A 57,327-nucleotide genomic window follows, 5' to 3' on the forward strand; every position below is an offset into this window, starting at 1 on the left:
TGGGCGGGTCGTGGTCGGCCTATTACTACAACGGGTTCATCTATTCGAGCGACATCACCAAGGGGCTCGACATCCTGGAGATCAACGACCCGCTGACCGACCCGGCCAAGAGCGTGAAGATGACCGAACTCAACGTGCAGAGCCAGCGGAGTTACTGATACACCAGCGCGTGGACCCACGACCGACCTGGACATTGAAGGACCTTCTCGACAGCGGCGAAAACCTGATCGGGCTCGATGAGGGCATGTTCTACATCCAGGACGTGGACGGGTTCGACGGTGAGGAGTCTCCGGCGGACGACTCCTGGCCCGAGGTGATCGACAACTGCATCCAGGTCACCGCCTCCTGGGGACGAGGTCCCCGAGTGGCCCGACGACTGGTGGGAGGCGGGTGCCGGCGTCGTCTATTTCGAGTCGGCCGAGATCTGCGTGAGCAGCGTCTACGGGCTGGAGTGCGTCGCCTACCTCCATCTGGGCCGGACGGAGAGCCGCTGGAGCTTCCGGATCCTCAGGCCGGACGCTCCGGACGAGGCCTACCTGGTTCAGTTCTGGCCCGGCTGAGCTGGACGAGGCTCAGGCCGAACATCAGCACCCCCAGCGGCACGTGGGCCACCGCCACCCCCGCGATCCCCAGAGCCACCTGAACCAGTGTCAGGGCGAGGAAGAGGGCGGCGTACAGGATCGGCTGTGGCGAGCCCCCGAGCGGTCGCCACTGGACGATCGTCACGATCACGTGGACGACCGCGACGGTGAACATCGTGTACGCCGACGCGCTGTGCAGAGCGAGCCCGCTCGGTGTGGTCAGCAGCAGGCCGGCGGTGATCGGCGCGATGAAGAGCACCAGTGTCCGCACGGCGATCAGGACGTTCGTCACCATGGCCGCAGCTTCTCCGGGTTGCGGACCGCCCAGATGCGGGTGATCAGATCTCCGGCCACGTCGAAGGCCAGGACCGTCACCGTCACGCCGTCCTGGCGCATCACCAGGCCGGGCTGGCCGTTCACGGTGCGCTCCACGAGGGTCAGGTCGGGCAGCTTTCCGGCGAGTTCGGCGGCGTAGCGGACGACCTGGTCGACGCCCTCGATCGGGCGCAGCACCGCGTCGGCCAGGCCGCCGCCGTCGGCGGTGACCGTCACGCCGGGGTCGAGCAGGGCGATGAGTGCCTCGATGTCGTGGGCCTCCCACGCCCGCTTGAAGGCCCTGACCACGTCGGCGCGGTCCGTCGCCGGCACCGACGGCACGGCGGCGACGCGGCGGCGGGCCGAGGAGGCCAGCTGGCGGCAGGCGGCCGGGCTGCGGCCGACGATCTCCGCCACTTCGGCGAAGGAGTGGCAGAACACGTCGTGCAGGATGAACGCGACCCGTTCTGCCGGGGTCATCGATTCGAGCACGACGAGGAAGGCCATGCTGACCGACTCGTCCAGGGTGACCCGGTCGGCCGGGTCGCCGGGCTGCTCGGGCACCGGTTCCGGGATCCACTCGCCCACGTAGCGCTCGCGCCGGACCCGGGCCGAGCCCAGCAGGTCGAGGCAGATGCGGCTGGCCACGGTGGTCAGCCACGCCCCCGGTGACACGATGGCCCGCTGCCGGTCGGGTGGCAGCGCGTACCAGCGCGCATAGGTCTCCTGTACGACATCCTCCGCGTCCGCCAGAGAGCCGAGGAGCCGGTAGGAGAGGTTGATCAGATGTCGTCGTTCGTTCAGTTCTGTCACGTCGCCCCCTTCACCCCACTCGACGAGACAGCCGCCCGGGATGTGAGGCCTCACATTCGGCGCCGTCACGTCGTCGAGGTGACCATGACCGAACTTCAGTCCCGGCTGCCCGACCCGATGCGCTACTTCCCCGGTATGGGGGCGATCGCCGCCGGCATGTCCAAGGCCGTCCACAACGGCACGATCCCCGACAGTACCGTCTACCTGGTGCATCTCCGTGCCGGGCAACTGGCCGGGAGCACCTATCACGCCCTCCGCCAGACGCGGAACCTCCGCGAGGCGGGGGAGACGGAGGAGCGCATCACCGCCGTGGCGTCGTGGCGTGACGCGCCCTGCTTCACCGACGCCGAAAGAGTCGCGCTGGAACTCGTCGAGGCGGTGCTCGCGCCCCGCCCCTTCGTGCCGGACGAGCTGTTCGCGCGGGCGGCCGAACTCTACGACGACCACGCCCTCTGGACGCTCACCGTCGCGATCGGCCAGATCTGCTTCTTCATCCCGGTCGCGCTGATCGCCCGGCCCGTCCCGGGCAGGCCCGTCGGGCAGAACTACAGCGCGGTCAGCCGACGGTGAAGCTGACGTCGCCGTCGCCGCCGATGGACGCGGCCGACCAGTCCGAGTGAACCGACCAGGGGCCGTCGTCGCCACCCTGACCGGGGTCCTCGGGAAGCGACGTCGCCCCAGTCGGCGGGCGGCCGACCAGGAGCGTCAGCGCGTGCAGCGCCGCCGGGTCGAGCGGCCCCGACGACAATCGCAGCGCCCGCCCGGCAGCCGCACGTCGGCGACCAGCCGGGTGCTGCGGTCGGCCGGCGCGACCGAGGCGTCGGGCTCGGAGGCCGCGTCGAGGGCGGTGACGGCAGCGGCCCCGAACTCGCCGGTGTCGTGGACGTGGACCGCCGGCCAGTCGGTCACGAGCAGGGACCGGGTGCCCGTCCAGGAGAAGCCGCCGGACTGCTGCTCCCGGGGCCTGGGGGTGGAGTCTGCTGTCGAACACGCCACGGCCATGGCCGCTCCTCTTGTACGCCGCACTCCCGACGCACCGCGTCATCGTGCCGGGAGGCCCCGGCGAACATGGAGAAACGCACATTCGCCGTGCCCCTACGATGCGCAGATGACCACGCACGGATTCACGCTGACCGCCCGGGGCGCCTTCGACTTCGCCGCCACGCTGCGGTTCGTCGAGGAGTGGCCGGCGGCGAGCACGCTTCCGTCGGACGGCGGGACCCTGCGCTTCGCCTACTGCGCCGAACACGACTGGAGGCCCGTGGGGGTCGCCGTCACCGCCGCCCCCGGCGGGGTGCGGGCCGAGACCACCCGGCCCGCCGGGCCCGCCCTGCGCGGCGAGGTGGCGAGAATCCTGTCGCTCGACGTCGACGGGACCGGCTTCGAGCGGGTGGCGGACGCCGACCCCGTGCTGAAGGACCTGCGGGCCGCCCATCCGGGCCTGCGGCCCGTGTGTTTCTGGACGCCGTGGGAGGCGGCCGTCTGGGCGGTGATCGTGCAGCGGTCGTCGATGGTCGTCGCGCGGAGCCTGAAGGGGCGCATCGCCGAGAGGTTCGGCGCGCGGATCGTCGTGGACGACGCCGAGCACGCCGTCTTCCCGCCGCCGATCAGCCTGGTCGACGCCGAGGGGTTCGGGCTGCCCGCCCAGAAGGAGGAGTGGATCAGGGGCCTGGCGAGGGCGGCCCTCGACGGGGTGCTGACCACCGAGTACCTGCGGAGCGTGCCGCCGGAGGAGGCGCTGGCGGAGCTGCGCGCGCTGGCGGGGGTGGGGCCGTTCTCCGCCGGGCTCATCCTGATCCGGGGCGCGGGCGCCCCCGACGCCTTCCCCGGTGACGAGCCGAGGTTGTTCGCGCTGCTCCGAGAGGCCTACGGGCTGCCGGAGGACACGCCGCCGAAGGAGTTCAAGAGGCTGGCCGACACGTGGCGTCCGTTCCGGTCGTGGGCGTCGTTCCTGTTCCGGGCGGCGACCTACCGCGAGAGCGAGTGACGGCGGAATTGTCGGTGGGGCGCGGCAGGATCTGCACCGCCTGATCGATGCGTCCGGAGCAGGAGAGCCCGCATGCCCGTCAACCCGAAGATCGCCGCCCACCCGTTCCTCGCGGGCATGTACCGCGACGACTACTTCCCCGATCACCTCGTCGACAGGGGCAGGGCGATCCTGCTGCGGTTGTGCGACCGCATCGAGGCCGAGCGGCCCGCCGACCTGGCCGCCCTCTACACGCTGACCCACGCGGCGACCGACGAGTTCAACACGCTCGACGAGGAGTTCCACGAAGCGGGGAGCGAGATCGAGACCGCCGCGCGGGAGTGGATCGCCGACGACTTCTGGATCGTCGCCTCCGCCTACGGCTTCGACGACGCCGACGTCGAGGAACTCATCGCCACCCGCGACTGGTGACGCGGGGCGCACAGTTACCGATTTGTCGTTTTTAGAGAGGAATGCCTGACTGGAACGGTCCTTGCCGGTTGGTGTCCCCGTTGTCACGCTCGACTCGTCAGCCGGATACAGCCACGGGAGCGCCACATGGCGGTGTTTCACGGTCGGGACATGCGCGACTATCTGGCCCGGGTCTCCCGGCACGCCCTGGTCAGGACGATCCGGGACCGGGGCGTCGAACTGGTCAAGGTGTGCCCGGGGGAGCGGGTGCTCGACGCCGGCTGCGGCCCCGGCGACATGGCCGCCCGGTTCGCCGGCCTCGGCGCGCACGTCACCGCGATCGACGCCGACCCGGCGATGGTCGCGGTGGCCGCCGAGATCCCCGGCATCACGGCACAGACGGGAGACCTCGCGGCTCTCCACCGGCCCGGCGCCTTCGACGTCGTGTGGGCCGAACGGGTGCTCCAGCACGTCCCCGACCCCGACCGGGTCGTCGGCAACCTGGTGCGGGCGCTGGCCCCCGGCGGCCGGATCTGCCTGGTCGACGTCGACTGGACCGGCCTGGTGGTCGACGGGGTCGACGACGACCTCGCCGACCAGGTGCTCGGTGTCTTCCGCACGGTGGTGCCCCACCCGTCGATGGGACGTACCCTCCGCCGCCGCCTCGTGCGCCAGGGCCTCACGACCGTCGAGGTCACGGCGTTCCTCGGCGTGTCGACCGACCTGGCGGACGCGGCGGCGGTCATCCCCGTGCTCGACGAACGGCTCGTCCCGGCCCCCGGCGCGTGGTTCTCGGCGCTGCGCGAGGCCGCCGGCAGGGACGAGTTCCTCATGGCGCTGCCCGTCTACCTCGCCGTGGGGTCGGCATGATGACCTTCGAGGTCCACCCGCCGGACGGCGAGTTCGGCGGGCGGCCCTGGCAGCGGGAGCTGGTCGGGTTCCGCAGCGAGGTGCTCAGGTCCTTCGGGCTGCCGTCCGGGCTCGACCACGACGTCCACGACGGGCCCGCCCACCACCTGCTGGCCCGCACCCCCGACGGCGGGCTCGCCGGGTGCGCCCGGCTCGCCCCGCTGGAGGACCTGAACCCGAGCCGGGTGCTCACCCTCGAACCGCGCTCGGCCGACATCCTGACCGAGGCGGGCCTCACCGCCGCCGATGTGCTCGAAGGCGGACGCTGGCTGGTCGGCGCGGAGCACCGGCACGCCGGCGTGGGCAGCCGGCTGGTGCTGGCCGGAGCGGTCGTGGCGGTCCGGCTGGGCCGCAAACTCGCCTGGGTGCTGGCCGGTACGGCCCACGGCCAGGACACGCTCCTCATGAGAATGGGCTTCCACGCCCCTTCCGGCCGGGTCCACGAGATGCCCGACCTGGGGTATCCGGTCCGGCTGCTGACGGTCCGTCCCGATCGTCTGCTGCACGGCCGGGAGGAACCCGAGGTCGTCTTCCTATAGGGAGGCGGCGAAGCGGTGGATCCAGCGGCGTTGCCACGGGGTCTCCACCGCCCTCCGGTGGTGGTTGGCCCGCACCCACGCCACCGCCTCGTCCGGGCCCAGGCCCGTCAGCGTGGCCAGGCAGGCCAGCACCGTCCCGGTTCGGCCCACCCCGCCGCCGCACGCCACCTCGACGTCGGCTCCGGCGGCGGCGCGGTCGTACAGGCCGCGGATCGCCGTGGCCGCGCGGGCGGAGTCGGAGGGCAGCCAGAAGTCGGGCCAGCGCACCCATTCGGAGGGCCAGGGCACCTGCGGGGGGCGGCCCACGACGTACAGGCCGAAGTCGGGGAGCGGGCCCGAGGGCAGCGGACGGCGGAGTCCGCGGCCGCGGACCGGGGTGCCGTCCGGCAGGAGAAGAGCACCGTTCAGGGTCATGGGGAAATATTGTGGACGGATGCGCGCAATCATCGCGGTCTTATTGGCGGCATCCGCCTCTCCCTGGCAGGTCGCCCAGGTCGTCCACTCCCCGGGAGACGACGTGTTCGCCGACGTCGCGGTCACGGCCGACGGCACCGTCTGGGCCGCCGGGCACCGGTCCGTGAACGGGCGGCGCCAGGGGTTCGTGCAGTCGCTCAAGGGCAAGGCGCGCAAGACGCTGCCCGGACGGCTGCCCGAGTTGTCGGCGGTCACCGCCTCCGGGAGCCGGGTCTGGGCCTTCGGGCCCAACCGGGCCTACGCCTGGAACGGGCGCGCCTGGACGTCGTGGTCGCTTGGCACGTTCCTGGCCGCGGACGCCGAGACCGTCTCCGCCCGCGAGGTCTGGGCCGTCGGCGGGAACACCTCGCGGCGCTGGACGGGGTCGTCGTGGAAACGCCACCCCGTCCCCGGCAGCGCCCAGGCCGTGGACGCCGGAGGGGGTCAGGTCTGGGCCGCGGGGAGCGGCGTCTTCCAGTGGTCGGGCAAGGCCTGGCGCAAGGTGACGTTGCCCAAGATCCCGCTGCCCACCGAGGACGCCACCGCCACCTTCATCGACGTCGCCGTCGTCAGCGCGCGCAACGTGTGGGCCGTCGGCGGGGTCACCTGGGAGGGGGCGAACGCCGAGGGCGACGACGTCACCTTCTCCCGGCCGCTGGCCGTGCACTGGAACGGCTCCCGGTGGCGGATGTCGCTCGGGGCGGCGCAGGGGCAGCAGTACACGGAGGCCGAGCCGGACGGCAAGGGCGGGGTCTGGATCGCGCAGGGCGGCTGGAACCCGCGTTTCTGGCAGGTCAGGGGCACGAGCTGGGAGAGCACACCGCTGCCCCGGCCCAAGGGGTTTGACGCGTCGCTGGCCGCCGTGGCGCGCCGGCCGGGCACCTCGCAGGTGTGGGGCGCCGGGTTCACCTCGCCGGAAGGGGACCCCGACGACCCCGGAGCCAACGCCACGCTCTGGCGTGTCTCCTAGGATCGGCGACCATGACCGAACTCCCCACGATCAGCCGCCCCGCGAACGGGGCGCTGGCCCGGGCCGGCTGCCGCACCCTGGAGGACGTCACCCGGTTCACGGCCAAGGAGCTGCTGGCGCTGCACGGGATGGGGCCCAAGGGCATCCGCGTCCTCACCGAGGCGCTGACCGCCGCCGGGTTGTCGTTCCGCGACCCGGATAAGATCGAGCGATGACCGAAATGACCGAAACCGCGGCGGGCTGGCTGTCACCCGAGGAGCTCTCGCTCATGCGCGAGCGCCTCCCGATCCTCTACGTCGACGCCGTGCCGGTCCGCGCCGACGACAACGGCGTGGTCACCCACGTCGGCCTGCTGCTGCGCATCGGCGCCGACGGCACCGTCAGCCGCGCGCTGGTCTCCGGACGGGTCCTCTACGGCGAGCGGGTGCGCGACGCGCTGCTGCGGCACCTGGAGAAGGACCTCGGCCCGGTCGCGCTGCCCCGGGTGCCGCTGTCGCCCCAGCCGTTCACCATCGCCGAATACTTCCCCACCCCGGGAGTGACCCCCTACCACGACCCGCGCCAGCACGCGGTGTCGCTGGCCTACATCGTCCCGGTCGCCGGCGACTGCGCGCCCCGGCAGGACGCCCTCGACCTGGAGTGGTTCACCCCCGAGGAGGCGGCCTCCCCGATCGTCCAGCAGGAGATGACCGGCGGTCAGGGCACCCTGCTGAAGCAGGCGCTCGCCCACGTGGGCCAGATCGTCTGACCCTGGCTCAGCGCGGCTGGTAGCTGCACCGGGCCCCCGTCCTCACCGTCGCCCGCAGCTCCGCCGCCACCGCCTCGTCGAGCTCCTCTATCCGGGCCAGGGCCCGGCGGATCGCCTTGCCGACCGCCACTCTGGCCCGTTCGCCGTCGCCGGCGAACGCGCGCGACCGGCCCCCCAGCCCGGTCGCGGCGGCCAGCTCGGCCGCCAGCCACGCGTGTTCGGCGCGTAACGCCGTCGCCCCCGCCGTGTCGGTGAGCGCCTCGCGCTCCTCGATCGCCTCCTGGAGGCGGGCCAGCCGGGTCTCGTAGGCCCGGCGGGCCGTGGCGTCGAGCACCGGCTGATCCGGGGGCTGGTCGGGGACGCCGGCCAGGTCGGCGGCCGGGACCTCCCGGCCCGGGTTGGCGATCAGGACCGCCAGGTGGCCCATGCCGACGCTGTGCTCCACGAGCACCGAGCGGCCGCCGAGGTCCAGGCGCCAGTGGCGGCCGTGGCGGCGGGTCGAGGCCGGTGACGGGCCGGGGGAGCGGCGGTGGACCGGCTGCGGGAGTTCCATGCCGAGTTCGGCGGCCTCCTTGGTGGCCAGGTCCAGCTCCCGCAGCGCGCCCTCGTCGTCGAGGCCGTGGCGCAGCGCCAGGGCGTGGCCGAGCCGCCAGCGCGACAACACGGTGGCGGGCCAGTGGCCGAGGGCCAGGTTGTCGCGGACGGCGGACCGGAAGTGCCCGATCGCGCGGTCGAGGCGGCCCATGGTCAGGCTGGCCACCCCGAGCGGGTGGTGGGCCGAGCCCAGGCACGTGACCCCCAGGCTGGCGATGACCGGGCTGCCCTCGTGCGGGCTCAGCAGGTCGTAGACCTCGGCCGAGGCGGTCTCGTCGCCGAGCAGGTGGGCGGTCTCGGCGACGCCGTACATGGTGTAGAGCCAGGAGCTCGACCGGGGGAGCGCCGCCAGGTCGCGGCCCCGGATGCGGGCCAGCATGCCGGCCGCCAGGCGGTGCTCCCCGGCGGTGGCGGCGGCGATGGCCAGGCCGGCGAAGTAGCTGTTGTCGATCGCGCTCAGCACGGGGGAGTCGGCCTGGTCGTGCATCAGTTCGGTCAGTTCGGCGATGCGGCCCTGGAACCAGCGGATGGTGCCGAGCTGGCCGCCGTACCAGCCCGCGGCGTCGCGGTCGCCGGCGGCGGTGCCGCGTTCGGCGCTGGCGGTGGCGAGGTTCTCGGCGTGGGCGAACCGGCCCTGGCGGATGGCCAGCATCACCCGGATCGCGCTGGCGATGAACCCGGCCGCCAGGTGGGGGCTCCGGTCGAGCAGGGCCTCCAGTTCCCGCAGGCCGCGTTCGGCGTGCGGGTCGCCGAGTAAGAACAGGTCGACGGTACGCCACATCACCCCCATCACCGTGTCGCCCGGGCGGCCCGTGCGACCGGCGTGCCCGATCAGCTCCTTGGCCAGCGTGAGCCGGGTCTGGCCGTGGTCAGGGCCGAGCAGGCAGTGGTGGGCGAGGCTGAGCGCCTCGACCAGGGCGACCGGCTCGCCGGCGGTCCGGGCCTCGGCCAGCTCCAGCATGATCGCCTCATGGGCGCCCTGGCGGTAGTCCTCCTCACCCGCCAGCCGGACGCGCAGCCGCCGCGCCAGGTCGGAGCCGGGGTCGGCGGCGGCCAGGGCCTGCCACTGGCGGGTGCGCACCGTCGACTCGGCCTCGGCGGTGCGGTGCTCGTGCACCCAGACGCCCCCCAGACCCAGGGCCGACCGCGCCATCCCCTCGTGGTCGCCGTCGCCCTCGGCCTTCCGCCACGCCAGCTCGAACCACTGGCGGGCCGCCCGCAGATCCCCCTCCGCGTGCAGTGCGTGTTCCCCGGCCGCCAGGGCCGTGCCCTGTCCCTGGCGGTCCCCCTCGTGGGCCATCCGCGCTCCTTCTCGTACGTTTCATCGCGTACGTGAACAAGTGATAGACCCTCCGCTTGCACCACCCTTTCGTGGTGCTTGACCGATGTGTCCGTCAGGTGACGTCAAGCCGGTCGATCAGGGTGTCGTGCGTGCGGAAGGTCAGGGTGCCCGGCCCGTTGTAACCCTGGCCGGACACGGTGACCGCCACCGTGGTCGATTCGCCCGTGGTGCGCGCCCCCGTGACCACGATCTCGGTATGGGCCCCGATGAGCTCCTGTGCGTTCCACTCCGCGATGCGGTCGCGCCCCTCGAACGTGCGGCCGAAGACGTTGACGACGGCGTCCTCGGCGAACGCCCCCAGGAGCGCGTCGCCGTCTCCCCGGTTGGTGGCGTCGATCATCTGCTGGATGGCGGGTAGAAGCGGATCCATCGTGGTCCTCGCTGTGTGATCGGGTGATGTGTCCTTCTGGGCCACATCCCCCGCTCACGAGGACCATATGCCGGTTATGAAGGCCGGTGAACGTGGCCGGCCCCCATACCGGCCGCTTCCTTTGTGGGGGCGGCATACGCCACCGGCCGCCGGCGTCCGGGGACGAACACCATGATCAGCGCCGCCAGCATGGCGGCCGCCGCCCCCAGGACGAAGGTCAGCTTGAAGCCGTCGAGGGTCGGCACGAGGGTTCCGGCGAACGGCTGCGTCATGTGCGCGAGCGCCACGCCGACGACGGCGCTGGCGGTGGAGGTGCCCACCGAGCGCATCAGCGCGTTGAGGCCGTTGGCGGCGGCGGTCTCGGTGTGCGGGACGTTCGCCATGATCAGAGCGGGGATGGCGGCGAACGCCAGGGCCATGCCGGTCGAAGTGATCATGCTGACCACGATGAGCTGCCAGGGGGCGCTCAGCAGCCACAACGCGGCGATGTCGCCGGCCGCGAAGACCAGGGCGCCGGTCATCAGCGAGACCTTGGCGCCCTTCCAGGCCGACAACTTGGCCGACAGGGGCGACACGAAGATCATGACCAGGCCGCCGGGCGCCATGCACAGGCCCGCCACGAGCATCGACTGGCCGAGCCCGTGGCCGGTGGCGGCGGGCAGCTGGAGGAGCTGCGGGATGGCGAGCGCCTGGGCGTACATGGCGAAGCCGATCGCGATCGAGGCGATGTTGGTGAGCAGGACCGGACGCCGCGCGGAGGTGCGCAGGTCGACCAGCGGCCCGGGGCGGCGCAGCTCGTAGACGCCCCACACGGCCAGGATCACCAGGGCCGCGCCGAACAGGCCCAGCGTCAGCGGGCCGCCCCAGCCCCAGTCGCCGCCCTTGGTGATGGCCAGCAGCAGGCACAGCAGCCCGGCGGTCAGCCCGATCGCGCCGGGGAAGTCGATCCGGCCGCCGCTGCGGTCGCTCGACTCCGGTACGAGCGTCCACACCATGACCATGGCGATCAGGCCCAGCCCGGCGGCGCCCCAGAACAGCAGGTGCCAGCTCGCGTTCTGGGCGATGGCGGCGGCGGCCGGGAGGCCGAGGGCACCGCCGACGCCGAGGGAGGAGCTCATCAGGCCCATCGCGGAGCCGAGCCGTTCGGGGGCCAACTCGTCGCGCATGAGGCTGATGCCCAGCGGGATCACCCCGGCCGCGCAGCCCTGCAGCGCCCGGCCGACGATCATCGGCACGAGCGAGGAGCTGAGCGCCCCCACCACCGATCCGATCACCAGGAGCCCGAGGCAGATCAGCAGCAGCCGCCGCTTGCCGAACATGTCGCCCAGCCGCCCGGTGAGCGGGGTCGCGATGGCGCCCGCGAGCAGGGTGGCGGTCAGCACCCAGGTGACCGAGGCGGCGTCGGTGTGGAGGTAGCGCGGCAGCTCGGGCACGATCGGGATGACGATGGTCTGCATCACCGAGACCACGATCCCCGCCGAGGCCAGTGCTGTGATGATCGCGCCGCCGCGGCGAGCTGGGGGAGTCACGTGGTGCCTTTCCGTGCAGGTCGGATTGCATCCTATTCATGTCACTTTTGCACGGTTCGGCCCGGGTGCCTCCGTGTTGGCCGATCGGCTGTCTTTCCGCAGGGAACGCCTGGTGAACATCCTCACCAATGCCACCAAAAGCAATCAGGTCGTGAAATCCACTTAAGTCAGCTGTAGTCTTCTGTCGACAATTCGAATATGTCCATACGGGTGGGAGGGGTCGTGGCCGACGTACTCACGGAATCTCGCCGGAGCGTGGCCGCCCGTTGGCGGGAACGCCTGGTGCAGGGGAGCCGCCACGCACAACGCCACTGGGCGACCAGGACGGTCTACTACGCGGCCTGCCACGAGGTGGCCGAGGCCGGTGGCCGGGTCGGCAAAGAGGTGCTGGACGTGTCGGGGGGCTCGACCAGCACGTTGTACACGGTCGTGGGGCCGAGGGCGCGTCATTCGCTGGCGACGGCCTACGGCGAGGACCTGCCCGACTGCTTCGGGCGGGTCGACGCGCTGGCCGAGCTGGCGCGCGAGACCGTGGTCTGGTCTTTCTGGCCCTATCGCGATAGCTGGCTACAGATGCTGGAGTCAGGACCGGGCGGGCGGATGGCCGCCGCCGAGGGGCTGGTGCTGGCGGTGGCCGACTTCGCGGCCGACCATCCGGGCCTGCTGCGCGCCACCAAGCTGGAACCTCCGGTGTGCGCCGTCGAAGACCTGATGACGGTCTTCGGCCGCCGGGCCACCGCGCGCGAGGTCTTCTGCCTCCTGCAGAACGTGGTCATCGACGCGACACGCGGGCTGCACGTGCCGGCGGAGGTGGTCCTCGACGGGGTCCGGCCCGCGCTGGAGTCGCGGATCCCGGTCGTGGAACGGGCCGGCGAGCCGCTGCCCGCGCTCGCCGACGCGGTCGTGGCGGTCTTGTCGGCCCGGCTCGACCCGCCGCAGCGCACGGCCGCCGCCGACCTGCTCGAAGCCGCCGCCGACGCGCTGCGCCGGACCGTCAGGACAGAAGGGCGGGAACGTGACAACGGCCCCCGCGCGGCCTGACGGGGCGGCCCAGCCGGCCGACCGCTCGTGGATCGCCCGCCTGCGCGCCATCGTGCGCGCGGGCGGCCCGTCCGCCGCGGCCGAGCTGGGTGACCTGCTCGCCGGTGCCCGCGCCCACCTGGGCGCCTCCCACCCGATCGCGCTGCGCATCGCCGCCGCGACCGAACGGGAACTGAGCCGCACCCGCCAGGTCGACGAGACGGTGGCCGCCTGGTCGGCCGTGCACGCCGAGGCCGAGGTCTCCCTCGGCCCCCACGACCCGGTCACGATGGAGATCGCCAGCGGCCACCTGCGGTGGCTGGCCCGCCGGGCCCGCCCCGACGACCTGCGGCGGGCCCTGACCGCCCAGCGCGCCGAACTCGCCCGCCGCCGCGAGACCCTGGGCCACCACGACCACTGGACCGGCGTGGCCCGTACCGACCTGGCCGTCACCCTCCTGACCCTGCCGTTGCTCGAACCGGACACCCGCCGGACCACCGCGGAGGCCGCGGAACTGGCGGCCGAGGAGGCGGGCCGCCGGGCCGCCGTCCTGGGCGGCCACCACGTGCTGACCTGGGAGGCCCGCGCCCTGGAGGCCTCCGCCCGCCTGGCGGCGACCGGAGCCGGGCAGGGGACGGCGGCGAAGGCGGCACGGGAGAACGGGCCAGGACCGACCGCCGGGACCGGACGGGCTACGGGTGGACGGGCCGGGGGCGGGAGTGTGGCGGAGGCCGTGGCGCACGCGCTGACCGTGGCCGAGGCCTGCGTGTCGCTCGGGGGGCCGCTCGACGCGGGGCGGCAGATCCGGGCGGCGTTGCTCACCGCCGAGGCGCACCTGGCCGCCGACCGGCCGGGAGACGCGGAGCGGGCGGCGCGGCTGGCGGCCGGGTTGTTCGCGGTGCGGTCCCGGCCGTGGTGGGGCGGGGCGGATCCGGGGCGGCCGTGGGTGGTGATCGCCCGGACAGGGGCCCGGGCGGACGCCGCCGGCCACGCCGCCCGCGCCTTGTCGGAACGGTCCAGGTGGTTCCCGGCCGACAGCCTGTGGCGGGCCGAAGTGACCAGACTTCTCCACACTCTCGATGGGCGGTGATGACAGGAGAGCGCATTCCCGCAGCTCAGTGGATTCCGAAGGCCATCGGTGGGTGAATTAATTCGGAAACTTTCCTATTGACAAGGGTCTGTAGGAGGGTGTTCCATCCGAGTTAATTTAAGAGGAGAAGCAACGGCCGGGCTCTCCTCTCCTCGTACTCGCTCGTCGGAAAGAGACCCCCCATGCGCCTCCGCTTACTGTTGCGCGCCGGAGCCGTGCTGAGCGCCGCCGCGCTCGTGCTCACCGGTGTCGTCGCGGCCCCCGCCCAGGCGGCGGTCGGGCAGATCACCGGGATCGGCGGCAAGTGTGTCGACGTCGCCGCCGCCAACCCCGCCAACGGCACCACCGTCCAGCTCTACACCTGCAACGGCACCAACGCCCAGCAGTGGACGACCGGCCAGGGCCAGACCATCCGCGCCCTCGGCAAGTGCCTCGACGTCGCCGCCGCCGGCACGGCCAACGGCACCCGCGTGCAGCTCTACGACTGCAACGGCAGCGCCGCGCAGAACTGGACCCCCCAGGCCGACGGCACCCTGCGCGCCCTCGGCAAGTGCCTCGACGCCACCGGCAACTCCTCGGCCGACGGCACCCCGCTCCAGATCTGGGACTGCTTCGCCGGCGCCAACCAGCGCTGGACCCTCCCGACCGGCGGCGGCAACCCCGACCCCGACCCGGGCAACCCGGCCAAGTTCCCCGGCACGCCCTACCTCTACCTCGGCTGGGGCAGCCCGCCCAGCGCCACCTCGATCATGAGCCAGACCGGTGTGCGCTCCTTCACGATGGCCTTCATCCTGTCCGGCGGCGGCTGCGTGCCGCGCTGGGACGGCCAGCGCCCCCTGACCGGCGGCACCGACCAGTCGACGATCAACGCCATCAAGGCCGCGGGCGGCCAGGTCCAGATCTCCTTCGGCGGCTGGTCCGGCAACAAGCTCGGCCCGAACTGCTCCACCCCGGCCGCCTTCGCCGGCGCCGTGCAGCAGGTCATCAACGCCCACGGCCCCAACGTGGTCGACTTCGACGTCGAGAACACCGACGAGATGGGCAACTACACCGTCCAGGACCGCATCCTCAACGGCATCAAGATCATCAAGCAGAACAACCCGAACGTCCGGGTCGTCGTCACCATCGGCACGAGCCAGTCGGGCCCGGCCGGCGCCGAGGCCCGCTTCCTCCAGCAGGCCCGCGCGCTGAACGTGCCGATCGACAACTACACCCTCATGCCGTTCAACTTCGGCGCCTCCAACATCTACAACGCGACGGTCAGCGCCTCCGAGGGCCTGAAGAACCAGCTCAAGTCCCTCTGGGGCTACACCGACGCGCAGGCCTACGCCCGCATGGGCATCTCGGGCATGAACGGCTACTCCGACAACAGCGAGATCACCACGGTCGCCACCTGGACCCAGATCCGCGACTGGGCCCGCGCCCGCGGCCTCGGCCGGCTGGCCTTCTGGTCGGTCAACCGCGACCGCCCCTGCTCGGGCGCCCTGAACGACACCTGCTCGGGCGTGGCCCAGGCCAACTGGGACTTCACCCGCATCACGGCCGGCTTCTAGACCGGGAGTGAGGCCCCTCTCGTCCACGGGACGAGGGGGGCCGATCCGTGTCCAGGGCACAAGGGGAAGCCCCCCTCGCCCGCAAGACGAGGGGGGCCGCTCAGGTGTTCCTAGGAGCCGTAGACGTCGAACTCCCAGAGCGAGTAGCCCCAGGCGGTGGCCCGCTGGGTGCCGTAGACCCGCACGTAGCGGCCGGTGCCGTTGACCGTGAGGTCGTCGACGCCACCGTCGCTCGCGGTCTGGGTGCTGACGGTCGTCCAGGTGCTGTTGTTCGGGGAGGTCTCCACGCGGTACTGGCGGCCGTAGGCGGCCTCCCACTGGAGGCGCACGCGGGAGATGGTGCGAGTCTGGCCGAGGTCGACCGTGATCCACTGCGGGTCGGCGTAGGCCGAGCCCCAGCGGGTGGCGGTGTTGCCGTCGACCGCGTTGGCGGCCGTGTGGGCGCTGCCGGGCTCCACGCTGGAGACGGTCACCGGGCGGCTCCGGGAGAGCAACGCCGGGCCGCCGGAGGCGGGGGTGCCGTAGACGTTCAGGTCCCACAACGAGTAGCCGTACTGGGTGAGGGCCCGCTGGGTGCCGTAGATCCGCACGTAGCGGCCGGTGCCGTTGACCGTCAGGTCGTCGACGCCGCCGTCGCTGGCGGTCTGGGTGGAGACGGTCGTCCAGGTCGTGTTGTCGGGGGAGACCTCCACCCGGTAGGCGCGGCCGTAGGCGGCCTCCCAGTTCAGGCGCACCCGGTTGACGTTGTAGGACGCCCCCAGGTCGACGGTGATCCACTGCGGGTCGGCGTAGGCCGAGCCCCAGCGGGTTGCGGTGTTGCCGTCGACCGCGTTGGCGGCCACGTGGGCGCTGCCCGCCTCGACGCTGGAGGCGGTGACGGTCTTGCCCCGGGCGAGGTCGGTCGCCGGCGGCTGGGTCGTCTCACCCTTGACGCGGATGTTGCGGTAGTTGATGTCGAGACCGGCGCCGTCGTTCTGGACGCCGATGTGGCCGTTCTGGATGGCCCGGGTGCTGGTGTAGTCGTTGATCTTCACGCCGTTGAGCCAGATCTCCACGCGCTGGCCGGTCACCCTGATCTCGTAGGCGTTCCACGAGCCGGGCGGGTTCAGCGCGGCGTCGCGCAGGGCGGTGTCGGGGGCCCGGAAGCTGTAGACGCTGCCGGTGGTCCGGGTCGGGTCGGCGTCGGTGGCGTCGATCTGGATCTCGTGACCGGTGTCGACCGGCTGCCACGGGTCGCCGTTCGGGTCGGGGAAGCCGATGAAGACGCCGCCGTTGTCGTCGCCCGGCATCATCCAGTCGAGCTTGAGCGAGTAATCGGCGAACGGGGTCACCGGATACCAGAGCAGGCCCATGCCGCCGAACGAGGTCAGGGTGCCGTTCGCCAGGGTGAAGCCGCCCGGTCCGGCCTGCCGCCACTGGTCGAGGCTGGTCTGGGTGCCGTCGAAGAGCGGGGTGTAGCCGGTCTCGGGACGGCAGTCGGCCGCCCGGAACCCGGCCGCGATCTGGATGCCGCCGAGGAGCATCTGCCGGAAGTTGGAGTCGGCGAAGGTCTCCTGGGTGTGCCCCATGCCGGTGTACCAGCTCCGGCCGCCGCCGTAGTTCTGGCACCAGGTGATCGGGTGGTCGCCGCCCATCGAACCGCCGCTGTACGTCGACTCGTCGAGCGAGGCGAGCACCCGGGCGACCGAACGGGGGTTGGTGCGGTAGTTGTACCACTCGTCGAGGCGGCTCCAGGTCTGCGGCAGGTGCGAGGTCGACACGTTCGACCGGTCCTCGACCTTGACCACGGCGGTCTGGTTGGCCGGGTGGCTGGCGAAGTAGGCGCCGACGAGGCCGCCGTACCAGGACCAGTCGTACTCGGTGTCGGCCGCGGCGTGCACGCCGACGTAGCCCCCGCCGCCGGCGATGTACGACTGGAACGCGGTCTGCTGGGTCGCGTTCAGCACGTCACCGGTGGTGGAGAGCCAGATGACCGCCTGGTACTGGGCCAGGTTGGCCGTGGTGAACTGGTTCGCGTCCTCGGTGGCCGTCACGGTGAAACCGTTGGCGGCGCCCAGCTGCTGGATCGCGGCGATCCCCGTGGGGATCGAGTCGTGCCGGAACCCGGCGGTCTTGCTGAAGACGAGGACCTTCGTGAGCGGTGCCGCGCTCGCGGCCGTCGGCACGGCGGAGAGCGCGCTCCCTAACAGGACCGTCCCAAGCAGCGCCAGGAAAAGTCGGCGCATCCGTGACTCCTTACTGTGCTCGCAGGAGCGCGCGCCGACCGCTACCCGAATGGTGGATTCGAAAGGCACGCGGAGCCACTCGCGTGCGGGTGCCCCGAAAGGCTCGCACACCTGACAGGAGACCGTCAACGGACGATAACGATCTCAAGACATCGGAGGTATTTGGGACCGGTCCGAAGGAGTTTCTTCTCGCATCCGACATAAAAAGCGGCTGATCGCCGGTCTGTCCGGGGATTCTTGATCGGTTTCCCGGATTCCGTGTTGCAGGGGACGGCTATTGACGCCCGAAGACATCCAATGTTAACTGCGCCTGACAGTTCCGACTTGGTAACAGTGCGAGTCGGGCCTGTGCCTGTGCAGAGGGGCCGTCGGGCTGTCCCATACCGGTCGCCGATCGCCGGTCAGGGGGCCCGGCGGCTCCCCTGCCAGAGGGACACACCCCCTGAATCTGCTGTGGTGACCAGGAGATCGATGACATGAGATTTCTGAGAGCGCTCCCCGCATTAGCGCTCGTCGGCGGGCTGGCGGCCGGGGGAGTGGTGACGGCGCCCGCGCTGGCGTCCACGACCGACCACGCCTTCGACCAGTCGGCCGGGGCCCTGAACGTCAACCGGGCGGGCTATCTGTCCAAGCACGACATCGTGTACAACCGCCCGAACACCAACCCCAACTACGGCCTGACGGTCGGCAACGGCAAGACCGGGGCCATGGTGTGGAGCCAGAACGGCATGACCATGCAGGTCTCCGGCGCCGACCTGGCCCAGCAGTCGACCTACGCGGCCGGCACGCTGACCCTGAACACCAGCCCGGGCCTGGACACCGGCTACACCACCTACCAGCAGCGCCTCAACCTGTACGACGGCACGCTGACCACCAAGTACGACAACAACCGCACCGTGACGATCCTGGGCCAGCCCGGCTCGGAGGTCATGGGCATCCGCGTCGAGGACGGCCGCGGCGGGCTCGGCACCACCACGGTCGACCTCGGCCTGTGGGACCCGAACACGGTCCAGAACATCGCCGACACGCCCGACCTGAACACCTGGCGGACCGTCCAGACGTTCAACGACTCCTCGGTCGCCGGGTTCAGCCGCGGCCAGACCGACGCCAACGGGTTCGGCTACACCTTCGCCGCCACCGTCGAGGGCGCGAACTACTCGACCTCGACCGTCAACGGGCGCACCGTCCGGCTGAGCATCACCGCCGACAACGACTACACGATCTGGTTCACCGCGGCCTCGCGGAAGAACGCTCCCTCGGCGAACTCGGTGCAGCAGGCGCGCAACCAGCTGACGAACGTCAAGAACGCCGGAATCGGCACGACGCTCACCAACTTCAAGAACTTCTGGCACGACTTCTGGAGCAAGTCGTTCGTCCAGTACGGCGGCAGCGCCGACAACGACTACCTGGAGAACTTCTACTACCTGAGCAACTACATCGTCGCGGCGGGCGGGTACGGCAACTACCCGTTCCACTTCATCAACGGGGTCTTCCGTGCCACCGGAGACCAGTCGAAGTGGTCCAACGCCTATTGGTACTGGAACATGCGCCACGTGTACTACTCGTTCTACGCGTCCAACCACATCGACCTGATGGACGTGTTCAACAATCTCCATTCGCGCAATTACAACGCGCTGAAGTCGTACACGCAGACCAGATACGGCATCGACGGCATCTGGCTCCCGGAGACCTACGGCTGGGACGGCAACGCGCGCGGCACCATCAACTCCGACTACACCAAGAACACGATGTCGACCGCCGCCGAGGCCGCGTACAACATGTACCTGCGCTACCGGTACACCAACGACGCGAACTACCTGGCGAACACGGCCTACCCGTTCATGCGCGAGGCGGCGAAGTTCTACCGGAGCTTCGTGTCGCGTGACGCCTCGACCGGCCAGTACTACATCGCCAACTCCAACGCCCACGAGACGTACTGGAACGTGCGGAACGCCCTTACCGACCTGACCGCGATCCGCAGCCTGTTCCCCGTGACGATCCAGACGGCCCAGCAGCTCGGCGTCGACGCGACGCTGCGCACCGAGTTGCAGAACATCCTGAACAACCTGGTGCCCTACTCGGTGGTCAACAACGCCTACCAGCCGCACCAGCCGCCGATCTCGCAGACCCGCAACAACGAGAACGTCGCGGCGGAGATGATCTGGCCCTACAACCTGACCGGCATCGGTTTCCCCGACTACCAGACGGCGCTGAACACCTGGAACGTGCGCCCGCACCCGTACGGCAACGTGTGGGCCAACGACGCCGTGCAGGCCGCCCGCCTGGGCCTGGGCGACCAGACCTTCCAGGGCATGAAGACGATGGCGCAGCGGTACCAGAACTACCCGAACAGCTTCACCAGCAACACCAACGGCGTGTTCGAGTACCACGGCGTGCACATGGCGGCGATGAACGAGTCGCTGATGCAGTCGTACAACGACAAGATCCGGGTCTTCCCGGCCGCGCCGAGCAGCTCCTCGTTCATCGGGAAGTTCTCGCTGCTGGCCAAGGACGGCTTCATCGTGTCCTCCGAGCGTGAGGGCAACGAGACCAAGTACGTCGGCATCAAGTCGCTCTACGGCAAGCAGGCCACCGTGGTGAACCCGTGGGGCACCCAACAGGTCCGCGTGCGCCGCACCTCCGACAACGCGATCATCACCACCAGCTCGGCCGCCGAGATCAGCTTCGCCACCGCCGCGAACACGACCTACGTCGTGGAGCGCACCGCCAAGCTGCTGTCGGCCTACAGCTACACCCAGCTCACCGGCACCGCCAACCAGGCGGCCAAGTCGCTGAGCGGCACCGCCTCCACCCTCGGCATCAACGGCGGCGGCACCCCGGGCCTGGTCAACAACACCGAGCTCACCTACGACGCGAACTGGCACCTGACCACGGGCCGGGGCTACGGCGACTACAACGACGACACCCACCACAGCACGACCGTCAACGCCGCCGCGACCTACACGTTCACCGGCACCGGCATCGAGATCCTCTCGGAACGGTTCTCCGACATGGGCAACGTCGACGTCTACATCGACAACGTGTTCCAGCAGAACGTGAACCTCTACCAGAGCGGCGCCCGGCAGGCGCAGCAGGTCGTCTACAGCAAGACCGGCCTGTCCAACGGCCAGCACACGCTCCGGGTGGTCAACAAGACCACGTCGGTCGGCATGATCGACGCCCTCCGGGTGCTCACCGGAGGCGGCAACCCGCCAGCCGGCACCGTCACCCTGCGTTCGCGGGCCAACAACCTGTTCGTGTCGGCCGCCAACGCGACCACCCCGCTGATCGCCAACAAGACGACGGCCGGGGCGACCGAGCAGTTCGTCCGGGTCGACCTGGGCGGCGGCAACATCGCGCTGCGCTCGGTGGCCAACAACCTCTATGTGACCAACCAGGGCGGCGGCAACGTGCCGCTGCTGGCCGACCGGCCCTCGGCCGGGTCGTGGGAGACCTTCACGGTGGTGACCAACGGCGACGGCTCGATCAGCCTGCGGGCCACGGTGAACAACCAATACGTGTGCGCGGAGGGCGGCGGGTCGCAGAACCTTGTCACCAACCGCGCCTCGATCGGACCATGGGAGCAGTTTGATCTAGTTCCTGTGTGATGAACCCCTAGGGGCAGTAAGCGCGCCGGTGACCGCTTGTGGCGGGCGGCCATCGGTGCGTTCTCTATCGGCGGCTCTCGGTGATCACGCGCCGCCGTCTTGTCCCCATCCCTCCTGCACTGGAGACCCCATGTCAGGTATCCCGCGCCTGCGCGCGATCCTGGGCGTGTTAGCCCTGGTCGTCGTCGCACTGGTGCCCGCCGCACCCGCTCACGCGGCGCCGCCACCCACGAGTGGTTTCGAGAAGGTCCGGCTCGACGGCGGACTGTCGATGGGCGAGCCCATCGAACTGTCCGTGCTGCCCGACGGCAAGGTGCTGTACATCAACCGCGGCACCAGCGCCGGCGGCGGCCAGGTCCGCCTGTACAACCCGGCCACCCAGGCGACGACGGTCGCCCTCACCCTCCCGCTCGACGCCCGTTTCGAGGACGGCCTGATCGGCATCACCCTCGACCCGGGCTTCGCGACCAACCGCTGGGTCTACCTCTTCTACTCGCCCAAGGTGACCCCGCTGGTGAACCGGATCTCCCGGTTCACCTTCAACCCGTCGACGAACACGATCCCGGCCGCCACCGAAGACATGATCATCGAATGGCCGACCGAGCGTGACCTGTGCTGCCACTCCGCCGGGTCGATGACCTGGGACGGCAACGGCAACCTCTACTTCGCCGTCGGCGACAACACCAACTCGGGTGGTGACTCGGCGGGGATGGCACCCATCGACGAGCGCACCAGCCGGAACCCGCAGTACGACGCCCAGCGCACGTCGGGCAACACCAACGACCTCCGGGGCAAGATCAACCGCATCCATCCGGAGGCCAACGGCACCTACACGATCCCCGCCGGCAACCTGTTCCCGCCGGGCACGGCGCAGACCCGGCCCGAGATCTACGTCATGGGGACGCGCAACCCGTACCGGATCTGGGTCGACAAGCAGGGCGGCAACACCCTCTATTGGGGTGAGGTCGGGCCGGACGCCGGCGCGACCATCGCCAACCGCGGACCGGCCGCCTACGACGAGTGGAACCGCGCCACCAGCGCGGGCAACTACGGCTGGCCCTACTGCGGCGGCCCGAACGTCGCTTACAACGACTGGGACTTCGCGGCCAACGCGCCCCGGGGCTGGTTCCCCTGCGGCGGCAGCACCGGCCCGGTCAACAACTCGCCGCGCAACACCGGTCTCCAGCAGCTCCCGCCGACGCGGGGCGCGCTGGTGTGGGAGCAGCACGGCGGCAGCAAGGAGTGGCCGGCCCTCGACCAGCCCGGCGGCTGCGGCTCGCCGAACCACGCCGAGGTCTACCACTACGACCCGGGCCTCAACAGCGCGGTGAAGTGGCCGCAGTACTACGACAACAAGCTGATCATCACGGAGTACTGCCGCAACTGGATCAAGGAGGTCCAGTTCGGCAACGGCAACCCCGCGACCGGCAACCCGACGATCATCGAACCTGTCCTCGCCGGGATGCCGTTCGTCCATCCGATCGACATGGAGTTCGGCCCCGACGGGTCGCTCTACCTGCTCGAATACGGCAGCGGGTACTTCTCCGGCGCGGCCGACGCGGCCCTGGTGAAGATCAACTACGTGCAGGGCGGCCGGTCGCCGGTCGCGGTGGCCACGGCCGGCGTCGACAACGGGCTCACCCCGCTGACCGTGCAGTTCTCCAGCGCGGGCAGCAACGACCCCGACGGCAACCCGCTCACCTACGCGTGGGACTTCGACAACAACGGCACCACCGACTCGACGGCGGCCAACCCGTCGTACACGTACACGACCAACGGCGACAAGAGAGCCCGGCTGACCGTCAACGACGGCACCATGACGGGGACCACCTTGATCCCGGTCGTGGTGGGCAACAACCGCCCGGTCGTCAACGTCGGCGGGCTGCCCAACGGCGGCCTGTTCTCGTGGGACGAACGCCTGACGGCCTCCGCGTCGGCCACCGACGCGCAGGACGGCACGATCCCGTGCGCCAACGTGGTCGTGCGGGCCGCGCTCGGGCACCAGGAACACGCCCACGAGGAGGGTGAGGGCACCGGCTGCGGGGCCTCCTTCGACGTCGGCCCGGTGCACGCCGGTCCCGACTCGGTGCTGTTCTGGGTGATCAGGGCCTCCTACACCGACCGCGGCGCCACCGGCACGGTGCCGCTGACGGGCGAGCGGGAGATCACCCTGTGGCCCAAGCAGTGGCAGGCCGAGCACTACGTGACGCTCAACGGCCCGCGCGTCGTCGACCAGGCCCAGGCCGAGGGCGGCAAGCGGCTCGGCGACATCCAGAACGGCGAGTGGGTGCGCCACCACGCGGTGAACCTCCAGGGCATCACCGGGGTCAAGGCCCGCGTCTCCACCGCCAACGCCGGGGGAGTGCTCTCCTTCCGGTACGACTCCCCGACCGGCCCCGTGGTCGCCAGCGTCAACGTGACCAACACCGGCGGCTGGGACAACTACGTGGAGCTGACCGCTCCCGTGACCGCCCCGACCGGCACGCACGACCTGTACCTGACGTTTTCGGGCGCGGCCGGCACGGCCGTGTTCGACCTCGACAGCTACACCTTCACCGGCCCCGGCGTCTCGACGCCGATCTCCGGTGGCGGCGGCGACCTCGCGCAGGGCAAGCCGGTCACGGTGTCGAGCACGGAGGCCGGGGCGAACGTCGCGGCCAACGCGGTCGACGGCAACGGCGCCACCCGCTGGTCCAGCCTGTACGCCGACCCGCAGTGGATCACGGTGGACCTGGGGGCGTCCTACGACGTCAACCGGGTCAGGCTGAACTGGGAGGCGGCCTACGGCCGCCAGTACCGGGTGGAGGTCTCCCCGAACAACAGCACCTGGACGGTCCTGTCGAACCAGACCGCCTCGGACGGGGGAGTGGACGATCTCTCCGTCAGTGGCACGGGGCGGTATGTCCGTATATATGGAACCCAGCGCGCGCTGACGCAGTACGGCTACTCGCTCTGGGACCTCAACGTGTACGGCACTCCGGCCGGCGGGACCGCCCAGTTGCTGTCACGGAGCAGACCGGTGACGGCGTCGAGCACGGAGGCCGGGGCGAACGTCGCGGCCAACGCGGTCGACGGCAACACCGCCACCCGCTGGTCCAGTCTCTACGCCGATCCACAGTGGATCACCGTCGACCTCGGCCAGACCCGGTCCATCTCCCGGGTCCGGCTCCAGTGGGAGGCGGCCTACGGCCGGCAGTACCGGGTGGAGACCTCCAATGACAACAGCTCGTGGACGGTCGTGAACACCCAGACCGCGAGCGACGGCGGCGTCGACGACCTCACGGTGACCGGAACCGGGCGATACGTCCGGATCTACGGCACCCAGCGGGCCACCGCATGGGGCTACTCGCTCTGGGAGTTCGACGTCTACGGCGTCTAGGCAGGTCAGCCCGAGGGCCGCGACGGACCGTCAGGTCGGTCGCGGCCCTTCGGAATCATCGGATCTCTTTCCGGTTGCGGCTATTGACATGCCTGTAACACGCGGGGCATTCTTCTTGAGAACCAAACATCGGATGTCTGGAGAGTAACCGAGAAGATAGCCGCGGGGCCTTCCGCCCGGCGGCGACCTGCGGAATTCTGATCCCACCTGGGATCGGTCCACGGCGCCGCGAGGCATCGTGTCCGCAAATTAATCGGATCTTTATCTCGAAAGGCTTTCGAAGACGACCGCCCGGCGGTACCGCCGGTCTCTAACATTAATCGGATGTGTCTGGAGCTCGCATGAGGGTCATCTCCCTGGAGACGCACGACATCCGGTTCCCGACCTCGACGGAACTCGACGGTTCCGACGCGATGAACCCCGACCCCGACTACTCGGCGGCGTACGTGGTGCTGCGGACCGACGAGGGCGAGAAGGGACACGGATTCGCGTTCACCATCGGACGCGGCAACGACGTGCAGACCGCCGCCATCAAGGCGCTCGAAGGTCACATCGTCGACCGTGACTGCTCCGACCTGGGCGCCGTCTACCAGGACCTCATCGGCGACTCGCAGTTGCGCTGGCTGGGACCGGAGAAGGGCGTCATGCACATGGCGATCTCCGCCGTCATGAACGCCCTGTGGGACCTGAGGGCCCGCCGCGAGGGCAAGCCGCTCTGGCTGCTGCTCGCCGAGATGAGCCCCGAAGAGATCGTCTCCCTGGTCGACTTCCGCTACATCTCCGACGCCCTGACCCCCGGCGAGGCGCTGGAGATCCTCCGCGCCGCCCAGCCGGGCCGGGCCGGCCGCATCGCGGCCCTGCGGGAGCACGGCTATCCCGCCTACACGACGTCGCCGGGCTGGCTCGGCTACGACGACGACAAGCTTCGGCGCCTCTGCAAGGAGGCCCTCGACGAGGGGTTCTCGCAGATCAAGCTGAAGGTCGGCGCCGACCTCGACGACGACGTCCGCCGCATGCGGATCGCCCGTGAGGTCTGCGGCGACGGTTACCCGATCGCGATCGACGCCAACCAGAGATGGGATGTCTCCGACGCGATCCGCTGGGTGAAGGCACTGGCCGAGTTCGGCCCCTGGTGGGTGGAGGAACCCACGAGCCCGGACGACGTCCTCGGCCACGCCGCGATCGCACGCGCGGTCGCGCCCGTCCCGGTCGCCACCGGGGAGCACGTGCAGAACCGGATCGTGTTCAAGCAGCTCCTCCAGTCGGAGGCCATCTCCTACCTGCAGCTCGACGCGGCGCGCGTCGGGGGCGTCAACGAGAACATCGCCATCCTGCTGCTGGCCGCCAAGTTCGGCGTCCCCGTCTGCCCGCACGCGGGCGGGGTCGGGCTGTGCGAGCTGGTCCAGCACCTGGCCATGTTCGACTTCGTCTCCGTCAGCGGGTCGAAGGAGGGCCGGGTGATCGAGTACATCGACCACCTGCACGAGCACTTCGTCGACCCGGTGGTCATCCGGGACGGCAGCTATGTGGCGCCCGAAGCAGCCGGATTCAGCTCGGCGATGCGACCCGCGTCGCTCGCCGCGTTCACCTATCCATGGGGTCAGTACTGGACCAGCGCAGTGGCCCAGAGCTCCCCGGCGGCGGAGGCGCGCAGAACCTCCGCCGTCACTCACCCCCCCGTCCTGAAAGGCCGATCGGCATGAAACTTCTGTCCGTCGCCGCCAGCGCCGCCGTGCTCGCCCTGGGCCTGGCGGCCTGCGGGTCGTCCGACACCCCCGACTCCGCAGCGAGCGCCGCCCCCGGTGAGTCGGCCCCCGCGGCCGCCGCCGGCGGCGGCAAGGTCGGCGTGGACTTCCCGCGCGCCGACTCCGACTTCTGGAACTCGTACAACAAGTACGTGCCGGAGATCGCCAGCAAGGACGGCGTCGAGCTGATGCCGCCGACCAACTCGCAGAACGACGTCGCCAAGCTGGTCGCCAACACCCAGGCGCTGGTCAGCCAGGGCGCCAAGGCGATCATCATGGCCCCGCAGGACACCGGCGCCATCGCCTCGACGCTCGACTCGCTCGCGAGCAAGCAGATCCCGGTCGTGACCGTGGACACCCGCCCCGACAAGGGCAACGTCTACATGGTCGTGCGCGCCGACAACCGCGCCTACGGCACCAAGGCCTGCGAGTTCCTCGGCGAGAAGCTCGGCGGCAAGGGCAAGGTCGTGCAGCTCATGGGCGCCCTGGCCTCCATCAACGGCCGTGACCGCGCCGAGGCCTTCCGCGACTGCATGAAGGAGAAGTTCCCCGGGATCACCGTCTTCGAGGAGCCGACGGAGTGGGAGGGCAGCAAGGCCGCGTCCATGCTGCAGACCCGCCTGGAGCAGAACCCCGACATCAAGGGCATCTACATGCACGCCGGCGGTGTGCACCTGGCCCCGACCCTCCAGGTCCTGAAGGCCAAGGGCCTCCTGGTCAAGCCGGACGACCCCAAGCACATCTTCGTCGTCTCCAACGACGGCATCCCGGCCGAGTTCGAGGCCATCCGCGCCGGCGAGATCGACGCGACCGTCTCGCAGCCGGCCGACCTCTACGCCAAGTACGCCGTCTACTACGCGAAGGCCGCCCTGGAGGGCAAGACCTTCCAGCCCGGCCCGACCGACCACGACAGCAACATCATCCAGCTCCCCAACGGCCTGGAGGACCAGCTCCCCGCTCCGCTAGTCACCGCGGAGAACGTCGATGACCCCAACCTCTGGGGCAACCAGGTCAGCTAGATGAGCACCTCATCGAACGCGGCGGCGGTCGAGGCGCGCGGGATCACCAAGCGCTTCGGCCCCACCGTCGCACTCAACGACGCGGGCCTCACCATCAAGCAGGGCGAGACGCACGCCCTGATCGGGCGCAACGGCGCCGGCAAGTCGACCCTGGTGTCGATCCTGACCGGCCTGCAGCGCCCCGACGCCGGTGAGGTCCGGTTCGCGGGCGAGCCGGCCCCGCCGCTCGCCGACCGCGACGCCTGGAAGGCCCGCGTGGCCTGCGTCTACCAGAAGTCCACGATCATCCCCGCGCTGACCGTGGCCGAGAACCTCTTCATCAACCGCCAGACCGAGGGCAAGGTGATCAACTGGCGCGCCATGCGCGCCCGCGCCACCGCCCTCCTCGACCAGTACCACGTCGACGTCGACCCCTCGGGGCTCGCCGGCGACCTGGGCGTCGAGCAGCGGCAGCTCGTCGAGATCGCCCGCGCGCTCTCCTTCGGCGCGCGGTTCATCATCCTCGACGAGCCGACCGCCCAGCTCGACGGCCCGGCCATCGGACGCCTCTTCGACCGCATGCGCGACCTGCGGGACCAGGGCGTCACGATGATGTTCATCTCGCACCACCTCGAAGAGGTGTACGAGGTCTGCCAGAGCGTCACCGTCTTCCGCGACGCCCGCCACATCGTCACCAGCACCGTCGCGGACCTCCCGCACGACGCGCTGGTGGCCGCGATGACCGGCGAGCATGCCGTGACCTACGAGGCCAAGCCCCGGACGGTCGACGCGAAGGCCAAGGTCGTCATCGAGGTGCGCGGCCTCAACTCCGCGGGCCGCTACCACGACGTCGACCTGACCGTGAAGGCCGGCGAGATCGTGGGCCTGGCCGGATCGGGCAGCAGCGGCAAGGTCGGCCTGGCCGAGAGCATCGTCGGGCTGCGCCGCGCCGACAGCGGCGTCATCACGATCAACGGGACCCGGCCGAAGCCGGGCGACGTGCCGTCGGCGCTGGCCGCCGGGGTGGGTTTCGTCCCGCAGGACCGGCACCACGAGGGCTTCGTGCCCCTGCTGTCGGTCGGCGAGAACGCGACCATGCCGATCGCCGGCAAGCTCGGCCGCTTCGGGATGATCTCGCCCGAGAGGCGCCGGGCCCGCGCCCGGACCATGATCCAGGAGCTCGACATCAAGACCGAGGGTCCCGACCAGCCGGTCGGCGACCTGTCGGGCGGCAACGCCCAGAAGGTCGTGATGGCCCGCGCCCTGGTCGACGACCCGGCCGCGCTGGTCGTCATCAACCCCACTGCCGGCGTCGACGTCAAGGCCAAGCAGTCGCTGCTCGGCTCGGTCGAGGACGCCGCGCAGCGGGGCGCGGCAGCCGTGCTGGTCAGCGACGAACTCGACGACCTGCGAATCTGTGACCGGGTCCTGGTGATGTTCCACGGCCGGGTGATCAAGGACGTGCCACGCGGATGGTCGGACAACGACCTCGTGGCCGCTATGGAGGGTGTCAGTCATGAGTGATCGGCAGGGGCGCCGCGCCTCGACACTGCCGAAGACCCCGGCGGCGTCGGCGAACGGCTCCGGCCCGGCCCCGGCGCTCGCCGCCCGGCCGGGCTTCCGGCTGAGCCGGTTCCGCGACCTGACGCTGGTGCCGGTCATCGTGGTGCTGCTGATCGTCGGGTCGTTCATCGACCCGGTGTTCCTCACCATGGGCAACCTGACGAACGTGCTGCAACAGCAGTCGGCGCTGGCCCTGGTCGTGCTGGCCGAGGCGCTCATCCTGATCGCCGGCAAGTTCGACCTGTCGCTGGAGTCGATCGTCGGCATGGCCCCCGCCGTGGCGGTCATGCTCGTCATCTCCACCGGCGACGGCGGCTTCGGGCTGGGCCTGCCGCCCGCGATGGCCGTGGTGCTGTGCCTGCTCATCGGCGCCCTGATCGGGGCCTTCAACGGCTTCCTCATCCTGCGCTACCAGCTGTCGGCCTTCGTCGTGACGCTCGCGATGCTGATCGTCGTGCACGGCCTGCACCTCGGCCTGACCGGCGGCAAGAGCCTCTTCGCCCTGCCCGAGTCGTTCACCTACCTCGGCAGCGCGGTCTGGCTCGGCCTGCCCGCCGCCATCTGGATCACCGGCGTGCTGTTCGCCGTCGGCATGGCCGCCCTGGGCTACTTCCGCTCCGGCCGCTCCCTGTACGCCATCGGCGGCAACGCCGACGCGGCCAGGGCGGCGGGCATCCGCGTGGAGCGGGTCGTGCTGGCGGTCTTCGTCATCGGCGGCACCCTCGCGGCGCTGGCCGGGATCCTGGAGACCGGCCGCCTCGGCGGCATCAGCGCCAACCAGGGCGTCGGCTGGATCTTCATGGTCTTCGCCGCGGCCGTCATCGGCGGCGTCAGCATGGACGGCGGCAAGGGCACCATCCTCGGCGCCCTCACCGGTGTCCTGGTCATCGGCCTGGTCGAGAACATCCTGACCCTCCAGGGCGTGCCCGGCGAGTGGAAGCAGCTCGTGTACGGCGGCATCATCCTGGTCGCCCTGATGATCAGCCGGCTGGCCGGCGGGAGGGCCCAGGACTGACGTGACGACCGGCCGCGCCACCCTGCGCAGGGACAACCTGTCCCGCGTGCTCCGGCACCTGCGCGACCACGGGACCTGCTCCCGCGCGGACGTGGTGGAGGCGACCGGTCTCCACCGGGCCACCGTCTCCTCCCTGATGACCGAGCTCATGTCGCTCGGCCTGGCGCGGGAGGCGGGCACCTCTTCGGCGGGGGCCATCGGGCGGCCACGGCGTGACGTGACCCTCGACGGCTCCCACGTGGGGGCGCTGGGCCTGGAGATCAACGTGGACTACGTGGCCGCCCATGGTTGCGACCTGGGCGGCCGCGTCCTGTTCTCCAGCCGGAAGGGCTTCGACGCCGCGGGCGCGGGCCCCGAGGGCTGCCTCGCCGAACTGGTGCGGACGGCCCGCAGTGCGGCGGGGGAGATGGGCTCCCTGGCGGGCGTCGTGGTGGCCGTGCCCGGACTGGTCGCCGACGGCGTGGTCACCTTCGCGCCGAACCTCGGCTGGCGGCACGTCCCCCTGGCCGACCTGCTCGGCGCGGAACTGGGCGTGCCGGTCGGCGTGGGCAACGACGCGAACCTGGCGGCCCTGGCCGAACACGCGTGCGGCGTGGCGGCGGGCACCTCCGACATGGTCTACCTGACCGGCGAGGTCGGCGTGGGCGGCGGCATCATCATGGACGGCCGGTTACTCCAGGGCGCCGACGGCTTCTCGGGCGAGACGGGCCACCTGCTCGTGGACCCCGACGGCGCGAGGTGCGGCTGCGGCCGTACCGGCTGCTGGGAGACGAAGGTCGGCCTGGCGGCGCTCGGCCCCGCCGGGGCGACCTCGGCCGACCCGGACGCGCGGGTCGACTCGATCGCCTCGGCCGCGGCGGCCGGCGACCCCCGCACCCTCGACGCGCTGGCCGAGGTGGGCCGCTGGCTGGGCCTGGGCGGCTCGATCCTGGTGAACCTCTTCAACCCGCGCGCGATCGTGGTCGGCGGCTACTTCGCCCGGCTGGCCTCCCGGCTGATCCCGCCGGCGCAGGCGGAACTGGAGCGTCGGGCGGTGGCCGGGGGGCGGTGCACGATCATGGCCTCGGAGCTGGGCTTCGAGGCGGCCTCGCGAGGGGCGGCCGGAACGGTGGTCGACCGTGTCCTCGACGACCCGCTCACTCTCGGGCCGGTGCGCTATCCAACCAAGGGAGAACAGGCACTGGAAGGGGCCTCACCGCGGCCTGTCCCATAGAGGTCATCAGGCAGTGCCGGCGTTCCCGACTCTGACCAGCCCTTGCTCGTACGCGAACACCACCGCCGCCACCCGGTCCCGCAGACCCGTCTTCATCAGCACCCGGGACACGTGGGTCTTCACGGTCCCCTCCGCCAGCAGCAGGTCCGTGGCGATCTCGGCGTTGGACCGCCCCTGCCCGATCAGGGTCAGCACCTCGCGCTCCCGGTCGGTCAGCCGGGCGAGGACCTCGGTGTCGCGGGGCGCGATCGTCAGGAACCGTTCGATCAGCCGCCTGGTCACGGTCGGGGCGAGGATGGCATGACCTTCGGCGACCGTCCGGACCGCCTCGGCGAGCCGGCCGGGCGGGGCGTCCTTGAGCAGGAAGCCGCCGGCTCCGGCGCGGAGGGCGTCGTAGACGTACTGGTCGAGGTCGAACGTGGTCAGCACCAGGACCGCGGGGGCGTCGGGGAGGGCGCGGATCCGGCGGGTGGCCTCGATCCCGTCCAGACGGGGCATCCGGATGTCCATCAGGACGATGTGGGGGCGTACCCGCCGGGCCTCCTCCACGGCGGCGAGCCCGTCGGCGGCCTCGGCGACGACCTCCAGATCGGGCTGGGCGCCGAGCATCGCGGTCAGGCCCATCCGGGCCAGCGCGTGATCGTCGGCGACCAGGACGCGGATCATCGGGGCTCCTCCGGGGAGCGGGGGTCGAGGGAGACGCGGACCGCGAAACCGCCGTCGGGCGACGGCGCGGCGTGGAGGGCGCCGCCGTAGAGGCGGGCGCGTTCTCGCATGCCGATCAGCCCGTGGCCGGGCGCGTTCACCACCTCCAGGTCGAGGCGCTCGCCGTAGGCGACCCGCACCCGGGTCGCGGCGGGCCCGGCATGCCGCCGCACGTTGGTCAGGGCTTCTTGGACGATCCGGTACGCCGTCAACTCCAGCCCCGCCGGCAGCGCCCGCCGGACGCCCTCCTCCTCCAACGTGACCGGCAGGCCACCCGCCCTGGCCTGGTCGAGCAGGTCGGGGAGCTCGTCGAGGGTGGGCTGCGGCCCGAGAGCGGGGTCGTCGTCGGCGCGGAGGGCGTGGAGGACTTGGCGCATCTCCGCCAGGGCGGCCCGCGCGGTGTCGGCGACCGCGTCCAGGTGCGCCCGCGCCCGTTCGGGCGGCACCTCCTGGGCGGCGCCCGCGTTCACCGCGATGATCGACAACGAGTGGGCGACGACGTCGTGCAGCTCACGGGCGATCCGCAGCCGCTCCTCGGCGACCGCCGACCGGGCCCGCTCAGCGGCCTGTTCCTCTCGACGCGCGACCAGCAGCCCGGAGGCCCAGGCCGCCGTGACGAAGAAGACCATGATCGTGGACGAGGCGGAATCGGGCGGCGCGGTGTAGTACTGCAGCATGATCGCCCCCGCCATCCCTCCGACGGCGGCGACCCATCCGGCGACCGCGACCAGCCACCCACCCCCGAACAGCGCCACGCAGAAGGCCATGACGAGGATCGACGGGAACGGCGCGACCGTGGCCGGAACTTCCTGGGTCGTCGCGGCCCGCACCAGCAGCGCCGCGACGATCACCAGCAGCACCGGCAGCGGAGCCTGCCGCCCGAACGCGATGGGCGCCGTGGTGGCCACGGCGAACACGAGCGCGACCCCGCCCAGTGGGGCGGCCTCGGCGACCGCCCAGAGGGCCAGACCCACGGCCACCGAAGGCATCAGCACACGTCGCACGTCTAGAAGGTACGGCATTCCGGACATCCGCCTTGAGATGGAGTCTGATAGGTCCACGGTCGTATGAGGCGGCGACCCGCGACCGATTCGCCGGGGACGCCCCGTTCTCTACCGTCGCCAAGGTGATCGCACGAATCTTCACTCTCCTGGCCGCGCTGGCGATGTCCGTCTCCGGTGTCATCCAAGCCGTCCGGCCGTTCGACGCCGACCCGCGTGTGCTCGGCGAGGAACACCTGCTCCTCGCCCTGTTCGCCGCCGGATTGGTCCTGCTCATCCCCGGTCTCCTCGAACTGCGCCGCTTCGGATCCGCGAACCTGGGCGTGCTGGCCGTCTCGGCGGGACATGTCCTGCTCGCGTTCGGTGCGACCTCGTCCAACGTCAAGGGCGAGGACTTCTCCTGGTTCCCGTACGTCGCCCTCCCCGCCAACCTCGCCATCCTCGCCGGGTCGATCACCATGGCGGTCACCCTCTGGCGGGCCGACCGCTTCCCCCGGCCGTTGGCCGCCGCGCTGCCGCTGGTCTGGGTCTGCGAGGTCCCGTTGTCGCAGCTTGGAGGCGGCCTCGTCGTTGGGGTCTTCTGGCTGGTGGTGGTCCACCACCTGAGTAAGACGCCTGTGTACCGAGAGGCGGTCACCGACTGAGATGTTCACCTCCGCGAGGTCGGCCGCCGACACTGCCCAACACCGCTTTTACTCGGCGTGGTGGAGAATCGACCGGTGGAAAACCCAGCATTGGCGGTGTCGGCCCGGTTGTCGTCGCTGGACGACCACGAGCTCGCCGACCGGGTCCGGCAGGCCGCCGCGCACGGCGCGGGCATCGGCGGACGGTCGGCCACGCTCGACGTCGACGGCACACCCGTCTTCGTCAAACGGGTCCCCCTGACCGATCTGGAGATGCGGCCCGAGCACGTCCGGTCGACGCGGAACCTGTTCGACCTGCCCACCTTCTACCACTACGGGCTCGGCTCGACGGGCTTCGGCGCCTGGCGTGAGCTGGCCGTCCATCTCATGACGACCGGCTGGGTCCGTGCGGGCGACTACGACGGGTTTCCGCTGCTTCTCCACTGGCGGGTCATCCCCGACTCCCCGCCCGAGGGGTTCGCCGACGAGTTCGGCGGAATCGACGGGGCGGTCGCGCACTGGCGGGGTTCCCCGGCCGTGCGGGCGCGGCTTGAGGCGATCGGACGGGCTTCGTACAGTCTCGTGCTGTTCCTGGAGCACATTCCGTACACGCTGGGAGAGTGGCTCACCGAGGAGGCGCGCTTCGCCTGGGCGGAGCGGGAGCTCGCCCGGGGGTGTGACTTCATGAGCTCGCGCGGGCTCGTCCACTTCGACGCGCACTTTCGCAACGTTCTCACCGACGGCGAGACGCTCCGCTTCGCCGACTTCGGGCTCGCGCTGAGCTCGCAGTTCGAGCTCTCACCGGCCGAGACGGAGTTCCACTCCGCTCATCTCCGGTATGACCACGACCACACGGCCGGGTCTCTGGTGCGCGAGATCCGCCGAATCTGGAAAGGCGACCTCCCGCCCGGCGTCGCCGCGATTCACGATCGGCATGCCCGGACCGCCCGCGTCCAGGAGGATTTCCACCGCCGTCTGCTGGCCCCCGCGAATGAGGTCTCCTGAACACCCGGCCGCGGATGGCCGCCGATGTGCTCAAGGCCGCCGCCCAGCTCGCCGCTGGTTCATCGAACCGTGGGGAGTGTTCCTCACGGTTCGTAGGCCGGCTGGCGCTCCGTGGCCGTGATGTAGTCCTGGAGCACCGTGCACGTCGCCGAGAGCGCCTCGATGTGCTCCTCCATGCCCGTCAGTTTCGCCCGCAGCATGTCGAGCACCTCGGGGCACGGTCGGAACTCGGGCAGCTCGCCGGTCGCGCAGGGCAGCAGGAACGCGATCTCCTGCGTTGACAGGCCCGCCTTCAGCATCCGCCGGATCTGGGTCACCGTCACCACCGCGTCGGAGGTGTACTCGCGGTAGCCGCCGGGCCCCCGCGACGGGGCCAGCAGGCCTTGCGCCTCGTAGTAGCGCAGCTGGTGGGCGTTGACCCCGGTCCGCCGGCCGAGTTCGCCGATCAGCATCGTGTTCCCCCTTGACCTTCACACCGGTATCAACCCTGACGATCCTCCCATGCAGACAACCGATGTCACCGTTATCGGCCTGGGCCTGATGGGTCACGCCCTGGCCGCGGCCCTCCTCGCCTCCGGGCGCTCCGTCACCGTCTGGAACCGCACCCCGGGCAAGGCCGACGACCTGGAAGACGCGCGGCGGGCGGACACGATCGAGGAGGCGGTGGCGGCGAGCGAGCTGGTCGTCGTCTGCGTCTCCGACTTCGGAGCGGTCGCCGGCCGCCTCGGCGAGGCCGTCACCTTGGTCAACCTCTCCTCCGGCACCTCGCAGTCGGCGCGCGACACGGCCGAATGGGCGCCGAACGGGCTCGACGGAGCGATCATGGCCGCGCCCGACGGGATCGGCACCGCCGGCTCGACCATCGTCTACTCCGGCGACCGGGCGGCGTTCGAACGTCACGAGGCGACGTTCGGGGCCCTCGGCGAGGCGGTCTACCTCGGGGAGGACCACGCGCTGGCGGCCCTCCACGAGATGGCGGTCGTCAGCCTCATGTGGAACATGCTCAACGGGTTCCTGCACGGCACCGCCCTGCTCCGGGCCGCCGGGGTGGAGGCCGCGAGCTACGTGCCGATCGCCGCGAAGGGGGCGGCGACCGTCACGGGCTGGTTCGCCGCCTACGCCGGGCAGGTCGACGCCGGGGACTTCCCGCCGATCGACGCGACGGTCGACGTGCACGTGTCCGCCATGGAACATCTGATCGAGGAGTCCCGGCACCTCGGTGTCGGGGTCGAGCTGCCGGAGTTCCTCAGATCCCTGATGGAGGGGGTCGACGGCAGCCAGGGCTACGCCGCCCTGGTCGAGCGGTTCGGCCGGGCGTCCAGCCGGTGAAGCGCTCGGGGCGACGCCGTTCAGCGGCCGGAGTCCGCGGTGCCCGGGCGCGTCAGCTTCTCGGGGACGACCACCCGGTCGAACAGCGACTCCTCGACGCCCGACTTCAGCGCCGCCTCCTTCAGCGTCAGGTCCTCGTCGAGCGCCCGGTGGGCGATCTTCGCCGCCCTGTCGTAGCCGATCACCGGGCTCAGCGCCGTCACCATCATGATCGAGCGGTCGACGTACTCGCGCAGCCGGTCCTCGTCCAGGCGGGCGTCGGCGACCAGGAACCTGCGGAAGTGGTCGATCATGTCGGTCAGGATGCGGGCCGAGTGGAGCACGTTGTTGATGATCAGCGGGCGGAACGCGTTGAGCTCGAAGTTGCCCTCGGCGCCCGCCGCCGAGACCGCCGTGTCGTCGGCCATCACCTGGATGCAGACCATCAGCATCGCCTCGGCCTGGGTGGGGTTGACCTTGCCCGGCATGATCGAGGAACCGGGCTCGTTGGACGGCAGGATCAGTTCGTGCAGGCCGCCGCGAGGGCCCGAACCCAGCCAGCGCATGTCGTTGGCGAACTTGAACAGCGGCACGGCCAGCGCCCTGATCGCGGCCGAGACCCGGACCAGCGCGTCGCACGACGCCTGGGCGGCGAACCTGTTGGTCGCGCCCGTGAACGGGTGGCCGGTCAGTTCGGCGATCTCGGCGGCGACCTCCTCGGCGAAGCCGGGCGGCGCGTTCAGGCCGGTGCCGACGGCGGTGCCGCCGATGGCCAGGCGGTAGAGGCCCTTGGCGGTGGCCGCCAGGTGCTCGGCGGCGTCGTCGAGCTGGGCGGCGTAGCCGGACCACTCCTGGCCGACCGTCAGCGGAGTGGCGTCCTCCAGGTGGGTGCGGCCGATCTTGACCACGTCGGCCCACTGCCGGCTCTTGTCGGCGGCGGCGTCACGCAGGCGGCGGGCCGCCGGGATCAGCCCGCCCTCGACGGCCTCCACGGCGGCCAGGTGCATCGCGGTGACGAAGGTGTCGTTGGACGACTGGCCCATGTTGACGTGGTCGTTGGGATGGATCGGGTCCTTGCTGCCCAGCCTGCCTCCGAGGAGCTGGATGGCCCGGTTGGAGATCACCTCGTTGACGTTCATGTTCGACTGGGTGCCGGAGCCGGTCTGCCAGACGTACAGGGGGAACTCGTCGTCGAGTCTCCCGGTGATCACCTCGTCGGCGACCTCCTCGATGGCCTCGGCCTTCCACTGGGGCAGCCGCCCCGCGCGGGCGTTGACGATCGCGGCGGCCTTCTTGACGTAGCCGTAGGCGTGGTAGACCGCCTTCGGCATCAGGTCGTCGCCGATGTCGAAGTGGATCAGCGACCGCTGCGTCTGCGCGCCCCACAGACGGTCGGCGGGCACCTGGATCTCGCCGAGCGAGTCGCTCTCGGTGCGGGTGTCCTTGTACGTCGTCATCACCGCTCCCTCGCCCGGACCGGCCGGTAACGCGGGTGCCACATGGTGTCCTGGACCTGCTGGACCGGGTCGCGGAGCTCGGTGCGGGCCAGGTGCTCCCGCGCGGCCTGCTCGGCGACGGCGACCGCGACCGTGGCGGAGATCTCGCGCAGGTTGTCGACCTGCGGCAGCAGCGAGGACCCGGGCAGGGTCGGGTCGACCAGCCCGGCCACGGCCTCGGCGGCGGCCTGGAGCATGCCCCGGCTGACCCGCCGGGCCCGCGACACGACCACGCCGAGTCCGAGGCCCGGGTAGAGCAGCGCGTTGTTGGCCTGGCCGATGACGTAGGTGATGCTGTTGTGCGTGATCGGGTCGATCGGCACGCCGGTCGCGACCAGGGCCCGGCCGTCGGTCCAGCGGATCAGGTCGCCCGGCATCGCCTCGATCCGCTCCGTCGGGTTGGAGATCGGGAAGACGACCGGCCGTTCGACGTTCGCGGCCATCGTGCGCACGACCTTCTCGGTGAAGGCGCCGTGCGCCGTGGAGGTGCCGAGCAGCATGGTGGGTTTGACCCGCGCCACGACCTCCTCCAGGCCGCCGCCGCCCTCGCCGGCCGGGCGGGCGTAGGGGACCTGGAAGTCGCGCAGGCCGTCCATGTCGTCGGTGAGCAGGCCTTGCCTGTCGATCGGCCAGATGCGCCGGGTCGCCTCGTCGTGGTCGAGGCCGTCGCGCATCATCGCGTCGCGGAGCTGGTCGGCGATGCCGATGCCGGCGGTGCCCGCGCCGAAGACGACGATCCGCTGGTCGCGCATCGGCAGCCCCGACACCTTCACCGCGCTCAGCACGGCGGCCAGCACGATCGCGCCGGTGCCCTGCATGTCGTCGTTGAAGGTGGAGATCCGGTCGGTGTACCTCTCCAGGATGCGCCGGGCGTTGGACGGCCCGAAGTCCTCCCAGTGCAGCATCGCGCCCGGGAACATCCGGGTCGCCGCCGTGACGTAGGCGTCGATGAAGTCGTCGTAGCGCTGCCCCCGCACCCGGGAGTGCCGGTTCCCCACATAGGCGGGGTCGTTGAGCAGCCCCTCGTTGTCGGTGCCGACGTCGAGCGCGACCGGGATGACGCGGTCGGGGTCGATCCCGGCGGCGGCCGTGTAGACGGCCAGCTTGCCGGCCGCGATGCCGGCGCCGCCGCCCACACCCCAGTCGCCGATGCCGAGGATCTCCTCGGCGTCCGAGGCGACGATCAGGTCGACGTCGTCGGGGCCGAGCCCCAGGTTGGCGAAGGCGCGCTCGATCCCGCCGGGGTCGTCGATCGACAGGAACACCCCTCGGGGCCTGCGGTACTCGTGGCTGTACGTCTCGATCGCCCGCGCCACCGTCGGGTCGTAGACGATGGGGAGCATCTCGCGCAGGTGGTCGCCGAGCAGCCGGTAGTAGAGCGTCTCGTTCCGGTCGCGCAGCCCTTCGAGGTAGACGTTCTTGAGCAGGTCGGTCGGCTGGGCCCGATATTGGGCGTACATGCGGCGGGTCTGCTCGTCGAGCGACTCGACCACCGGCGGCAGCAGCCCGTCGAGCAGCAGTTCCGCGCGCTCCTCCGCCGTGAACGCCGTGCCCTTGTTCAGCATCGGTTCCCGCAGCAGTTCCAGGCCCCGCAGGGACGTCGTGTACGAACCGTCCGCCTGCTCGGAGAAGGCGCGGCGGGCCGCGTCCGGCTTCCTGTTCCCAGGTGACATCGTCACCATCCCCCCGTTTCGCCCAGGAAAGAGGCTGTCCAGCGGGGCGTGCCCGGCGACACGCCGGGCAAAGTCAGGTTTTCGCCAGGAATCCCCCTTGATCCGGTTTCGCGCAGCCGGGGGACCAGGTTTTTCCGTACCACCGTTATATGGGCCGAGGGTGCCGTGATACTGTCGTTTTCAGTTGCAGTTGTGGTTCCCGAAGACTTCAAGTGCCTCACCGGTGAAATGAATCGGTGGTGGCACTTTTGTATTTCCGGATGATTTTCCGGTCGGGGTGATCATCACGGCGACGCGAGACGCGCACAGTGCGCTTCTCACGGGTTCGGCCCCGAAGGAGAATCGATATGGCTACCGGTACCGTGAAGTGGTTCAACTCGGAAAAGGGCTTCGGCTTCATCCAGCAGGACGGCGGCGGCGCCGACGTCTTCGCCCACTACTCCAACATCGCCGCCTCGGGCTTCCGTGAGCTCCAGGAGGGCCAGCGGGTGAGCTTCGACGTCACGCAGGGCCAGAAGGGCCCGCAGGCCGAGAACATCGTTCCCGCCTGATCTTCAGCACGACCCGACCGGGCCCGCGCCACACGGCGCGGGCCCGGTTTTTTCGTCACTCCCAGAGGGTCGAGTCGTCGTCGCCGAAGGTGCCGGGCGGATCCTCCAGCACGCAGAACCGCAGCCCCGCCGGGTCGCGCATGATCCACCACCCGTTGTCGGTGAACGTCTCCCGCACCGCGCCGAGCCCTTCGAGCCGGGCCACCTCGGCGTCGAGGTCGTCGGTGTGGATGTCCACGTGGACGCCTGGCGCGCCCTCCCCGAGCCGCTGCATGATGAATGAGACCCCGGCGCCGGGCGGCGTGGTCCGGTGGAAGTCGGGGAAGGCGCTGAGCCGCGGCATCTCCCGGCCGACGGCCCCCTGCCAGAAGGCCAGTTCCCGGTCGTGGACGTCCGGCGGGACGTCGATGGAGACGGCGTGCAGCCGCGATCGGTGTGCCATGGCGGCCAATCTAGTGAGCAAAGACGTCGAAGTGGCCGACGGTGGTCTCGCGGTCGACGAGGAACCGGTCGTCCTGCGGGTAGAAGACGGCCGTGCCCGGCTCGTCGCCGGCGAAGGCGCGGACGGCCTCCCAGGAGTCCCAGAGGGAGACGAGGAAGAACTCGGTCCGGTCGCCGTCGTCGCGGCGGGTGAAGGTGACGCCCCGGTTGCCGGGGGTGGAGGTGTAACCGGGGTGGCCGGTCTCCATGAGGTACTCCGCATAGGCGTCGGCGTCTTCCTTCCGGGTCCAGCCACGCCAGGTCCGCATAATCATGGACACCAGTAAATCCGTTATGACGGTGTCGGAGCAAGATCCCGGTGCGGGGACGGCCAAGAGGACGCGCTCAGGTCGATGGGGTGGCCGCTCGCCCCGTCGAGCACGGCACGACCGTCGAGCGGCCGGTCGAGGGTCACGTCCAGTGTCCGGCTGTAGCCGACGGCGGAGCAGATGCGATCACCGAACCCGAACCTCGTCGTGTTGACGACGGCGACCACGACGGCCCGGGACGATTCGACGGACCTGCCCGTGAAGGACTCGGCGCATTCGCCCTCCGGCGCTCCGCCGACGAAGGAGAGCCGCAGCGTCCGCCCGTCCGGCAGCAGGACGGCCGTTTCGATGTTCCGGGTCTCCTCGGTCCGCCCCTCCACGGGTCCGCCGCGTTCCAGGACGGCCTCCATGTGAGCGTTCAGCCGGCGCTCGTCCGCGCCGGCGAACCACCACACGGCGGCGACCAGCAGAACAAGACCGGCGATCACCCCACCTTTCACCACGATGACTCCTAAAGTTCGTCGAGTGAAACGATCACTTGGAGTGTGGACGGCCGCCGCGATCGTCGTTCTCTCCGCGTGCACGCAGACGCCCCGCGACCTCACGCTCCCTCTAGACCAGAACGCACCCGGCCCGGATGTGGTTCGCGCCGAGGAGCACCTGGTGACCGAGTGCCTCGCGGCCTACGGCGTCACGGCCGGCGAGCTGCGCCGCCGCCACCCGAACGCCGGGTATCTCGGCTGGCTCGGCGAACCGGAGACCGGTTACTCCGCGACGGGAGAGTACGCCTTCACCGGCGACGCCGAGGCCGTCTACCTCGGCACGGTCGAACGCCACGGCGGCAGGACCGTGCCGGGGGGAGGTTGCCGGCAGGCCGTCCATGATCTTCTGCGGCCCCCGCGCAAGGATCCGCTGGACGTGCTGGCCCAGCAGGCGGCGGGCGCGGCCGGCCAGGTGATCGCGGCCGGCGGACCGGCGATGGCCGACGTGAAGGCGTACACGACCGAGCTGGAGGCCGCCGCCGCCACGGTGCTCGCCGGTGACCACACCCGCACCTGGTAGCACCGGATTTCAGAAACGTTCAGCGCCCACCTGGGCGAACGACGTGGGCCGAGGGTGCGACGGGAGGCCGGGCGCGGATGCTGGCGCCTACGTTCCCGAGCAGCAGGAGGCAGCATGCTGCGCTCATGGCGCCAGAAGGCGCTACTCGTCCTGACGGCCGCGACGGCCGTCGTCCCCCTGACGGTGGTGGCGGCGCAGGCGGCGGTCGCCTGCCGGGTGACCTACGCCGTCCAGTCGCAGTGGCCCGGCGGGTTCACCGCGGGCGTCACGCTGACCAACACCGGCGACCCGCTCTCGACCTGGCGGGTGACCTGGTCGTACACCGCAGGCCAGACCGTCTCCGAGGCGTGGAACGCGACCGTGACCCAGAGCGGGAACACGGTGACCGCGGCCAGTCTGAGCTACAACGGCGCCCTCGCCACCGGCGCCTCCGCCCAGTTCGGCTTCAACGGCACGTCGGGGTCGAGCAATCCCGCGCCGACGAACTTCGCCGTCAACGGCGTGACCTGCGGCGGCGGCACCCCGAGCCCGACCCCCACCCCGACGCCGACCCCGACGCCGACCCCCACCCCGACTCCGACGCCGACACCTCGGCCCACCGGGTGGCCCACCCCCACGGGGCAGGTCGGCGTCAACGGGACCATCTCGGTGTCCGGCACCTTCGACGGCGGCATGCGGCGCTACTGCTGCATCGGCGACGGCGGGCAGGAGGAGAGCCAGGACCCGGTGTTCCAGCTCGCCAACGGCGCGACCCTGCAGAACGTCATCATCGGCGCCCCCGCCGGTGACGGCGTGCACTGCTCGGGTTCGTGCACGCTGCGCAACGTCTGGTGGGAGGACGTCGGTGAGGACGCCGCGACCTTCCGGGGCAGTGGCAACCCGGTCTTCCTCGTCGACGGCGGCGGCGCGCGGTACGCGAGCGACAAGGTGTTCCAGCACAACGGCGCGGGCACCCTCACGGTCCAGAACTTCCAGGCGACCAACTTCGGGACGTTCTACCGCTCGTGCGGCAACTGCTCCACGCAGTACCAGCGGGACGTCGTCATCAGGAACGTCACGCTGACCCGGCCGGGCAACACGGTGGCCGGGGTCAACGTCAACTACGGCGACACGGCCCGGTTCTCCGGGGTGACGATCGTCAACGACTCGGGCCGGTCGATGGTGATCTGCCGCAAGTACAACGGCAACAGCAGCGGCAACGAGCCGACCCAGGTCGGCGCGGGGGCCGACTCGACGAACTGCTTCTATTCGGCGTCGGATCTGACATACCGATGAGAAGAGAGCCGGTCCAACTCATGTCGGGCCGGCTCTCTTCCTGTCAATGCCCAGCACTGCCAGAATGGCGCTTCGCCCGGGGGCGGCCCGTCACGCCATCTCGCGCTGGTCTCTGCTCTTCAGCGTCTCGGCGAGCCGGGCCCATTCGTAGGCCAGGCCCACGGCGAGGTCGGCGACCAGTGAGACGCAGTGCGTGGGGAGTTCGTCCTCCAGGCGCTCCCACTCGTGGCTGTTGACCGTGTGGGTGCTGAGCCAGCGCAGCAGCAGCCGCCCGTTGTCGGTCAGCTTGAGCGACGGGTCGCGCAGCAGTTTGCGGAGGATCTGGTCGGGGTCGGGAATGCGCCCCCTGCGCAGGAGCCGGGTGACGGTCGGGGTCTGCGGGTGGGTGCCGGGTGTGCGGGTCTCGGCCAGGGTGAGTTTCGCCGGTACGGGACTGTCGCCCCGCTGCAGGCGGTCGCGCACGTCCTTGGCGGTGGCGGGGGAGATGCCCGCCTGTTCGGCGATGTCCCGCAGCGAGGCGTGCGGCTGCTCCTCGATGAGGCGCCCGGCGTGGCGGCGGGCGGCGGCGGCGTTGACCGGCCGGGCCCGGCCGTCCTTGCCGATGCGGGCGGCCGGCTGGGTGGTCGCGGTGCGCTGCCGGATCCGGCCGACCGTGGTGGAGGCCAGGCCGGTGGTCTCGGCGATGGCGCGGTCGGACCACTGGGGGTGGGTGGTCAGGATCCGGGTGGCGGCCGCCTCGCGGTCGGCGAGGGAGAGCGGCAGCCCGTGTTCGACGTTGGCGCGGACGGCGGCCAGGAAGATGTCGGCCTCGGCGCCGTCGACGTAGCGGACGGGGATGTGCTGGCGGCCGGTCAGGATGGCGGCGCGCAGGCGGTGCATCCCGTCGATCACCCGCATGGTGGCGCGGTGGACGAGGATGGGCGGCAGCGCGCCGGTGGTCTCCGCGAGTGCGCGGACGTGGTCGTGGTTCTCTCCGTCGAGGCGTGGCGAGTCGGCGTGGCGGAGCAGGCCCACCGGAACCGTCACCGCGTCGTCGTGGACGATTACGCCGAGCTGATGATGACGTGGATTCTCCAATGACACTCCAGCGCGGAGAGTGTGGAAGCGTGATTTCGCCGGTCGGGAGCCCGACCGCGGAGCCGAATATAAGTAGCCGCCGCGACCGTCATCAAGGCCGCCAAAACTCGCCTAACGCGCCTCTCACGTCCAAGTGAGCAATCACGCGCTTGGACGGAGCGCGCCCGGCCGATGTGCGATCGAACAGTGTCCAGGCGCTATCGTGGACATCGCCGTCAAGTGGTTTTCCGTGGGGCGCCGGATCGCGGCATTACAGCGCGGCGTCGTATGCCCAGGTAGCGGCGTTCGTACGCACGGTAGTCAAGAGGCTCTTGACTTGTTGTGTGGCTCTGCACAATATGCAGGTGGATTTGCACCAAGCGACGCGAATGACGGGGCGATTGGTTCGTCGCTGAGCGGTTCGGGAAAACCGGGGGTAGCAAGGATCAAGCTTCTGTCGACGCGGCAGAATCGTCGTGGGGACGGGCCGACACGGCCAACGTGCCCGCCGCAGGAACCATCGTCAGCAGCCGTGTCGTGCGCGACAACCATGCCGTCGCTCGCGCGACACGACGTCAGCTCCCCGGCACAGCAGTTCGGGCTGATGCCTCGCAGTCCCGCCGATGACCAGTACGCCAATGCTGGGAGACACGCGTGACGAAGCAGGACTTACGACTGATGGAGCTGACGTCGGTCACCGAGGTGCTGATCGACGACCTGACGACGACGGGGTCGCCGCGCCTGGACGGGGAGGACCTCGATCACGTCGACGCGCTCGCCGAGGCCCAGAACCCGCTGCCGCCGATCGTGGTGCACGGCCCGACGATGCGGGTCATCGACGGCTTCCACCGGCTGAAGGCCGCACGCCGGCGCGGCGAGGAGAAGATCTCGGTCGTCTTCTTCGACGGCGCGGAGGACGACGCGTTCGTCCTGGCCGTGCAGTCGAACGTCACCCACGGGCTGCCGCTGTCGAAACAGGACCGCAAACGGGCGGCCGAGCGCATCATCATCACCCACCCCCACTGGTCCGACCGCATGATCGCCTCCGTCGCCGGCATCGCGCCCGCGACGGTCGCCAAGATACGGTCGCAGCTCCAGGCCGACGCCGACGTGGTGACGCTCGACCGCACCGGCCAGGACGGCCGGGTCCGCAGGTTCGACCCCGAGGAGGGGCGGCGGCGGGCGGGCGAGGTCATCAGGAGCAACCCCGACATGTCGCTGCGGCAGGTGGCCAAGATCGCCGGCATCTCCCCGGAGACCGCCCGCGACGTGCGAAAACGCATCGCCCGCGGCGAAGACGGCCTGCTCAGGTCGCAGGAGCGCACCCCACCGCCGACCCCGCCCGTCCCATCGGAGCCGAGCCCGTTCGGGCAGTTCACCGCCCACGACCGCGCGCGCATGGTGGCACGGCTGCGGGCCGACCCGGCGCTGCGGTTCAGCGAGAACGGGCGGGCCATCCTCAACCTGCTCAACCTGCACACCATCGACGCGGGATCCTGGGAGCGCATCCTGTCGGCGGTGCCACCCCACTGGACCAACGTCGTGGCCACGCTCGCCGACGGCTGCGCGGCGGCGTGGGCGGAGTTCGCCGACCGGTTGGAGGACCGGGCGACCGAGCCACCGCCCGGAGGCGAATGAAGCCGATCGTTAACCGCGGTCTTACCGCGGATGTGGGGGAATGAAAGCCATGCGGATTCTCGTGGCCGAAGACGAGCACGTCCTGGCCGACCTCATCGCCGAAGGGCTGCGCGACCAGGCCATGGCGGTCGACGTCGCCTACGACGGCGCCGCCGCGCTGGAGCGCCTGTCGGTGAACGAGTACGACGTGCTCGTCCTCGACCGGGACCTGCCGCAGGTGCACGGCGACGACATCTGCCGCGAGCTGGCCCAGCGCGGTGAGGCGGTGCGCATCCTGATGCTGACCGCCTCGGGCGCGGTGCACGAACGCATCAGCGGCCTCAACCTCGGCGCCGACGACTACCTGGCCAAGCCCTTCGCGTTCGACGAGCTGGTGGCGCGCGTGTGCGCGCTGGCCCGCCGGGCCGGCCAGCCGCTGCCGCCGGTCCTCCAATGGCAGGACATCACCCTCGACATGGCCCGGCGGCAGGCCCACCGCGCCGGCCGCTACCTCCCGCTGTCGCGCAAGGAGTACGCCGTCCTGGAGGTCCTGATGCAGGCGCGCGGCACGGTCGTCAGCACCGAGGAACTCCTCGAACGGGCCTGGGACGAACACACCGACCCGTTCACCACCGTGGTCAAGGTGACCATGAGCAAGCTCCGCGCCAAGCTCGGCGACCCGCCCGTCATCTCCACCGTCCCGGGAAGCGGGTACCGCCTGTGAAGGAGGCGCGCCGCGTCTGGTCGGGCGGGTCGATCAGGGCCCGGATGACGCTGCTGTACGGCGGCATCTTCACGACCGTCGCGCTCGGTGTGCTGCTCGGCGCCCAGCAGATCCAGCAGATCATCGTGGGCCAGAAGGTGCAGGACTCGCCCTTCGTCGGCAATCCCGGCACCGCGCCGCTCCAGGACCCGGCCGTGCTGGCCAAGGCCCAGGCCGACCTCGAACGCACCCTGATCAACTCGCAGCGCGTCGTCACGGTGGTCACCCTCGTGCTCATCACCGTGCTCGCCTTCGCCGTCTGCTTCTGGCTCACCGGGCGGCTGCTGCGGCCGGTCCACCGCATCACCACCACGGCCCGCCGCCTCTCGCTGTCGACCCTCCACGAGCGCATCGCGCTCACCGGTCCGCGCGACGAGCTGAAGGAACTGGCCGACACCTTCGACGCGATGCTCGACCGGCTGGAGCGGGCGGTCGACAGCCAGCGCCGCTTCGTCGCCAACGCCTCCCACGAGCTGCGCACGCCGCTCGCCATCCAGCGCACCGCCATCGAGGTCGGGCTGGCCGACCCGACGCCCGAGAAGGTCGCCAGAATCCGCGCCGAACTGCTGCGCAACACGCTCCGCAGCGAGCGGCTCATCGAAGGGCTGCTCGTGCTCGCGCAGGGAGAGCGCGGCCTCGACGCCCACCTCCCGGTCGACCTGGAGGCCGTCGTCGAGCAGGTCATCGAAGACCACCTGCCGCTGGCCGTCCGCCACGGCGTGGCGCTCGACGTGCGCACCAAACCGGTGGTCGTGTCGGGTGACGAGGTGCTGCTCGGGCGGCTGGCCGCCAACCTGGTGCACAACGCGATCAGGCACAACCACCCCGGCGGCCACGTCACGGTCGAGTTGTCCTCCGACGCCGTGCTGGCCGTCCGCAACAGCGGTCCGCGGGTGCCGCCCGAGCGTGTGGCGGAGCTGTTCCAGCCCTTCCGGCGGCTCAACGCCGACCGGACCGGCTCGGCCGACGGTGCGGGGCTGGGCCTGTCGATCGTCGCCGCGCTCGTGCACGCCCACGGCGGCGCCGTGCGGGCGCAGGCACAACCCGAGGGCGGGCTCGCGGTCACCGTGACCCTCCCGGTCGCGCCGGCCGCCTGAATTCCGTCGGGAAATCATCCGCTGTTCAAGCGTCGCGTTCGCATTGTTGGACGATGCCTCGATTCCTGTCGTTGAATGCTTTGGCCCGAGTTAAATCGGCCCGACGGAGGCGGCGAATGGACATTCAGGCGATTGACCACATCGAATTCTTCGTGGAAGACGTGGAAAAATCCGCGGCTTATCTTCGCGAAGGTTTTGGATTCACGCTCAGCGGCCGGGGCGGCGGCCATCCGGGCGGCGGGGAGTCGATCCTGCTGCGCCAGCGCGGGATCGCGGTGCTGCTCACCTCCCCGGCCGGGACCGAGGGCCGGGCCGCCGAGTACGTCCGCGACCACGGCGACGGTGTGGGCGTCATCGGCCTGCGGGTGCCCGACGCGGCGGCCGCCTACGCCGAGGCGGTCGGGCGGGGGGCCACGCCGCTGTCGCCGCCGGAGACGTCGGGCCCGCCCGGCGCGCGGGTGGTGTTCGCGTCGGTGTCGGGGTTCGGCGACGTGGCGTACCGGCTGGTCTCGCGCGAGCAGCCCGGCGGGGCCTTCGCGGCCTTCGTCGACGAGAGCGGCTGCGGCCGTTCGGGGATGGGGCTGTTCTCGGCCGTCGACCACTTCGCCATCTGCGTGCCCGGCGGGACGATGGCCGACGTCGTCGACTACCACCAGCGCGTTTTCGGTCTGGGGGAGACCTACGCGGAGCGGATCGTGGTGGGCACGCAGGCGATGGAGTCCACCGTCGTGCAGAGCGCGTCGGGCCGGCTGACGCTGACGATCCTGGAGCCCGACGGGAACCTCGAACCCGGCCAGATCGACGCGTTCGTGAAGGCGCACGGCGGCGCCGGCGTCCAGCACGTCGCCTTCCTGACCGAGGACATCGCGACGGCCGTGCGGACCAGCGCGGAGCGGGGCGTGACCTTCCTGCCGACGCCCGGCGGCTACTACGACATGCTGCCCGGCCGCCTCGGCCCCGTCGGCACGCCCGTCGAGGTGCTGCGCGAGCTCAACGTCCTGGCCGACCGCGACCAGGCCGGGATCATGCTCCAGATCTTCACCCAGTCCACCCACCCGAGACGCACCCTCTTCTACGAGGTGATCGAACGCCGGGGCGCGAACTCGTTCGGCAGCAACAACATCCACGCGCTTTATGACGCCATCAGGCGGCAGGAGGCGGACTGAAATCGAAAGGCGCACTTCGATGAAATTGACACTCGGTGAATTCCGGGAATCCGCGCGGGCCCGGCTGGAACCGCCGGTATGGGATTTCCTCGAAGGCGGCGCGGGCGAGGAGAAGACCGTCGCGGCCAATGTCGAGGCGTTCGACCGGGTCCGGCTGCGCCCCCGCATCCTGCGCGGAGGCGGTGACCCCGACCCGGCAGTGAAGATCCTGGGCCGTACGTGGGACGTGCCCGTCGGGATCGCACCGCTGGCCTTCCAGACCCTCGCCCACCCCCTGGGCGAGGTCGCCACCGCCCAGGGGACCGCCGCGGCGGCCCGGGTGCCCGTCGTGGTGAGCACCTTCGCCGGACGCCCGTTCGAGGAGATCGCCGCGGCGGCCGACGTGCCGCTGTGGCTCCAGGTCTACTGCCTGCGCGACCGATCCGTCACGCGTGCGGTCGTCGAACGCGCCCAGGCCGCCGGGTTCGAGGCGCTCGTCCTGACCGCCGACACCCCCCACCTCGGGCGGCGGCTGCGCGATCTGCGCAACGGCTTCCGGCTGCCCGAGGGGGTCGGGCCCGCCAACCTGCCGGGGTCGGGGTTCACCGACCCCGCCGCGCACGCGCGGGCCGAACTCGCGCCCGACCTCGACTGGTCGGTGATCGACTGGCTGCGTTCGGTCAGTTCGCTGCCGATCCTGGTCAAGGGCGTGCTCTCTGACGCCGACGCGGTGTGCGCCGTCGAGGCGGGCGTGGACGGCATCGTCGTCTCCAACCACGGCGGGCGGCAGCTCGACGGCGCCCCCGGCACGCTCGACGTGCTGCCGGAGGTCGCGGCGGCGGTCGCCGGGCGGGTGCCGATACTGCTCGACGGAGGAGTGCGGCGGGGCCGTGACGTGCTGGCCGCGCTCGCGCTGGGCGCCGACGCGGTGCTGCTGGGCCGCCCGGTCCTCCACGGGCTCGCGACGGGCGGGGCCGAGGGGGTCACCGACGTGCTGACCGTCCTGCTCGCCGAGGTGACCGAGACGATGGCGCTGGCCGGTGTCCGCACGATCGCCGACGTGGGGCCCGAGCTGGTGCGCGCGGCCCCGGCCGGGCCGGTCGCCGCCGAGCCCGTCGCGCCGGTCCCGCTCACCGGCGTGCTGCGCCGGGAGGACCTGCACGCCAGCGTCGGCGACCCGGTCATGGACACGATGAACTTCCTGAACGAGGTCACGCTCCGCTACCCCGACGCCGTGTCGTTCGCGCCGGGGCGCCCGTACGACGGGTTCTTCGACACCGAGCAGGTCTTCACCTACATCCGGCGCTACCTCGACCAGCTGGCCGCCGAGGGGCGGACGCCGGCGCAGGTGCGTGACGCGATCTTCCAGTACGGCCCGACCGCCGGGCGGATCCGGGAGCTGGTCGCCGACTCGCTGCGGGTGGACGAGGGCATCGACGTGCCGGCGGAGTCGATCGTGGTCACGGTCGGCTGCCAGGAGGCGATGTTCCTCGCGCTGCGGGCGCTCTTCTCCGGCCCTCGCGACGTGCTGCTGGTGGTCAGCCCCTGCTACGTCGGCATCACCGGCGCGGCCCGGCTGCTGGACGTCGCGGTCACCGCCGTCGAGGAGGGCTCGGTCGCCGCGATCGAGGCCGCCGTCGAGGAGGAGCGGGCACGCGGGCGCGGGGTCAGGGCCGTGTACGTCTGCCCCGACCACTCCAACCCGTCCGGCGTCACCATGTCGCTCGCGGAGCGGCACGCGTTGCTCGCCCTGGCCGGACGGCTCGGCCTCCTGATCCTGGAGGACAGCCCCTACCGGCTGGTCAGCCCCGGCGCCCAGCAGCCCACGCTCAAGTCGCTCGACCGCGAGCAGCGGGTGGTGCACCTGGGTTCGTACGCCAAGAGCCTGTTCCCCGGGGCCCGGCTCGGGTTCGCCGTGGCCGACCAGCCGGTGGTGCGCCCCGACGGCACGACCGGGCTGCTGGCCGACGAGCTGGCCAAGATCAAGAGCATGGTGACCGTGAACACCTCCCCGCTCAGCCAGGCCGCGGTGGGCGGCGCGCTGCTGGCCACCGGCGGCCGCCTCTCGGACCTGAACGCGGAGACGGCCGCCTACTACGGCGAGACCATGACCCGCACCCTCGCCGCCCTCGGCCGCCACCTGCCGGAAGACCGCCGCGAGCGGCTCGGGGTCAGCTGGAATACGCCCTCGGGCGGCTTCTTCCTCACCGTCCAGGTGCCGTTCACGGCCGACAACGCGGCGCTGACCCGGTCGGCGCAGGAGTACGGGGTCATCTGGACGCCCATGTCGTACTTCTACCCGGCAGGGGGCGGGGAGCGGGCGCTGCGGTTGTCGACCAGCTACCTGTCCCCGGCCGAGATCGACGAGGGCGTCGCCCGGCTGGTGGCGTTCATCGAGGGGTCGGCCGCGAACTGGGTGCGGTAGAGCTCGGCGTAGAGCCCACCGGCGGCGAGCAGCTCCCGGTGGGTGCCGCGCTCCTCGATCCGGCCGCCGTTCAGCACCAGGATCTGGTCGGCCTCGTGGATCGTCGACAACCGGTGCGCCACGACCAGCGAGGTGCGGCCGGCCAGCGCGGTCTTCAGCGCCCGCTGGATGGCGGCCTCCGACTCGGAGTCGAGATGGGCGGTGGCCTCGTCGAGGACCACGATCGGCGGCGACTTGAGCAGCAGCCGGGCCAGCGCGACCCGCTGCTTCTCCCCGCCCGACAGGCGGTAGCCGCGGTCGCCGACGACGGTGTCGAGGCCGTCGGGCAGCGCCGCGATCGTGGGCCAGATCCGGGCGGCCTCGCACGCGCCGACCAGGTCCTCCTCGGTGGCGTCGGGGTTGGCGTACAGGAGATTGGCCCTGATCGTGTCGTGGAACATGTGCGCGTCCTGGGTGACGACGCCGATGGCGTCGGTCAGGGAGCGCAGCGTCAGGTCGCGCACGTCGTGGCCGCCGACCCGGACCGTGCCCTCGGTGGCGTCGTAGAGACGCGGGACGAGCTGGGTGATCGTGGTCTTGCCGGCGCCGGAGGGGCCGACGAGCGCGGTCATCCCGCCGGCGGGGGCGGTGAAGCTGACCTCGTCGAGGACCGGGCGGCCCGCCCGCTCGGGCTGCCGGTGGGCGACCGACTCCAGGGAGGCGATCGACACCTCGTCGGCGCCCGGGTAGCCGAACGAGACCCCCTCGAACACGACGTCGGGGGCGGCGTCGGCCGGCAGCGGCCGGGCGCCGGGCCGTTCGTCGACCAGAGGCCGCAGGTCCAGGACCTCGAAGACGCGGTCGAAGCTGACGAGCGCCACCATCACGCTGACGTGCATGTTCGAGAGCTGGTTGACCGGGCCGTAGAGGCGCAGCAGCAGGGTGGCCATGGCGACGAGCGTGCCGATCTGGAACGCGCCGCCGATGGTCAGCACCCCGCCGAGGCCGTAGACGACGGCGGTGGTCACGCCCGTGATCAGGGTGGTGATGATGAACAGCAGCCGCCCGTAGACGGCGGTCGAGACGGCGACGTCGCGGACCCGGGCCGCCTTCCCGGAGAAGTCGCCCTGCTCCTGGTCGGTCCGGCCGTAGAGCTTGGCGAGCAGGGCGCCCGACACGTTGAAGCGCTCGTTCATCATCGAACCGAGGTCGGCGTTGAGCTCCATGCCCTTACGGGTGAGCGTCTGCAACCTGCGCCCGATGAGCTTGGCGGGCAGCAGGAAGAGGGGGATCATCACCAGTGCCGCGACGGTGATCTGCCAGGACAGGTAGAACATCGTGCTCAGCACGAAGACCAGCGTCAACAGGGTCGAGACCGTCTGCGACAGCAGCGTGGTGATCGCCTGCTGCGCGCCGACGACGTCGGTGTTGAGCCGGCTGACCAGTGAGCCGGTCTGGGTCCGCGTGAAGAACGCGAGCGGCTGCCGCTGCACATGGCCGAACACCTTGCACCGCAGGTCGTAGACGATGCCCTGGCCGACACGGCTGGAGAACCGGGTCTGCGTGAAGATCGCCAGCGCGTTCACCACCGCCAGCCCGGCGATGAGGGCCGCCACTGCCACGACCACGCCGTGGCGGCCCCGCAGGATGCCCTCGTCGATGATCGTCTTCAGCAGCACCGGCCCGGCCGCCACGATCGCCGCGTCCACCGCGGTCGCCAGAATCACCACGGCCAGCGACCACCGATAGGGCGACGCGTAGGAGAGAATTCGCCGGACGGTGCCGGGTTTGACCTTGTGCCGACCTATGGACTCGTCGGCGCCCAGCCGCATCGGGCCTATGCGCGGGCCATTCATCATGGCCACGTGATATCCCCTCGCTTTCGCGCTGTTCCGGGATTGTATTTCCGGAGTCTTATTCGTGGCAGGCCGATGTTCAACCACAGCGCAGCGGCAGTTGAACGCCGCTTGACGTCCTATAACGTCGCTGGCGAGGATGGCGGCCCATAGGGTACGGCATATTTTCTTTTGACCCGGACGGGCCGTGCCGATTTTCGCTCGGCCGGCGCAGAGAGCTGAGGGCCGATGACCGCCGAGCCGCAGGAATTGACGTCCGCCCAATTAGGTCTCTGGTACGCCCAGGAGGTCGCGGGGGACTCGGGACTTTACAATGTCGGCGAATATCTGGAGTTCGCCGGCCTGGACGCCGGGCTGCTGGTGGCCGCGCTGCGCCACGTCCTGGCCCATACCGACGCCTACCGGCTCCGGTTCGACGTGGCCGACGGGATACCCCGCCAGCGGGTCGACCCCGCGGCCGGGCTCCCGGTCCACGTCGCCGATCTGTCGGGCGAGCCCGACCCGTTCGCGGCGGCGACGGCGTGGATGCGGGCCGACTTCGAGCGCCCCGTCGACCTCGCGAACGGCCCCCTGTACGGCTGCGCCGTGTTCGACCTCGGCGACGGCCGGGTGATCTGGCACCACCGGCCGCACCACCTCATCCTCGACGGCCACGGCGTCGCCACCGTGGTCGGGCGGGTCGCCGAGACGTACACCGCGCTGCTGGCCGGCGCGGAGCCGCCCGAGTTCCCCACCCTGCCCGTGGCGGCGCTGGCCGCCGCCGACCGTGCCTACCGCGGCTCGCCCGACCAGGAACTCGACCGGCGGTTCTGGCTCGACGTCCTGGCCGGGGCCGAGGAGCGGCCCGCCGACGACGGGCCGCATCCCGGCGTCCGCCTGCGCGCCACGACCGACCTCGACCCCGGGCGGACCGGGCCGCTCAAGGACGCGGCCCGGCGGCTGAGGACCAGCCTCGCCGGGCTGGTCGTGGCCGCCGCCGCCCTCCACCACCACCGGGCCACCGGCGCCCGCGACGTCGTGCTCGGGCTGCCCGTGCTCGGCCGGGCCGGGCGGGAGGAACGGCTGGTCCCGGGCGTCACCACGAACGTGATGCCGCTCAGGCTGACCCTCGCACCGGGCATGACGGTGGCCGAACTCGTGCAGCGGACGGGAGAGGCGATCAAGGCCGGAGTGCGGCACCAGCGCTACCGCCACGAGGACCTGGCCAGGGACCTCGGCCACGCCGCGCTGTTCGACCTGAACGTCAACATGCTCGGCTACGACTACCCGGCCTTCGGCCCGAGCGTGCCGAGGGTCCGCAACCACACCATCGGCCCGGTCAGGAACCAGCAGATCAACGTGTACGACCGCGGTCCCGGCGTCGGCCTGGAGATCAGCGCCGACCTCAACGGCCGCCGCTTCGGGCCCGGCGCGCCCGACCGCGTCCTCGACCGGTTCGTGCGGGTGCTGACCTGGCTGGCCGCCGCGGCGCCGGAGGAGCGGATCGGCCGCGTCCGCCTCAACGGGGGAGCGGCCGCCCTGGAGGAGGCCCGCGCGGTGCCGGGGGCGACGGCGCCGGAGTTGTTCCACGCCCAGGTCGACCGCGCCCCGGACGCCCCGGCGGTCGTCTCCGACGCGGGCACGCTCTCCTACGCCGACCTCGACGCCCGCGCCAACCGGCTCGCCAACCACCTGTCGGCCTCCGGGGTGCGCCGGGAGTCGGTCGTGGCGGTCGTCATGAACCGGGGCGCCGACCTGGTCGCCTCGCTGCTGGCGGTGGTGAAGGCGGGGGCGGCGTACCTGCCGATCGATCCCCGGCAGCCGCTGGAGCGCACCGCGCGCATGCTCGCCGACAGCGGCGCGGTCGCGCTGCTGACCGAGTCGGCCGTCCTCGACGACCTGCCGGTACGCGGCGTGCTGCCGATCGCCCTCGACGACCCGGCCACGGCGGCGGCGATCGCGGCCCGCCCGGCGGACCGGCCGGACGTCACGGCCGAGCTCACCGGGCTGGCATACGTGATCTTCACCTCCGGCTCGACCGGCCGTCCCAAGGGCGTGGCGCTGTCGCACACCGGGGTCGCCGGGCTGGTCGCCACCCAGGCCGCCCGGCTCGGCGCCGGCCCCGGAGCGCGGGTGCTCCAGTTCGCCTCGATCGGCTTCGACGCGGCGACCTGGGAGATGCTGATGGCGCTGTGCACCGGCGCGGCGCTCGTCGTGGCCCCCGCCGACGAACTGCTGCCCGGACGCGGCCTCGAAGAGCTCCTCGACCGCCATGCCGTCACCCACGCGACGCTGCCCCCGGCCGTGCTGGCCGCGCTCGACCCCGCCGACCTGCCCGGCGTGCGCACGCTGGTGTCGGCCGGGGAGGCGCTCACCCCCGACCTGCTGTCGCGGTGGGCGCCCGGACGGGAACTCGTCAACGCCTACGGCCCGACCGAGACGACCGTCTGCGCCACCATGTCGGCGCCGCTGGTGGCGGGCGGCGTGCCCCGCATCGGCACCCCGGTCGCCGGTTCGCGCCTCCGCGTCCTGGACGACTTCCTCGAACCGGTCGCCGCCGGGGTGACCGGCGAACTCTACGTGGCCGGGACCAGCCTGGCCCGCGGCTACCTGGCGGCCCCCGGGCCGACCGCCGAACGGTTCGTCGCCGCGCCCGGCGGCGAGCGCATGTACCGGACCGGCGACCTGGTCAGGTGGACCCCCGAGACGGGTCTGGTCTTCGCGGGCCGGGCCGACGACCAGCTGAAGATCCGCGGCCTGCGGATCGAACCGGGGGAGATCGAGGCGGCACTGACCGCCCACCCCGGCGTCGACCAGGCCGTGGTGGTCGCCAGGGAGGCCGAGTCGGGCGACCGGCAGCTGGTCGCGTACGTGACCGGTGACGACCCCGGCGACCCGAGGGCGTTCGTGGCGGAGCGGCTGCCCGCGCACATGGTGCCCGCGGTGGTGGTCGTGCTGCCCGAGTTCCCGCTGACCCGCAGCGGCAAGGTCGACCGGGCCGCGCTGCCGGCGCCGGTGCGCGGCGCCGGGCCGGGCCGGGCGGCGACCCTGGAGGAGGAGCTGCTCTGCGGCGTCTTCGCCGAGGTGCTCGGCGTCGAATCGGTCGGTCCCGACGACGGCTTCTTCGAACTCGGCGGCCACTCGCTGCTGGCCACCCGGGTCATCTCGCGGGTCCGTGCTGCGTTCGGGGTCCACCTGGAGATCCGCGACCTGTTCGCCGCCCCCACCCCGGCCGGGCTCGCCGCCCGCCTGGGCGCGTCCGCCGCGCCCGCCCGGCCGCCGCTCGCCGCCCGCGAGCGCCCCGAACGGCTGCCGCTGTCCTTCTCGCAGCGGCGGCTCTGGTTCCTGGAACGGCTGGAGGGGCGCGGGGCGACGTACAACGCGCCGATCGTTCTCCGCCTGACCGGCGACCTCGACCGCGACGCCCTCCGCCTGGCCTTCCGCGACGTGGTCGACCGGCACGAGAGCCTGCGGACGGTCTTCCCCGTCGAGGACGGCCACCCCTGGCAGCGGGTGCTCGACGTGGACGACGCCCGCTGGGAACCGGTCTTCGAGCGGGTCGAGCCCGACGGGGTCGCCGAGGCCGTCGCCCGGGCCGCCTCCTACGCCTTCGACCTGTCGGCCGAGCCCGCGATGCGGACGTGGTTGTTCGGGGTCGGCCCCCGGGAGCACGTGCTGGTCGTGCTGGTGCACCACATCACCGGCGACGGATGGTCCATGGGCCCGCTCGCCCGCGACCTCTCGGAGGCCTACGCCGCCCGGGCCCTCGGCCGGGCGCCGCGCTGGCGCCCGCTCAGGGTCCAGTACGCCGACTACACCCTGTGGCAGCACGACCTGCTCAGCGAACGGCTGCTGTCCGAGCAGGTCGCCCACTGGCGCGACGCGCTGGCGGGCGCGCCGGAGGAGCTGCCGCTGCCCGTCGACCGCCCGCGCGGCGAGGTGGCCGGGCACCGCGGTCACGACGTGCCGCTCGACGTGCCCGCCGAGGTGCACGCGCGGATCGCCCGGCTGGCCCGCGCCGAGGGCGTGACCACGTTCATGGTCCTGCACGCCGCCCTGGCCGTGGCGCTGTCGCGGTCGGGGGCCGGGGAGGACGTCCCGATCGGGTCGGCCGTGGCGGGCCGCGCCGACGACGCGCTCGACGACCTCGTCGGCTGCTTCGTGAACACGCTGGTGATCCGGACCGACCTGAGCGGCGACCCGGCGTTCACCGACGTGCTGGCCCGCGTGCGGGAGGTGACGCTGGGCGCCTTCGCCCACCAGGACGTGCCGTTCGAGCGGCTCGTCGAGGAGCTCGCCCCGGTCCGGTCGGCCGCCCGCAACCCGCTCTTCCAGGTGGTCCTCACCATGCAGGACGCCGGTGACGTGCGGCTCGACCTGCCCGGGATCACTGTGGAGACGGTGCCGGGAGCACGACCGGGGGTGAAGTTCGACCTCGACGTCATGGTGGCGGAGACCTTCGACGAGCGGTCGCGCCCGGCCGGGCTGACCGGCGCGGTGACCGCGTCGGCCGACCTGTTCGACCCCGCCACGGCGCGGTCGCTGACCGAGCGGTTCCTGCGGGTGCTCGACACGGTGACCGCCACGCCGGGCGTCCGGCTGAGCGAGGTCGATCCGCTCGACGCCGCCGAGCGCGAGCGAACCCTCCTCACCTGGAACGACACCCCGTTCCCCGCGAGCCCGGCGAGCGTGCCCGAACGGTTCTGGGACCGGGCCGCGCGCACCCCGGAGGCCGTCGCGGTCGTCTCCGGCGGCGAGCGCCTCTCGTACGCCGCCCTGGCCGCCCGCGCCGAGGGCATGGCCCGCCGCCTGACCGAGTGGGGGATCGGGGCCGAGTCGGTGGTCGCGCTCGGCCTGCCGCCCGGACCCGGCATGATCGCGGCCATCCTGGGCGTGTGGCGGGCCGGGGCCGCCTACCTGCCCCTCGACGTGCGGCAGCCGGTCGACCGGGTCGCCTTCCAGCTCCGCGACAGCCGTGCCGTGCTGCTCGTCGCGCCGCGCGAGGACATCAGC

50 protein-coding genes (2 of these 50 running past the window's edge) are annotated in these 57,327 nt (G+C 71.3%); 31 read left to right on the plus strand and 19 right to left on the minus strand.

Annotation, left to right across the window (positions count from 1 at the left end; all coding sequences use genetic code 11):
• Window positions 1-158, plus strand: the final stretch of a protein-coding gene (locus QSK34_RS35335; RefSeq protein ID WP_285590842.1) for an LVIVD repeat-containing protein. It extends 1,234 nt beyond the left edge of the window; 158 of the gene's 1,392 nt are visible here — the last part of the coding sequence; the start codon falls outside the window, past its left edge; its stop codon occupies window positions 156-158.
• Between the two features lie 349 nt (window positions 159-507).
• Here the strand turns inward: QSK34_RS35335 and QSK34_RS35340 are convergent, their stop codons facing one another.
• Window positions 508-876 carry a hypothetical protein gene (locus QSK34_RS35340; RefSeq protein WP_161483824.1) on the minus strand — a complete coding sequence of 123 codons (369 nt, stop codon included), beginning with the start codon at window positions 874-876 and terminating at the stop codon, window positions 508-510.
• Entirely contained in the window at window positions 870-1,709 is an 840-nt protein-coding gene (gene sigJ / locus QSK34_RS35345) for an RNA polymerase sigma factor SigJ (RefSeq protein WP_285590845.1), read from the minus strand. Before sigJ ends, QSK34_RS35340 begins: the two co-directional genes overlap by 7 nt.
• 84 nt (window positions 1,710-1,793) lie before the next feature.
• Here sigJ and QSK34_RS35350 point away from each other — a divergent pair, with 84 nt between their 5' ends.
• The gene (locus QSK34_RS35350; protein ID WP_285590847.1) at window positions 1,794-2,279 is read left to right on the plus strand and encodes a carboxymuconolactone decarboxylase family protein; all 486 of its coding nucleotides are present in this window, start codon (window positions 1,794-1,796) and stop codon (window positions 2,277-2,279) included.
• Here the strand turns inward: QSK34_RS35350 and QSK34_RS35355 are convergent.
• A complete protein-coding gene (locus QSK34_RS35355; protein WP_285590849.1) occupies window positions 2,266-2,457 on the minus strand; it encodes a hypothetical protein in 192 nt (63 codons plus the stop codon). The two genes, QSK34_RS35350 and QSK34_RS35355, sit on opposite strands and share 14 nt — an antisense overlap.
• A complete protein-coding gene (locus tag QSK34_RS35360) occupies window positions 2,415-2,711 on the minus strand; it encodes a hypothetical protein (protein ID WP_285590851.1) in 297 nt (98 codons plus the stop codon). Before QSK34_RS35360 ends, QSK34_RS35355 begins: the two co-directional genes overlap by 43 nt.
• 106 nt (window positions 2,712-2,817) lie before the next feature.
• On the opposite strand from QSK34_RS35360, the gene QSK34_RS35365 reads away from it, so the two are divergent.
• From QSK34_RS35365 to QSK34_RS35380, 4 genes are all read left to right on the plus strand, one after another.
• Window positions 2,818-3,696: a DNA-3-methyladenine glycosylase family protein gene (locus QSK34_RS35365; protein WP_285590853.1), complete on the plus strand. Its 879-nt coding sequence runs from the start codon at window positions 2,818-2,820 to the stop codon at window positions 3,694-3,696.
• Between the two features lie 72 nt (window positions 3,697-3,768).
• Window positions 3,769-4,107, plus strand: a complete 339-nt coding sequence (locus tag QSK34_RS35370) for a DUF5713 family protein (protein WP_285590855.1) — start codon at window positions 3,769-3,771, stop codon at window positions 4,105-4,107.
• Window positions 4,108-4,257: 150 nt separating this feature from the next.
• Entirely contained in the window at window positions 4,258-4,956 is a 699-nt protein-coding gene (locus tag QSK34_RS35375; RefSeq protein WP_285590857.1) for a methyltransferase domain-containing protein, read from the plus strand.
• Window positions 4,953-5,534 (plus strand): GNAT family N-acetyltransferase, encoded by a 582-nt coding sequence (locus tag QSK34_RS35380; protein ID WP_285590858.1) that lies wholly within the window; start codon window positions 4,953-4,955, stop codon window positions 5,532-5,534. Before QSK34_RS35375 ends, QSK34_RS35380 begins: the two co-directional genes overlap by 4 nt.
• On the opposite strand, the gene QSK34_RS35385 is transcribed toward QSK34_RS35380, so the two are convergent.
• Window positions 5,529-5,948, minus strand: a complete 420-nt coding sequence (locus tag QSK34_RS35385; protein WP_285590860.1) for a protein-tyrosine phosphatase family protein — start codon at window positions 5,946-5,948, stop codon at window positions 5,529-5,531. The genes QSK34_RS35380 and QSK34_RS35385 overlap by 6 nt on opposite strands.
• Before the next feature lie 19 nt (window positions 5,949-5,967).
• Between QSK34_RS35385 and QSK34_RS35390 the strand changes: the two genes are divergently transcribed.
• The 3 genes from QSK34_RS35390 to QSK34_RS35400 are packed head-to-tail and all read left to right on the plus strand — an operon-like array spanning window position 5,968 to window position 7,705.
• Window positions 5,968-6,957, plus strand: coding sequence for a hypothetical protein (locus QSK34_RS35390; RefSeq protein WP_285590862.1), 990 nt, complete (start codon window positions 5,968-5,970; stop codon window positions 6,955-6,957).
• Window positions 6,958-6,968: 11 nt separating this feature from the next.
• Complete coding sequence (locus QSK34_RS35395) at window positions 6,969-7,172, plus strand: helix-hairpin-helix domain-containing protein (RefSeq protein ID WP_285590864.1); 204 nt, start codon at window positions 6,969-6,971, stop codon at window positions 7,170-7,172.
• Window positions 7,169-7,705, plus strand: coding sequence for an NUDIX hydrolase family protein (locus QSK34_RS35400; RefSeq protein ID WP_202610891.1), 537 nt, complete (start codon window positions 7,169-7,171; stop codon window positions 7,703-7,705). The genes QSK34_RS35395 and QSK34_RS35400 overlap by 4 nt, the downstream gene beginning before the upstream one ends.
• Window positions 7,706-7,712: 7 nt before the next feature.
• Here QSK34_RS35400 and QSK34_RS35405 read toward each other — a convergent pair whose 3' ends face one another.
• From QSK34_RS35405 to QSK34_RS35415, 3 genes are all read right to left on the minus strand, one after another.
• Window positions 7,713-9,599, minus strand: coding sequence for a hypothetical protein (locus QSK34_RS35405; RefSeq protein ID WP_285590866.1), 1,887 nt, complete (start codon window positions 9,597-9,599; stop codon window positions 7,713-7,715).
• Window positions 9,600-9,693: 94 nt separating this feature from the next.
• Window positions 9,694-10,011, minus strand: a complete 318-nt coding sequence (locus tag QSK34_RS35410; RefSeq protein WP_285590868.1) for a nuclear transport factor 2 family protein — start codon at window positions 10,009-10,011, stop codon at window positions 9,694-9,696.
• A gap of 74 nt (window positions 10,012-10,085) precedes the next feature.
• Window positions 10,086-11,540, minus strand: coding sequence for an MFS transporter (locus tag QSK34_RS35415; protein WP_285590870.1), 1,455 nt, complete (start codon window positions 11,538-11,540; stop codon window positions 10,086-10,088).
• Between the two features lie 222 nt (window positions 11,541-11,762).
• Here QSK34_RS35415 and QSK34_RS35420 point away from each other — a divergent pair, with 222 nt between their 5' ends.
• From QSK34_RS35420 to QSK34_RS35430, 3 genes are all read left to right on the plus strand, one after another.
• Window positions 11,763-12,581, plus strand: coding sequence for a hypothetical protein (locus QSK34_RS35420; protein WP_285590872.1), 819 nt, complete (start codon window positions 11,763-11,765; stop codon window positions 12,579-12,581).
• Window positions 12,556-13,650 (plus strand): hypothetical protein, encoded by a 1,095-nt coding sequence (locus QSK34_RS35425; protein WP_285590874.1) that lies wholly within the window; start codon window positions 12,556-12,558, stop codon window positions 13,648-13,650. The genes QSK34_RS35420 and QSK34_RS35425 overlap by 26 nt, the downstream gene beginning before the upstream one ends.
• 182 nt (window positions 13,651-13,832) lie before the next feature.
• Window positions 13,833-15,203 (plus strand): ricin-type beta-trefoil lectin domain protein, encoded by a 1,371-nt coding sequence (locus QSK34_RS35430; protein ID WP_285590876.1) that lies wholly within the window; start codon window positions 13,833-13,835, stop codon window positions 15,201-15,203.
• 110 nt (window positions 15,204-15,313) lie between these two features.
• On the opposite strand, the gene QSK34_RS35435 is transcribed toward QSK34_RS35430, so the two are convergent.
• Window positions 15,314-17,428 carry a ThuA domain-containing protein gene (locus QSK34_RS35435; RefSeq protein ID WP_285590878.1) on the minus strand — a complete coding sequence of 705 codons (2,115 nt, stop codon included), beginning with the start codon at window positions 17,426-17,428 and terminating at the stop codon, window positions 15,314-15,316.
• A 476-nt stretch (window positions 17,429-17,904) separates the two neighbouring features.
• Between QSK34_RS35435 and QSK34_RS35440 the strand changes: the two genes are divergently transcribed.
• The 7 genes from QSK34_RS35440 to QSK34_RS35470 all read left to right on the plus strand — a co-directional run bounded on the left by QSK34_RS35440 (window position 17,905) and on the right by QSK34_RS35470 (window position 30,949).
• Window positions 17,905-21,036, plus strand: a complete 3,132-nt coding sequence (locus QSK34_RS35440; protein ID WP_285590880.1) for a glycosyl hydrolase family 95 catalytic domain-containing protein — start codon at window positions 17,905-17,907, stop codon at window positions 21,034-21,036.
• 130 nt (window positions 21,037-21,166) lie between these two features.
• Window positions 21,167-24,415, plus strand: a complete 3,249-nt coding sequence (locus QSK34_RS35445; RefSeq protein ID WP_285590882.1) for a discoidin domain-containing protein — start codon at window positions 21,167-21,169, stop codon at window positions 24,413-24,415.
• Window positions 24,416-24,756: 341 nt separating this feature from the next.
• Window positions 24,757-26,118 (plus strand): L-fuconate dehydratase, encoded by a 1,362-nt coding sequence (locus tag QSK34_RS35450; protein ID WP_285590884.1) that lies wholly within the window; start codon window positions 24,757-24,759, stop codon window positions 26,116-26,118.
• Entirely contained in the window at window positions 26,115-27,179 is a 1,065-nt protein-coding gene (locus tag QSK34_RS35455) for a sugar ABC transporter substrate-binding protein (RefSeq protein ID WP_030455495.1), read from the plus strand. The genes QSK34_RS35450 and QSK34_RS35455 overlap by 4 nt, the downstream gene beginning before the upstream one ends.
• Window positions 27,180-28,682 (plus strand): sugar ABC transporter ATP-binding protein, encoded by a 1,503-nt coding sequence (locus QSK34_RS35460; RefSeq protein WP_285590887.1) that lies wholly within the window; start codon window positions 27,180-27,182, stop codon window positions 28,680-28,682.
• Entirely contained in the window at window positions 28,675-29,736 is a 1,062-nt protein-coding gene (locus QSK34_RS35465; RefSeq protein WP_285590889.1) for an ABC transporter permease, read from the plus strand. The genes QSK34_RS35460 and QSK34_RS35465 overlap by 8 nt, the downstream gene beginning before the upstream one ends.
• 1 nt (window position 29,737) lies before the next feature.
• A complete protein-coding gene (locus tag QSK34_RS35470) occupies window positions 29,738-30,949 on the plus strand; it encodes an ROK family transcriptional regulator (RefSeq protein WP_285590891.1) in 1,212 nt (403 codons plus the stop codon).
• 6 nt (window positions 30,950-30,955) lie between these two features.
• Here QSK34_RS35470 and QSK34_RS35475 read toward each other — a convergent pair whose 3' ends face one another.
• Both QSK34_RS35475 and QSK34_RS35480 read right to left on the minus strand, forming a co-directional pair.
• Entirely contained in the window at window positions 30,956-31,615 is a 660-nt protein-coding gene (locus QSK34_RS35475) for a response regulator (RefSeq protein WP_285590893.1), read from the minus strand.
• Window positions 31,612-32,658 (minus strand): sensor histidine kinase, encoded by a 1,047-nt coding sequence (locus QSK34_RS35480; protein ID WP_285590895.1) that lies wholly within the window; start codon window positions 32,656-32,658, stop codon window positions 31,612-31,614. The genes QSK34_RS35475 and QSK34_RS35480 overlap by 4 nt, the downstream gene beginning before the upstream one ends.
• 122 nt (window positions 32,659-32,780) lie before the next feature.
• Between QSK34_RS35480 and QSK34_RS35485 the strand changes: the two genes are divergently transcribed.
• Together QSK34_RS35485 and QSK34_RS35490 are read left to right on the plus strand one after the other, a co-directional pair.
• Window positions 32,781-33,299 carry a hypothetical protein gene (locus QSK34_RS35485; protein WP_285590897.1) on the plus strand — a complete coding sequence of 173 codons (519 nt, stop codon included), beginning with the start codon at window positions 32,781-32,783 and terminating at the stop codon, window positions 33,297-33,299.
• Window positions 33,300-33,374: 75 nt separating this feature from the next.
• Complete coding sequence (locus tag QSK34_RS35490) at window positions 33,375-34,283, plus strand: protein kinase family protein (protein WP_285590899.1); 909 nt, start codon at window positions 33,375-33,377, stop codon at window positions 34,281-34,283.
• 83 nt (window positions 34,284-34,366) lie between these two features.
• Here QSK34_RS35490 and QSK34_RS35495 read toward each other — a convergent pair whose 3' ends face one another.
• Entirely contained in the window at window positions 34,367-34,735 is a 369-nt protein-coding gene (locus QSK34_RS35495) for a MerR family transcriptional regulator (RefSeq protein ID WP_285590900.1), read from the minus strand.
• A gap of 49 nt (window positions 34,736-34,784) precedes the next feature.
• On the opposite strand from QSK34_RS35495, the gene QSK34_RS35500 reads away from it, so the two are divergent.
• Window positions 34,785-35,612, plus strand: a complete 828-nt coding sequence (locus QSK34_RS35500; protein ID WP_285590902.1) for an NAD(P)-dependent oxidoreductase — start codon at window positions 34,785-34,787, stop codon at window positions 35,610-35,612.
• Between the two features lie 20 nt (window positions 35,613-35,632).
• Here QSK34_RS35500 and QSK34_RS35505 read toward each other — a convergent pair whose 3' ends face one another.
• Window positions 35,633-37,048, minus strand: a complete 1,416-nt coding sequence (locus QSK34_RS35505) for a class II fumarate hydratase (protein ID WP_285590904.1) — start codon at window positions 37,046-37,048, stop codon at window positions 35,633-35,635.
• A complete protein-coding gene (locus QSK34_RS35510) occupies window positions 37,048-38,760 on the minus strand; it encodes an NAD-dependent malic enzyme (protein WP_285590906.1) in 1,713 nt (570 codons plus the stop codon). The genes QSK34_RS35505 and QSK34_RS35510 overlap by 1 nt, the downstream gene beginning before the upstream one ends.
• 347 nt (window positions 38,761-39,107) lie before the next feature.
• Between QSK34_RS35510 and QSK34_RS35515 the strand changes: the two genes are divergently transcribed.
• Window positions 39,108-39,311, plus strand: a complete 204-nt coding sequence (locus QSK34_RS35515) for a cold-shock protein (RefSeq protein ID WP_030455501.1) — start codon at window positions 39,108-39,110, stop codon at window positions 39,309-39,311.
• Window positions 39,312-39,366: 55 nt separating this feature from the next.
• Here the strand turns inward: QSK34_RS35515 and QSK34_RS35520 are convergent, their stop codons facing one another.
• From QSK34_RS35520 to QSK34_RS35530, 3 genes are read right to left on the minus strand one after another with little or no spacing between them, the layout of a single operon-like run.
• Window positions 39,367-39,753 carry a VOC family protein gene (locus QSK34_RS35520; RefSeq protein ID WP_285590909.1) on the minus strand — a complete coding sequence of 129 codons (387 nt, stop codon included), beginning with the start codon at window positions 39,751-39,753 and terminating at the stop codon, window positions 39,367-39,369.
• A 10-nt stretch (window positions 39,754-39,763) separates the two neighbouring features.
• Complete coding sequence (locus QSK34_RS35525) at window positions 39,764-40,066, minus strand: antibiotic biosynthesis monooxygenase (RefSeq protein WP_285590911.1); 303 nt, start codon at window positions 40,064-40,066, stop codon at window positions 39,764-39,766.
• Between the two features lie 17 nt (window positions 40,067-40,083).
• Window positions 40,084-40,563, minus strand: a complete 480-nt coding sequence (locus QSK34_RS35530; RefSeq protein WP_285590913.1) for a hypothetical protein — start codon at window positions 40,561-40,563, stop codon at window positions 40,084-40,086.
• Window positions 40,564-40,585: 22 nt separating this feature from the next.
• Here QSK34_RS35530 and QSK34_RS35535 point away from each other — a divergent pair, with 22 nt between their 5' ends.
• Window positions 40,586-41,122 carry a hypothetical protein gene (locus QSK34_RS35535; protein WP_285590915.1) on the plus strand — a complete coding sequence of 179 codons (537 nt, stop codon included), beginning with the start codon at window positions 40,586-40,588 and terminating at the stop codon, window positions 41,120-41,122.
• 114 nt (window positions 41,123-41,236) lie between these two features.
• Window positions 41,237-42,397, plus strand: a complete 1,161-nt coding sequence (locus QSK34_RS35540; protein ID WP_285590917.1) for a pectate lyase — start codon at window positions 41,237-41,239, stop codon at window positions 42,395-42,397.
• A gap of 90 nt (window positions 42,398-42,487) precedes the next feature.
• On the opposite strand, the gene QSK34_RS35545 is transcribed toward QSK34_RS35540, so the two are convergent.
• Entirely contained in the window at window positions 42,488-43,423 is a 936-nt protein-coding gene (locus QSK34_RS35545) for a ParB/RepB/Spo0J family partition protein (RefSeq protein WP_197038869.1), read from the minus strand.
• Between the two features lie 684 nt (window positions 43,424-44,107).
• Here QSK34_RS35545 and QSK34_RS35550 point away from each other — a divergent pair.
• From QSK34_RS35550 to QSK34_RS35570, 5 genes are all read left to right on the plus strand, one after another.
• Entirely contained in the window at window positions 44,108-45,091 is a 984-nt protein-coding gene (locus QSK34_RS35550) for a ParB/RepB/Spo0J family partition protein (RefSeq protein ID WP_202610897.1), read from the plus strand.
• A gap of 49 nt (window positions 45,092-45,140) precedes the next feature.
• On the plus strand, window positions 45,141-45,794 hold the full coding sequence (locus QSK34_RS35555; protein WP_285590921.1) for a response regulator transcription factor: 654 nt from the start codon (window positions 45,141-45,143) through the stop codon (window positions 45,792-45,794).
• Window positions 45,791-46,930 carry a sensor histidine kinase gene (locus QSK34_RS35560; protein WP_285590922.1) on the plus strand — a complete coding sequence of 380 codons (1,140 nt, stop codon included), beginning with the start codon at window positions 45,791-45,793 and terminating at the stop codon, window positions 46,928-46,930. The genes QSK34_RS35555 and QSK34_RS35560 overlap by 4 nt, the downstream gene beginning before the upstream one ends.
• 116 nt (window positions 46,931-47,046) lie before the next feature.
• Window positions 47,047-48,096, plus strand: coding sequence for a 4-hydroxyphenylpyruvate dioxygenase (gene hppD, locus QSK34_RS35565; protein WP_285590924.1), 1,050 nt, complete (start codon window positions 47,047-47,049; stop codon window positions 48,094-48,096).
• A 19-nt stretch (window positions 48,097-48,115) separates the two neighbouring features.
• Entirely contained in the window at window positions 48,116-50,500 is a 2,385-nt protein-coding gene (locus tag QSK34_RS35570) for an aminotransferase class I/II-fold pyridoxal phosphate-dependent enzyme (protein WP_285590925.1), read from the plus strand.
• Here the strand turns inward: QSK34_RS35570 and QSK34_RS35575 are convergent.
• Entirely contained in the window at window positions 50,416-52,338 is a 1,923-nt protein-coding gene (locus QSK34_RS35575; protein ID WP_502875564.1) for an ABC transporter ATP-binding protein, read from the minus strand. The genes QSK34_RS35570 and QSK34_RS35575 overlap by 85 nt on opposite strands.
• A 225-nt stretch (window positions 52,339-52,563) precedes the next feature.
• On the opposite strand from QSK34_RS35575, the gene QSK34_RS35580 reads away from it, so the two are divergent.
• Window positions 52,564-57,327 carry the 5' portion of a non-ribosomal peptide synthetase gene (locus QSK34_RS35580; RefSeq protein ID WP_285590926.1) on the plus strand. Its footprint extends 4,617 nt past the window's final position, so only the first 4,764 of its 9,381 coding nucleotides appear in the window; it begins with the start codon at window positions 52,564-52,566; its stop codon lies off the right edge, out of view.

The organism is Herbidospora sp. NBRC 101105 (assembly GCF_030269205.1).
In the GTDB taxonomy this organism is placed as follows: Bacteria; Actinomycetota; Actinomycetes; order Streptosporangiales; family Streptosporangiaceae; genus Herbidospora; species Herbidospora solisilvae.

Bases quoted from the DNA above. Each gene is read 5' to 3' on its own strand.
- QSK34_RS35340 (WP_161483824.1), bottom strand. From the start codon at position 876: ATGGTGACGAACGTCCTGATCGCCGTGCGGACACTGGTGCTCTTCATC.
- QSK34_RS35350 (WP_285590847.1), top strand. From the start codon at position 1,794: ATGACCGAACTTCAGTCCCGGCTGCCCGACCCGATGCGCTACTTCCCC.
- QSK34_RS35360 (WP_285590851.1), bottom strand. From the start codon at position 2,711: ATGGCCGTGGCGTGTTCGACAGCAGACTCCACCCCCAGGCCCCGGGAG.
- QSK34_RS35365 (WP_285590853.1), top strand. From the start codon at position 2,818: ATGACCACGCACGGATTCACGCTGACCGCCCGGGGCGCCTTCGACTTC.
- QSK34_RS35370 (WP_285590855.1), top strand. From the start codon at position 3,769: ATGCCCGTCAACCCGAAGATCGCCGCCCACCCGTTCCTCGCGGGCATG.
- QSK34_RS35375 (WP_285590857.1), top strand. From the start codon at position 4,258: ATGCGCGACTATCTGGCCCGGGTCTCCCGGCACGCCCTGGTCAGGACG.
- QSK34_RS35380 (WP_285590858.1), top strand. From the start codon at position 4,953: ATGATGACCTTCGAGGTCCACCCGCCGGACGGCGAGTTCGGCGGGCGG.
- QSK34_RS35385 (WP_285590860.1), bottom strand. From the start codon at position 5,948: ATGACCCTGAACGGTGCTCTTCTCCTGCCGGACGGCACCCCGGTCCGC.
- QSK34_RS35390 (WP_285590862.1), top strand. From the start codon at position 5,968: ATGCGCGCAATCATCGCGGTCTTATTGGCGGCATCCGCCTCTCCCTGG.
- QSK34_RS35395 (WP_285590864.1), top strand. From the start codon at position 6,969: ATGACCGAACTCCCCACGATCAGCCGCCCCGCGAACGGGGCGCTGGCC.
- QSK34_RS35400 (WP_202610891.1), top strand. From the start codon at position 7,169: ATGACCGAAATGACCGAAACCGCGGCGGGCTGGCTGTCACCCGAGGAG.
- QSK34_RS35405 (WP_285590866.1), bottom strand. From the start codon at position 9,599: ATGGCCCACGAGGGGGACCGCCAGGGACAGGGCACGGCCCTGGCGGCC.
- QSK34_RS35410 (WP_285590868.1), bottom strand. From the start codon at position 10,011: ATGGATCCGCTTCTACCCGCCATCCAGCAGATGATCGACGCCACCAAC.
- QSK34_RS35430 (WP_285590876.1), top strand. From the start codon at position 13,833: ATGCGCCTCCGCTTACTGTTGCGCGCCGGAGCCGTGCTGAGCGCCGCC.
- QSK34_RS35435 (WP_285590878.1), bottom strand. From the start codon at position 17,428: ATGCGCCGACTTTTCCTGGCGCTGCTTGGGACGGTCCTGTTAGGGAGC.
- QSK34_RS35440 (WP_285590880.1), top strand. From the start codon at position 17,905: ATGAGATTTCTGAGAGCGCTCCCCGCATTAGCGCTCGTCGGCGGGCTG.
- QSK34_RS35445 (WP_285590882.1), top strand. From the start codon at position 21,167: ATGTCAGGTATCCCGCGCCTGCGCGCGATCCTGGGCGTGTTAGCCCTG.
- QSK34_RS35450 (WP_285590884.1), top strand. From the start codon at position 24,757: ATGAGGGTCATCTCCCTGGAGACGCACGACATCCGGTTCCCGACCTCG.
- QSK34_RS35455 (WP_030455495.1), top strand. From the start codon at position 26,115: ATGAAACTTCTGTCCGTCGCCGCCAGCGCCGCCGTGCTCGCCCTGGGC.
- QSK34_RS35460 (WP_285590887.1), top strand. From the start codon at position 27,180: ATGAGCACCTCATCGAACGCGGCGGCGGTCGAGGCGCGCGGGATCACC.
- QSK34_RS35465 (WP_285590889.1), top strand. From the start codon at position 28,675: ATGAGTGATCGGCAGGGGCGCCGCGCCTCGACACTGCCGAAGACCCCG.
- QSK34_RS35475 (WP_285590893.1), bottom strand. From the start codon at position 31,615: ATGATCCGCGTCCTGGTCGCCGACGATCACGCGCTGGCCCGGATGGGC.
- QSK34_RS35495 (WP_285590900.1), bottom strand. From the start codon at position 34,735: ATGCTGATCGGCGAACTCGGCCGGCGGACCGGGGTCAACGCCCACCAG.
- QSK34_RS35500 (WP_285590902.1), top strand. From the start codon at position 34,785: ATGCAGACAACCGATGTCACCGTTATCGGCCTGGGCCTGATGGGTCAC.
- QSK34_RS35505 (WP_285590904.1), bottom strand. From the start codon at position 37,048: ATGACGACGTACAAGGACACCCGCACCGAGAGCGACTCGCTCGGCGAG.
- QSK34_RS35510 (WP_285590906.1), bottom strand. From the start codon at position 38,760: ATGTCACCTGGGAACAGGAAGCCGGACGCGGCCCGCCGCGCCTTCTCC.
- QSK34_RS35515 (WP_030455501.1), top strand. From the start codon at position 39,108: ATGGCTACCGGTACCGTGAAGTGGTTCAACTCGGAAAAGGGCTTCGGC.
- QSK34_RS35520 (WP_285590909.1), bottom strand. From the start codon at position 39,753: ATGGCACACCGATCGCGGCTGCACGCCGTCTCCATCGACGTCCCGCCG.
- QSK34_RS35525 (WP_285590911.1), bottom strand. From the start codon at position 40,066: ATGATTATGCGGACCTGGCGTGGCTGGACCCGGAAGGAAGACGCCGAC.
- QSK34_RS35540 (WP_285590917.1), top strand. From the start codon at position 41,237: ATGCTGCGCTCATGGCGCCAGAAGGCGCTACTCGTCCTGACGGCCGCG.
- QSK34_RS35555 (WP_285590921.1), top strand. From the start codon at position 45,141: ATGCGGATTCTCGTGGCCGAAGACGAGCACGTCCTGGCCGACCTCATC.
- hppD (WP_285590924.1), top strand. From the start codon at position 47,047: ATGGACATTCAGGCGATTGACCACATCGAATTCTTCGTGGAAGACGTG.
- QSK34_RS35570 (WP_285590925.1), top strand. From the start codon at position 48,116: ATGAAATTGACACTCGGTGAATTCCGGGAATCCGCGCGGGCCCGGCTG.
- QSK34_RS35575 (WP_502875564.1), bottom strand. From the start codon at position 52,338: ATGATGAATGGCCCGCGCATAGGCCCGATGCGGCTGGGCGCCGACGAG.